At 41.6% G+C, this 57,671-nt stretch carries 54 protein-coding genes and 2 tRNA genes (2 of these 56 cut by a window edge); 33 read left to right on the top strand and 23 right to left on the bottom strand.

All coding sequences use genetic code 11. From position 1 onward, the window contains the following. Positions 1–86, top strand: the end of a protein-coding gene (locus AN213_RS11965) for a hypothetical protein (RefSeq protein WP_055198717.1). It extends 730 nt beyond the left edge of the window; only the last 86 of its 816 coding nucleotides appear in the window; its start codon lies beyond the left edge, outside the window; its stop codon occupies positions 84–86. 108 nt (positions 87–194) lie between these two features. Here the strand turns inward: AN213_RS11965 and metG are convergent, their stop codons facing one another. Continuing rightward, complete coding sequence (gene metG / locus AN213_RS11960) at positions 195–2,219, bottom strand: methionine--tRNA ligase (RefSeq protein ID WP_055198716.1); 2,025 nt, start codon at positions 2,217–2,219, stop codon at positions 195–197. Between the two features lie 178 nt (positions 2,220–2,397). Between metG and apbC the strand changes: the two genes are divergently transcribed. From apbC to AN213_RS11945, 3 genes are all read left to right on the top strand, one after another. Beyond that, the gene (gene apbC, locus AN213_RS11955) at positions 2,398–3,477 is read left to right on the top strand and encodes an iron-sulfur cluster carrier protein ApbC (protein ID WP_055198715.1); all 1,080 of its coding nucleotides are present in this window, start codon (positions 2,398–2,400) and stop codon (positions 3,475–3,477) included. A 321-nt stretch (positions 3,478–3,798) separates the two neighbouring features. Beyond that, positions 3,799–6,450 (top strand): glycoside hydrolase family 16 protein, encoded by a 2,652-nt coding sequence (locus AN213_RS11950; RefSeq protein ID WP_055198714.1) that lies wholly within the window; start codon positions 3,799–3,801, stop codon positions 6,448–6,450. A 78-nt stretch (positions 6,451–6,528) separates the two neighbouring features. Then, positions 6,529–9,480: a TonB-dependent receptor gene (locus tag AN213_RS11945; protein ID WP_055198713.1), complete on the top strand. Its 2,952-nt coding sequence runs from the start codon at positions 6,529–6,531 to the stop codon at positions 9,478–9,480. A 92-nt stretch (positions 9,481–9,572) separates the two neighbouring features. Here the strand turns inward: AN213_RS11945 and AN213_RS11940 are convergent, their stop codons facing one another. Next, positions 9,573–9,899 carry a hypothetical protein gene (locus AN213_RS11940; RefSeq protein WP_055198712.1) on the bottom strand — a complete coding sequence of 109 codons (327 nt, stop codon included), beginning with the start codon at positions 9,897–9,899 and terminating at the stop codon, positions 9,573–9,575. 281 nt (positions 9,900–10,180) lie between these two features. Between AN213_RS11940 and dcd the strand changes: the two genes are divergently transcribed. Continuing rightward, entirely contained in the window at positions 10,181–10,768 is a 588-nt protein-coding gene (gene dcd, locus AN213_RS11935; RefSeq protein WP_055021131.1) for a dCTP deaminase, read from the top strand. Positions 10,769–10,898: 130 nt separating this feature from the next. Beyond that, positions 10,899–13,394 carry an EAL domain-containing protein gene (locus tag AN213_RS11930; protein WP_055198711.1) on the top strand — a complete coding sequence of 832 codons (2,496 nt, stop codon included), beginning with the start codon at positions 10,899–10,901 and terminating at the stop codon, positions 13,392–13,394. On the opposite strand, the gene AN213_RS11925 is transcribed toward AN213_RS11930, so the two are convergent. Next, positions 13,360–14,136, bottom strand: coding sequence for a CLCA_X family protein (locus AN213_RS11925; protein WP_055021129.1), 777 nt, complete (start codon positions 14,134–14,136; stop codon positions 13,360–13,362). The two genes, AN213_RS11930 and AN213_RS11925, sit on opposite strands and share 35 nt — an antisense overlap. Continuing rightward, positions 14,136–14,735 carry a tRNA-uridine aminocarboxypropyltransferase gene (locus AN213_RS11920; RefSeq protein ID WP_055198710.1) on the bottom strand — a complete coding sequence of 200 codons (600 nt, stop codon included), beginning with the start codon at positions 14,733–14,735 and terminating at the stop codon, positions 14,136–14,138. The genes AN213_RS11925 and AN213_RS11920 overlap by 1 nt, the downstream gene beginning before the upstream one ends. Before the next feature lie 129 nt (positions 14,736–14,864). Here AN213_RS11920 and AN213_RS11915 point away from each other — a divergent pair, with 129 nt between their 5' ends. Next, a complete protein-coding gene (locus AN213_RS11915) occupies positions 14,865–15,209 on the top strand; it encodes an Hpt domain-containing protein (protein WP_055198709.1) in 345 nt (114 codons plus the stop codon). Positions 15,210–15,302: 93 nt separating this feature from the next. Continuing rightward, positions 15,303–16,520, top strand: coding sequence for a pyridoxal phosphate-dependent aminotransferase (locus AN213_RS11910; protein WP_054552951.1), 1,218 nt, complete (start codon positions 15,303–15,305; stop codon positions 16,518–16,520). Between the two features lie 25 nt (positions 16,521–16,545). Here AN213_RS11910 and AN213_RS11905 read toward each other — a convergent pair whose 3' ends face one another. From AN213_RS11905 to AN213_RS11890, 4 genes are read right to left on the bottom strand one after another with little or no spacing between them, the layout of a single operon-like run. Continuing rightward, positions 16,546–17,013 carry a glycine zipper 2TM domain-containing protein gene (locus tag AN213_RS11905; RefSeq protein ID WP_055021127.1) on the bottom strand — a complete coding sequence of 156 codons (468 nt, stop codon included), beginning with the start codon at positions 17,011–17,013 and terminating at the stop codon, positions 16,546–16,548. Between the two features lie 12 nt (positions 17,014–17,025). Continuing rightward, positions 17,026–17,637 (bottom strand): penicillin-binding protein activator LpoB, encoded by a 612-nt coding sequence (lpoB, locus tag AN213_RS11900; RefSeq protein WP_055021126.1) that lies wholly within the window; start codon positions 17,635–17,637, stop codon positions 17,026–17,028. A gap of 10 nt (positions 17,638–17,647) precedes the next feature. Then, on the bottom strand, positions 17,648–18,073 hold the full coding sequence (locus AN213_RS11895; RefSeq protein ID WP_054552954.1) for a YcfL family protein: 426 nt from the start codon (positions 18,071–18,073) through the stop codon (positions 17,648–17,650). Between the two features lie 8 nt (positions 18,074–18,081). Then, the gene (locus AN213_RS11890; RefSeq protein ID WP_055198708.1) at positions 18,082–19,446 is read right to left on the bottom strand and encodes a COG3014 family protein; all 1,365 of its coding nucleotides are present in this window, start codon (positions 19,444–19,446) and stop codon (positions 18,082–18,084) included. Positions 19,447–19,583: 137 nt separating this feature from the next. On the opposite strand from AN213_RS11890, the gene AN213_RS11885 reads away from it, so the two are divergent. Next, on the top strand, positions 19,584–20,453 hold the full coding sequence (locus AN213_RS11885; protein ID WP_055021160.1) for a DMT family transporter: 870 nt from the start codon (positions 19,584–19,586) through the stop codon (positions 20,451–20,453). Here AN213_RS11885 and AN213_RS11880 read toward each other — a convergent pair. The 7 genes from AN213_RS11880 to AN213_RS11850 all read right to left on the bottom strand — a co-directional run bounded on the left by AN213_RS11880 (position 20,440) and on the right by AN213_RS11850 (position 27,075). After that, the gene (locus tag AN213_RS11880) at positions 20,440–21,120 is read right to left on the bottom strand and encodes a M15 family metallopeptidase (protein ID WP_055198707.1); all 681 of its coding nucleotides are present in this window, start codon (positions 21,118–21,120) and stop codon (positions 20,440–20,442) included. The genes AN213_RS11885 and AN213_RS11880 overlap by 14 nt on opposite strands. Continuing rightward, a complete protein-coding gene (gene dapE / locus AN213_RS11875) occupies positions 21,117–22,247 on the bottom strand; it encodes a succinyl-diaminopimelate desuccinylase (protein ID WP_055021123.1) in 1,131 nt (376 codons plus the stop codon). Before dapE ends, AN213_RS11880 begins: the two co-directional genes overlap by 4 nt. Next, positions 22,247–22,591, bottom strand: a complete 345-nt coding sequence (locus AN213_RS11870) for an ArsC family reductase (RefSeq protein WP_054561266.1) — start codon at positions 22,589–22,591, stop codon at positions 22,247–22,249. Before AN213_RS11870 ends, dapE begins: the two co-directional genes overlap by 1 nt. 5 nt (positions 22,592–22,596) lie before the next feature. After that, on the bottom strand, positions 22,597–23,094 hold the full coding sequence (locus tag AN213_RS11865) for a PTS glucose transporter subunit IIA (protein ID WP_054561267.1): 498 nt from the start codon (positions 23,092–23,094) through the stop codon (positions 22,597–22,599). 3 nt (positions 23,095–23,097) lie between these two features. Further along, positions 23,098–23,490, bottom strand: coding sequence for an ACT domain-containing protein (locus AN213_RS11860; RefSeq protein WP_054552960.1), 393 nt, complete (start codon positions 23,488–23,490; stop codon positions 23,098–23,100). A gap of 209 nt (positions 23,491–23,699) precedes the next feature. Continuing rightward, positions 23,700–25,856: a phosphate acetyltransferase gene (gene pta / locus AN213_RS11855; protein WP_055198706.1), complete on the bottom strand. Its 2,157-nt coding sequence runs from the start codon at positions 25,854–25,856 to the stop codon at positions 23,700–23,702. Positions 25,857–25,860: 4 nt separating this feature from the next. Continuing rightward, entirely contained in the window at positions 25,861–27,075 is a 1,215-nt protein-coding gene (locus AN213_RS11850; RefSeq protein ID WP_055198705.1) for an acetate kinase, read from the bottom strand. A gap of 290 nt (positions 27,076–27,365) precedes the next feature. On the opposite strand from AN213_RS11850, the gene yfbV reads away from it, so the two are divergent. Further along, complete coding sequence (gene yfbV / locus AN213_RS11845) at positions 27,366–27,812, top strand: terminus macrodomain insulation protein YfbV (protein WP_055021121.1); 447 nt, start codon at positions 27,366–27,368, stop codon at positions 27,810–27,812. Here the strand turns inward: yfbV and AN213_RS11840 are convergent. The 3 genes from AN213_RS11840 to xthA are packed head-to-tail and all read right to left on the bottom strand — an operon-like array spanning position 27,809 to position 30,059. After that, positions 27,809–28,606, bottom strand: a complete 798-nt coding sequence (locus AN213_RS11840) for a putative RNA methyltransferase (RefSeq protein WP_055198704.1) — start codon at positions 28,604–28,606, stop codon at positions 27,809–27,811. The two genes, yfbV and AN213_RS11840, sit on opposite strands and share 4 nt — an antisense overlap. Beyond that, positions 28,603–29,253, bottom strand: coding sequence for an energy-coupling factor ABC transporter permease (locus AN213_RS11835; RefSeq protein WP_095209747.1), 651 nt, complete (start codon positions 29,251–29,253; stop codon positions 28,603–28,605). The genes AN213_RS11840 and AN213_RS11835 overlap by 4 nt, the downstream gene beginning before the upstream one ends. Then, positions 29,250–30,059, bottom strand: coding sequence for an exodeoxyribonuclease III (gene xthA / locus AN213_RS11830; protein ID WP_054552965.1), 810 nt, complete (start codon positions 30,057–30,059; stop codon positions 29,250–29,252). Before xthA ends, AN213_RS11835 begins: the two co-directional genes overlap by 4 nt. A gap of 243 nt (positions 30,060–30,302) precedes the next feature. Between xthA and AN213_RS11825 the strand changes: the two genes are divergently transcribed. From AN213_RS11825 to rluB, 4 genes are all read left to right on the top strand, one after another. Next, the gene (locus tag AN213_RS11825; RefSeq protein ID WP_054561271.1) at positions 30,303–30,734 is read left to right on the top strand and encodes a hypothetical protein; all 432 of its coding nucleotides are present in this window, start codon (positions 30,303–30,305) and stop codon (positions 30,732–30,734) included. 206 nt (positions 30,735–30,940) lie between these two features. Further along, entirely contained in the window at positions 30,941–31,462 is a 522-nt protein-coding gene (locus AN213_RS11820; RefSeq protein ID WP_054561272.1) for an EF-hand domain-containing protein, read from the top strand. A 130-nt stretch (positions 31,463–31,592) separates the two neighbouring features. Further along, the gene (gene scpB, locus AN213_RS11815; RefSeq protein WP_054552968.1) at positions 31,593–32,183 is read left to right on the top strand and encodes an SMC-Scp complex subunit ScpB; all 591 of its coding nucleotides are present in this window, start codon (positions 31,593–31,595) and stop codon (positions 32,181–32,183) included. Next, complete coding sequence (gene rluB / locus AN213_RS11810; protein WP_055198703.1) at positions 32,180–33,052, top strand: 23S rRNA pseudouridine(2605) synthase RluB; 873 nt, start codon at positions 32,180–32,182, stop codon at positions 33,050–33,052. Before scpB ends, rluB begins: the two co-directional genes overlap by 4 nt. A 101-nt stretch (positions 33,053–33,153) precedes the next feature. On the opposite strand, the gene ald is transcribed toward rluB, so the two are convergent. Further along, on the bottom strand, positions 33,154–34,275 hold the full coding sequence (ald, locus tag AN213_RS11805; RefSeq protein ID WP_054561274.1) for an alanine dehydrogenase: 1,122 nt from the start codon (positions 34,273–34,275) through the stop codon (positions 33,154–33,156). Positions 34,276–34,417: 142 nt separating this feature from the next. Between ald and lrp the strand changes: the two genes are divergently transcribed. From lrp to AN213_RS11770, 7 genes are all read left to right on the top strand, one after another. After that, positions 34,418–34,897 carry a leucine-responsive transcriptional regulator Lrp gene (gene lrp / locus AN213_RS11800; protein WP_054552971.1) on the top strand — a complete coding sequence of 160 codons (480 nt, stop codon included), beginning with the start codon at positions 34,418–34,420 and terminating at the stop codon, positions 34,895–34,897. Between the two features lie 141 nt (positions 34,898–35,038). Continuing rightward, on the top strand, positions 35,039–37,531 hold the full coding sequence (locus tag AN213_RS11795) for a DNA translocase FtsK (RefSeq protein WP_055198702.1): 2,493 nt from the start codon (positions 35,039–35,041) through the stop codon (positions 37,529–37,531). Continuing rightward, positions 37,531–38,157, top strand: a complete 627-nt coding sequence (gene lolA, locus AN213_RS11790) for an outer membrane lipoprotein chaperone LolA (protein ID WP_054561276.1) — start codon at positions 37,531–37,533, stop codon at positions 38,155–38,157. Before AN213_RS11795 ends, lolA begins: the two co-directional genes overlap by 1 nt. A gap of 3 nt (positions 38,158–38,160) precedes the next feature. Next, positions 38,161–39,498, top strand: coding sequence for a replication-associated recombination protein A (locus AN213_RS11785; RefSeq protein ID WP_055198701.1), 1,338 nt, complete (start codon positions 38,161–38,163; stop codon positions 39,496–39,498). After that, positions 39,491–39,877 carry a fluoride efflux transporter CrcB gene (crcB, locus tag AN213_RS11780; RefSeq protein WP_082389253.1) on the top strand — a complete coding sequence of 129 codons (387 nt, stop codon included), beginning with the start codon at positions 39,491–39,493 and terminating at the stop codon, positions 39,875–39,877. Before AN213_RS11785 ends, crcB begins: the two co-directional genes overlap by 8 nt. 9 nt (positions 39,878–39,886) lie before the next feature. Continuing rightward, the gene (serS, locus tag AN213_RS11775; RefSeq protein ID WP_054552975.1) at positions 39,887–41,191 is read left to right on the top strand and encodes a serine--tRNA ligase; all 1,305 of its coding nucleotides are present in this window, start codon (positions 39,887–39,889) and stop codon (positions 41,189–41,191) included. Between the two features lie 139 nt (positions 41,192–41,330). Next, positions 41,331–42,644, top strand: a complete 1,314-nt coding sequence (locus AN213_RS11770; protein ID WP_055198700.1) for an AarF/ABC1/UbiB kinase family protein — start codon at positions 41,331–41,333, stop codon at positions 42,642–42,644. A gap of 248 nt (positions 42,645–42,892) precedes the next feature. Here AN213_RS11770 and AN213_RS11765 read toward each other — a convergent pair whose 3' ends face one another. The 4 genes from AN213_RS11765 to AN213_RS11750 form a co-directional block, all read right to left on the bottom strand. Next, the gene (locus AN213_RS11765) at positions 42,893–44,188 is read right to left on the bottom strand and encodes a hypothetical protein (RefSeq protein WP_055198699.1); all 1,296 of its coding nucleotides are present in this window, start codon (positions 44,186–44,188) and stop codon (positions 42,893–42,895) included. A 428-nt stretch (positions 44,189–44,616) separates the two neighbouring features. Further along, positions 44,617–45,222, bottom strand: a complete 606-nt coding sequence (locus AN213_RS11760; protein ID WP_055198698.1) for a hypothetical protein — start codon at positions 45,220–45,222, stop codon at positions 44,617–44,619. A 186-nt stretch (positions 45,223–45,408) separates the two neighbouring features. Next, a tRNA-Pro gene (locus tag AN213_RS11755) sits at positions 45,409–45,485 on the bottom strand. A gap of 105 nt (positions 45,486–45,590) precedes the next feature. Beyond that, positions 45,591–46,208 (bottom strand): arylesterase, encoded by a 618-nt coding sequence (locus AN213_RS11750; RefSeq protein WP_054553006.1) that lies wholly within the window; start codon positions 46,206–46,208, stop codon positions 45,591–45,593. On the opposite strand from AN213_RS11750, the gene AN213_RS11745 reads away from it, so the two are divergent. The 12 genes from AN213_RS11745 to AN213_RS20275 form a co-directional block, all read left to right on the top strand. Then, positions 46,209–46,928, top strand: a complete 720-nt coding sequence (locus tag AN213_RS11745) for an ABC transporter ATP-binding protein (protein WP_054561283.1) — start codon at positions 46,209–46,211, stop codon at positions 46,926–46,928. It begins immediately after the preceding gene. Next, on the top strand, positions 46,918–49,419 hold the full coding sequence (locus AN213_RS11740) for an ABC transporter permease (RefSeq protein WP_055198697.1): 2,502 nt from the start codon (positions 46,918–46,920) through the stop codon (positions 49,417–49,419). Before AN213_RS11745 ends, AN213_RS11740 begins: the two co-directional genes overlap by 11 nt. Before the next feature lie 136 nt (positions 49,420–49,555). After that, positions 49,556–50,080 (top strand): crossover junction endodeoxyribonuclease RuvC, encoded by a 525-nt coding sequence (ruvC, locus tag AN213_RS11735; protein WP_054561285.1) that lies wholly within the window; start codon positions 49,556–49,558, stop codon positions 50,078–50,080. 1 nt (position 50,081) lies between these two features. Continuing rightward, the gene (ruvA, locus tag AN213_RS11730) at positions 50,082–50,702 is read left to right on the top strand and encodes a Holliday junction branch migration protein RuvA (protein WP_055198696.1); all 621 of its coding nucleotides are present in this window, start codon (positions 50,082–50,084) and stop codon (positions 50,700–50,702) included. Between the two features lie 7 nt (positions 50,703–50,709). Further along, entirely contained in the window at positions 50,710–51,714 is a 1,005-nt protein-coding gene (gene ruvB / locus AN213_RS11725; protein WP_054553011.1) for a Holliday junction branch migration DNA helicase RuvB, read from the top strand. 966 nt (positions 51,715–52,680) lie between these two features. Further along, on the top strand, positions 52,681–53,385 hold the full coding sequence (gene tolQ / locus AN213_RS11720) for a protein TolQ (protein WP_054561288.1): 705 nt from the start codon (positions 52,681–52,683) through the stop codon (positions 53,383–53,385). Beyond that, a complete protein-coding gene (gene tolR, locus AN213_RS11715) occupies positions 53,372–53,806 on the top strand; it encodes a protein TolR (protein ID WP_054561289.1) in 435 nt (144 codons plus the stop codon). Before tolQ ends, tolR begins: the two co-directional genes overlap by 14 nt. 1 nt (position 53,807) lies before the next feature. Next, positions 53,808–54,746 (top strand): cell envelope integrity protein TolA, encoded by a 939-nt coding sequence (gene tolA, locus AN213_RS11710; RefSeq protein WP_054561290.1) that lies wholly within the window; start codon positions 53,808–53,810, stop codon positions 54,744–54,746. A gap of 9 nt (positions 54,747–54,755) precedes the next feature. Next, a complete protein-coding gene (tolB, locus tag AN213_RS11705; RefSeq protein ID WP_054561291.1) occupies positions 54,756–56,114 on the top strand; it encodes a Tol-Pal system beta propeller repeat protein TolB in 1,359 nt (452 codons plus the stop codon). Positions 56,115–56,148: 34 nt separating this feature from the next. Next, the gene (gene pal / locus AN213_RS11700) at positions 56,149–56,691 is read left to right on the top strand and encodes a peptidoglycan-associated lipoprotein Pal (protein WP_054553016.1); all 543 of its coding nucleotides are present in this window, start codon (positions 56,149–56,151) and stop codon (positions 56,689–56,691) included. Positions 56,692–56,703: 12 nt separating this feature from the next. Further along, the gene (gene ybgF / locus AN213_RS11695; RefSeq protein WP_054561292.1) at positions 56,704–57,465 is read left to right on the top strand and encodes a tol-pal system protein YbgF; all 762 of its coding nucleotides are present in this window, start codon (positions 56,704–56,706) and stop codon (positions 57,463–57,465) included. A gap of 168 nt (positions 57,466–57,633) precedes the next feature. Next, positions 57,634–57,671, top strand: a tRNA-Lys gene (locus AN213_RS20275); it runs 80 nt beyond the window's last position.

Raw genomic sequence — 57,671 nt, 5'->3', positions numbered from 1 at the left:
TTGCTATTACCGAACAACAACACCAGCAGTTTGGGCAAATAATTACTCAAGTACTGACTGAGTATCCTGCATGCCCAAGCTCATAAGCTAACACCATTAATCTAAAGCATTCATTAAATACAAAAAACCGTTGTGTCTGAAACACAACGGTTTTTTATATCAACTAGTATTTATATTAGCTAGTAATTGTGTAATTACATTACACGCATGCCAGGCTCTGAGCCTTCATCTGGGTTAAGAATATAAATTTCTTTACCGCCAGGGCCTGCAGCTAATACCATGCCTTCAGACATACCGAAACGCATCTTACGAGGCTTAAGGTTCGCGACCATTACCGTTAGCTTGCCTTCAATGTCTTCTGGTGCATACGCCGATTTAATGCCTGCGAATACTTGGCGCGTTTCGCCACCTAAATCTAAAGTTAGTTTTAATAACTTATCAGCGCCTTCAACGTGTTCTGCTTTAGCAATTTTTGCTACGCGTAAATCAACTTTAGCAAAATCATCAAATTCGATTTCTGGGTTGATTGGCTCTTTTGCTAGTGGGCTGTTTGGATCAATCTTGTCTTTTTCAGCAACTAGGCTTTCTTTTGATTCTTCGATCATTTTATTTACTTTATCCATTTCAACACGCTGCATTAGCGGTTTGAACTTATTAATTGCGTGACCAACAAGCGCAGTTTGCGCGCCTTGCCATGTTAAATCGTCGTTTAAGAAAGCTTCAACGTTTGCAGCCATACCTGGAAGAACAGGTTTTAAGTAAGTGATAAGTACACGGAACATATTTAAGCCAAGTGAACAAACATCGTGTGTTTCTTGTTGTTTTGTTTCGTCTTTAATCAATACCCAAGGCGCTTTAGCGTCGATAAATTGGTTTGCTTTATCAGCAAGTGCCATGATTTCACGAATTGCACGGCTGTAATCACGGTTTTCATAGTGATTTGCGATGCTTGCAGAAGCTGCTTGGAACTCACCTAATAGTGCTTCGTCCATTACGGTGTCGCTAAGCTTACCGTCAAACTTCTTGGTGATGAAACTTGCACAACGGCTTGCGATATTAACTACTTTACCTACTAAGTCAGAGTTAACACGTAGTGCAAAGTCTTCAAGGTTTAAATCAAGGTCAGTAATACCGTTGTTTAATTTTGCCGCGTAGTAATAACGAAGATATTCAGGATCTAGGTTATCAAGGTAAGTACGCGCCTTAACAAAGGTGCCTTTTGATTTAGACATCTTCGCGCCATTCACAGTCACAAAACCATGGGCAAATACGTTTGTTGGCTTTCTGAATTTTGCGCCATCTAACATTGCCGGCCAGAATAGACTGTGGAAATAGATGATGTCTTTACCAATGAAGTGGTAAAGCTCTGCATCTGAGTCTTCGCTCCAAAATGCATCAAAATCAATCCCTTTTTTATCACACAGGTTTTTAAAGCTCGCCATGTAGCCAATAGGTGCGTCTAACCACACGTAGAAGTATTTACCTGGTGCACCTGGGATTTCAAAACCAAAGTAAGGTGCGTCACGGCTGATATCCCACTGCTGTAGGCCATCTGCAAACCACTCATCAAGCTTGTTCGCCATTTCTTGTTGAATCGTACCTGAGTGTAACCACTCTTTAAGCATGTCTTCAAAAGCAGGTAGGTCGAAGAAGTAATGCTCAGAATCTTTTAAGATTGGCTCAGCACCCGACATAACAGAGCGTGGGTTGATAAGCTCAGTTGGGCTGTAAGTTGCACCACAAGAATCACAGCTGTCACCGTTTTGATCTTCAGACTTACACGTTGGGCAAGTACCTGTTACAAAGCGATCTGGTAAGAAGATACCTTTCTCTGGGTCGAAAAGTTGAGAAATAGTGTGCTTTTTAATGTGACCCGCTTCATTTAAACGGTTGTAGATTAGCTCGCTGAAATGGCGGTTTTCTTCACTGTGCGTGCTGTGATAGTTATCAAATTCAATGTTGAAATCAGCAAAATCGCGTTGACGTTCAACACTCACGTTTTTAACCATCTCTTCTGGCGTGATCCCTTGCTTTTGCGCATTAAGCATAATTGGTGTGCCGTGAGCATCATCCGCGCAAACGTAATAGGTTTCATGACCTTGTTGTTTTTGGAAACGCGCCCAAATATCAGTTTGGATATATTCTAGTAAATGACCTAAGTGAGTCGGGCCATTGGCATAAGGTAATGCGCTAGTAATCAGGATCTTTCGCTGTGCCATAATCATTCCGAATTGAGATTAGTTCGATGCAAATATGCTCGAATATCATTATTTAATTCATTGTGAGTTGCTCATAGACAACTCAAAGCAATGATATTATCTAATTGTCTGGTTTTAATGCCTTGAATGTTACATAATTCCGCAGCACTTTTCATCAAAGAAACGCTAATTTATTGCTATGTTTGGACTGTCAAAACTATTCTCAAGTAAATCGGCTGAAAAAGCACCTATCATTGCAGCCTTAGCCGCCTACCGTAGTAGCGCATTTGCCATTGGTATTGAGCAAGATTGGCTCGAAGAGCTTAATCAAAACAGCGATAAAAGCTGGCAGGTAAAACTAAGCCTACCTTTTGCTGGCGTGGGCGAAATCACTGAGATTGAAAAATTTGTCGCTGATAAACTATCAGTGCCTGTGTCAATTAGTGCTAAAGTGAAATTACCTAGCACATATAGTTTTAAGCAAATTAAACATATTGTGCTCGTTGCTTCAGGTAAGGGCGGCGTAGGAAAGTCAACTACGGCGGTGAATCTTGCCTCGGCTTTAGAACAAGAGGGTGCCAAAGTGGGTATTCTCGATGCTGATATTTATGGCCCGTCTATTCCATTGCTTCTAGGTCTACAAGGGGCAGAGCCGAAAACAGCAGATAATAAAAATTTACTTCCTTTTGAAGCGCATAACCTCAAGGCGCAATCGATCGGCTTTTTAGTGCCAAGTGATGACGCGACCGTTTGGCGCGGACCAATGGCATCGGGAGCACTTAATCAGTTAATGAACGAAACCGCTTGGGGTGAGCTTGATTATCTAATTGTTGATATGCCTCCAGGTACGGGCGATATTCAATTAACTATTAGCCAAAAAGTGCCAGCCAGTGGTGCAGTGATCATTACCACGCCTCAAGATTTAGCGCTAGCCGATGCGCAAAAGGGCATTGCTATGTTCAATAAAGTGAACGTACCTGTGCTTGGTTTAATTGAAAACATGAGCTACTTCTTATGTGGTCATTGTGGTAAGCCTAATCATGTGTTTGGTAAAGATGGAGCCGTAAAATTAGCACATCGTCATGGTGTACCAGTGCTGGCTAATATTCCGCTGGCCATTGAAATTCGTGAAAGCTCGGAGCAGGGCGATTTAATTGCCACAGACAACGAGGCTCAAATAAGTGAAACCTACAAAACTGCAGCACGCGTGCTTGCTAGTAGCTTGTATTATCAACAGGCGCACACAAGCGCAGTTGAAATTGTCATTACTGAAGATTGATTGTTGCAAAGATTTTGTTAGTGGGTTTTTCTTGTTAACAAAATACAGATTGATTATTTTGTACTAAATTTTGCTATCTAACCCCACTTTTAGTCGCATATAGCCTGCATTTTCGTGAAATATGTCGAAAAACAAAGTTGCAGTAAATGTTAATATTTTATTGACGTTTTAATAACCGTGACATACTCTAATGAAAGCGCTTACATTGTTAGGTCTTTTTATTTGCCTGTCAATGTAAGCGCTTACAATTGACTGATTAAAACTATACTCTATATATATCAGTTGAGTACTAACAAACACATAATGTTAGGGTTCAATGCAATGAACAAATTCAAAACACACTTAACACAACTAGCAATGGCGCTTTCTGTAGTGACTTTAGCTGGCTGCGGTGGCTCTGCCACAGATACAAAAATAGATACTGTCGATCCAACTGAACCAGTTTCAGATTGGGTGATGGTTTGGGAAGATAACTTTGACGGCGATGCCATTGATGACAACAAATGGAATTTCGAAATAGACTGTGCAGGTGGCGGTAATAACGAAAAACAATGTTATACCGACAGTGAAGAAAACGCCTTTGTTGCAGACGGTATTCTTAATATCGTTGCATTGCCTGCAGAAGACGGTGCTGCAAAGCCTTATACATCTGCACGTATCAATACTCGCTACAAAGCCGATTTTAAATATGGCCGTTTTGAAGTAAGAGCAAAACTACCTAGCGGTCAAGGTTCTTGGCCGGCGTTTTGGATGATGCCAACCGACGAAGTTTACGGTGAGTGGCCTCGTTCAGGTGAAATCGACATTGTTGAGTCGGTGAACCTAAAAGTCGAAAATGATGATGGCTTCGAGTCAAATATCTACGGCACGTTACATTATGGTCAAGCGTGGCCAAATAACGACAGTAGTGGTCAAGCGTACACCTTCGCGCAAGATTCAAATCCAGCCGATGATTTTCATACTTATGCTATTGAATGGCAAGAGGGTGAAATTCGTTGGTACGTAGATGATTATTTATATGCGACACAGCGCCAGTCAGAATTACTTTATAACGCTGACGGTGAAGCACTGGCTCTTAAACATAAGGGTTGGTACACAGAGTACTTTGATCAAACAACTGGTGAGTTAACAACTTTCTGGGACGCTGCGCCATTTAACCAAGAGTTTTATTTAATCTTAAACTTTGCTGTTGGCGGTGATTGGCCTGAAAATGTTAATGCCCTTGGTATTGATGCAACTGCATTCGAAAATGGTCAAACTTTTGAAGTTGACTATGTACGTGTTTATGAATGTGCTCAAGATCCAGACACAGGTAAAGGCTGTGAAACAGTTCGCCCAGGTTATGACAATTTAGAAGATGCACTAGTCCAAGGCGCAGCTCCTGCTCCAACGCCACCAAGTGATGGCACTGTTACGCCGCTGACTATTTTTGATAGCAGTTTTAACCCTAACTGGCCTGCATGGGACTGTTGTGGTGGCACAACGCCAGGGTTAGTTGAAGATGAAGACCGTGGTAATGTGGTTGAATTTAGTGTGGGTGCGGAACCTACTGTAAATGGCTTTATTAGCCGTGATGCCTTTATTACCGATGAAAACGGTGAAGCGTCACCTTATGATGCCAGTGCAATGTTAGAAGACGGCTATGTGACTTTTGATATGCAAGTAACGTCTTTACCATCAACGCCAGACGCACCTTGGTTATTTAAAATCGAAAGTGATGAAGGCGCGACAGCCGTTGAGCTAAACCTAAGTGCAAGTACAGAAGGTGTTAGCCCAGTTGCCGGTGAATGGCAAACTTATACCTTCCCACTGCAAACATTAGCAGACGCAGGTTTAAATGTATCACTGATTGATGTAATCATGATTTTCCCTGCATGGGGTCAAGGTGAGGGTGCTGTTTACCGTGTTGATAATGTTGAAATTACCAATGGCGGCACAACAACATTACCTTCATTAACTTTATTCACTGATGAAACTAATCTTGATTGGCCGCTATGGGATTGTTGTGGTGGTTCAACACCTGTTGAAGTAGTCGACGACGAAGAACATGGTGTTACTGCAGAGTTCTCTATTGGTGCAACTCCTACGGTAATGGGCTTTATTAACCGTACTTCATCTGGTGGCAGTGGTACGCAGTTTGACGCATCAGCATTGGTTGATGACGGCATGCTGCAGTTTGAGATGAAGATCACCTCTTTATCATCAACACCAGATGCGCCTTGGCTATTAAAAGTTGAGTCTAATGAAGGTGCAACAGCAGTAGAAGTTAACCTTAACACAAGCTCAGAAGGTGTTGACCCTGTTGCTGGTGAATGGCAAACATACACGTTCCCAATCAGTACTTTATTAAACGCAGGTTTAGATGTAAGTGCTATTGATGTAATCATGATTTTCCCTGCTTGGGGTCAAGGTGAAGGTGCAGTTTACCGTGTCGACAATGCTCGCATTTATGCACCAGAGCAAGAATCGGCAGCATCAGAGCTGACGCTGTTTGCCGAAAACGTGGCTGATCAGTGGAGCATTTGGGATTGTTGTGCTGGTAGCACGCCAACAGTCGAAACTGACGATGAAACTCATGGCTCTGTGGCAGAGTTTCAAATTGGTTCTACCGCTACGGTAATGGGGTTTTTAGCTGATGATGGCGTGAGCTTTGATGCATCACACTTATTATCTGAAGGTGTGGTTCGTTTTGAGATGAAGATAGTTTCAAACGCCAGCGACCAAGATGCTCAGTGGTTATTCAAAATTGAATCAAACGATGCAGGTCAAGCTGTGGAGCTTGCGTTGAGTGCAAGCCAAGAAGGTGTCGAGCCTGTGGTTGGTGAGTGGCAAACCTATACTTATACACTTGCCGATTTACTAAGTGCAGGTCTTGATATTAGTGCAATCGACGTTGTTATGGTGTTCCCGTCATGGGGTATGGGTGAAGGTGCGGTTTACCGTATTGATAATGCAGTTATTGCAAACCCGTAATTAACATTGGCAACAAGTGATGGGTGCTGATTACAGCACCCAGTATCCATGACAACATATTGCAAAAGCAGGTATATCATGAAAAGCACAAAATTTATTAAAACACCTCTTGCAGCGTCAGTTGCGATGATTTTAACCGCAGGGCTAGGCACTATGTCTGCTTACGCACAGGATGAGCAAGAGAAAGCTGATAACGAAATTGAAGTTATCGAAGTTAAAGGTATTCGTGGCAGTCTGATCCGCGCCATGGATATGAAACGCGATGCAACAGGTGTTGTAGATGCGATTTCAGCAGAAGAGATGGGTAAATTCCCAGATACTAACTTAGCTGAATCATTACAGCGTATTACCGGTGTATCAGTGAGCCGTTCAAACGGCGAAGGTAGCGAAATTACGGTACGTGGTTTTGGTCCTGAGTTTAACCTAGTAATGTTGAATGGCCGTCAAATGCCAGGCACGGGTTATACACGTTCATACGCCCTTGAGAATATTGCCGCTGATGGTGTAAGTGCACTTGAAGTAGCGAAATCAGGTCAAGCTGATGTTCCAAGTGGTGGTCTAGGCGCTACTGTAAATATTATTACAACTCGCCCATTAAATAGCCCAGGCGAAAAGTTTAGCTCGTCTATTAAAGCTATTCATGACTCGTCAAATGAAAAAGGTGATGATTTAACGCCAGAGTTTTCAGCGATGTACAGCAATACCTATGCTGATGATACATTTGGTTTTGCGGCATCATTCTCTCATCAAGAACGTGATTTTCAACAGCAAAGTGCCAATATTCAAGGTTGGCAGGCCAATGTTGACTTACCAACCCTTGATGAAGGTGACTACATTGACCCACGTGCAGTAGATAGCGAAGGCAACCGTGTCGGTAATCATTTCTTCCCGAAAGACATGAACTACAGTATTGCTGATGTTGAACGTGAGCGTACTAATGGCCAAGTAACTTTACAGTACTCGCCAATTGAAAGCTTTACTGCAACGGTTGATTATACGGCAAGCCGCGCAATCACCGGTGTGAATACTGTTGGTTGGGGTATTTGGAACAACTTTAGTACAAACATTAATGGCTATGAGCTTGATGAGAATGGTACAGCGATTTATGCAGACATCAGTGGTGACGATGGTTCATTTACTGCAAGTCGCGCCACTACAGAAGTAAAAGCACGTTCAATTGGTTTAAACCTAGAATGGCAAATTAACGATGAGTGGGAAGTTGAGTTCGATTATCATGATTCGAAAAACGAAACAGATAATGGCGCAGATGATGGCTTAGGTTCTGATGGTCAAATCATTCTTGGCTCTGACCAGTTACAGAGCAAAGTATATGACTATCGCACTGGCGAAATTCCGCATGCCTACGTTAATTGGAACAATGGTACTACAGTACTAGACCCAAGTGAGATAGATTCGAACTTCAGTCAGTTTATTTACTCGCCAGGTGAGTCTAATGTTGAGCAAGCGCAGCTTCATGCAACCTGGTTCAACGAACGTTTTGAAATTCCACTTGTTAAAGTGAAATTCGGTGCTGCCAATACTAAGCAAACTATGGGTGGCTTTACGGCATGGAGTGGCTTGCGTGGTGGCCCAGGTTTTAACCCTTCATTCACAGAAATCTTCCCAGATGGCATGTTCACTTATAATGATACTGGCGACATGCTAGACCAGTTCGCTGGTGGTGGTAGTGCCCTTGAGCCTAATTACTACTACACCTATAGCTTTGAAGAAGCGTTAGCTCGTCAGCTTGCTTATTTAAATGAAGATTTATTGGGCGATAATCAGTATTCAATTGACCCATTCTTTGATGGTATCGACAGTGAAAGCTACGTAGAAGAGAAAACGCAAAGCTTCTATGTGAATAGCTTATGGGAGTTTGATGTAGCAGACTACTTTGTTCAAATCAACGCTGGTCTTCGTTATGAAGAGACCGATGTAACTAGTACTGTCCGTCAAAAAATTGAAAAACAAGTGAACTGGGTAGCCGCTTCAGAGTGGATCATGCAATACGAAACAGGTGGTACAGATAACTTTTATCAAGAAAAAGGTAATTACGATATTTGGTTACCGAATATCGACATAAAAGTTGAAATTACAGATGAGCTTATTGGTCGTGTTTCGTGGGGTAAAACCATGGCTCGTGCGCCGCTGGGTAATTTAGCTGGTGGTCGAAGCCTCACAGGTAGCCCGAAACCAGATGCACGTACTGGTGGTCAAGGCAATACTGACCTATTACCATTTGAGTCAACAAACCTCGATTTAACACTTGAATACTACTACGGTGAAGGTAGTTATGCATCGGTTGGCTACTTCAAAAAAGACGTAGATAACTTTATTTCAAACACGACACAACAGATTACCATTGATGGTTTACATGACATCTTAAATGGTCCGCGTTATCAAGAAGCTGTTGCATCTGTAGAAGCGCGTGGTGAGCAAGCGACAACCAATGCAATTTTCAATGAAATGCTGGCACTTGGTTATGGTAATGCCGATGGTATGATTGAGCCAACGAGTGCAGACCCACTTATAGTATGGGATATTACTCAACCACAAAATACCGATAGCAAATCAGTCGATGGTATTGAGCTTGCCGTACAACACATATTTGGTGAAAGTGGCTTTGGTTTAGGGATTAATGCCACATTTGTTGATGGCGATGTTGAATTTGATTCAAATGACCTCAACCCGCAGTTTCCATTAGAAGGTTTAAGTGATTCAGCGAACTTCCAAGCCTTCTATGATAAAGATGGCTTATCAGTAAAAGTGACTTACGCATGGCGTGATTCTTACTTAATTGGGGTAGGTCAATCGCAAGGCTCGGTTGATGCGCCGCCACAATTTGGCGATACCTACGGTCAATGGGACTTAAGTGTTAACTACGACATCAACGAAAACATGACTGTTTTCTTTGAAGGTATAAACCTTAACAACGAAACTGAGCGTGGCTACGGTCGTTACGAAGAGCAGTTCTTATTTGCTCGTCAATACGGACCACGTTACACAATCGGTGCCCGTTATAGCTTTTAATATGTGATCCCCAAAGGAACAAAAGCCGCTCAATGAGCGGCTTTTTTTATTAAAAACGTGATTTTCAAAAAGTGACAATTAATAACACGGGTTTAGAAAGGTTTCTTGCGAGAAAAGAAGTAACTCGAAAAATAGCAAAAAAAGGCAATGCCAGGATTGATTAATAAATTAGGCATAAACACAATATCGGTTTCACCGAAACAATAGAAGTAAAAGACAATAGTGAGTAATGAAGGCAGTGGGAAAAAGAACGTTTCGTTTGCAACTAAGCCAACCACCGACCAGCTAGTTAAAAGTAATGAACCGATAAAAACGAGAAAGCCATGCCATAAATCGTGCTTTTTAGCGTAATGTTTGGCAATTAAAATAGCGGCAACGCATGCTGGCAATGTTATTACGGATAAAATGACGTAATCCATAACAACTTATCCTCATTCTCCTTATAGTCGGGGCATTAAAACAAAACTCAGTACTTCAGATAAATCAGAAAACACTGATCTTATTACCTGAGATGGCTTATCTTATTTTGTTGAGAATTATTCGCGCAACACGCTGATGATTTGTGTAATATATGGCACACTATAGCCACCCAATTTGGCTTTACTGATACACACTCGATTTTTGTTGTGTTTCAACTAGAGCTTAGCGTGTTTTTTCAACTTAAAATCATATGTTTAAGTTGTATTAGGTAGAATAATAAATGAGATTATCAGATACCCATATTCAGCAGTATATTGACGAAGGCCGCATTGTTATTGAGCCTACACCGAGTAAAGAAATGATTTCAGGTGTGACGGTAGACTTGCGGTTGGGCAACAAGTTTCGAGTTTTCCAAGATCATACCGCAGCCTATGTTGACTTAAGTGGTCCAAAAGATCAGTTAAATAAGGCGATGGAATCAATCATGAGTGACGAAATTGTGCTGGCTGAAGAAGAAGCATTTTTCCTCCACCCAGGTGAACTGGCACTTGCTATCACCCATGAAAAAGTCACATTACCAGCAGATATTGTTGGTTGGTTAGATGGTCGTTCATCGTTAGCACGTCTTGGTTTGATGGTTCATGTTACAGCACATCGTATTGATCCGGGTTGGTCTGGTAATATCGTGTTAGAGTTTTATAACTCAGGCAAATTGCCACTGGCTTTACGCCCAATGATGAAAATTGGTGCTATGAGCTTTGAAACCATGACAAGCCCTGCAGAAAACCCATACAACGTTCGTAAAGACGCAAAATATAAAGATCAAAATTCGGCAGTAGCGAGCCGTATTAGTGATGACAATAAATAGCTCCAGTTTATGTGGCCTTAGTGCCACATAATATATTTCCGAACTTTTCACCCAATTTAGTTCACTATAATTGGCAATTTAAGCTTATCGGCCCCATACTTTTAGCTGGTGTTAAAAGCACGGAGCTAAAATGCACATTGTTGGCAAGCAAGTTAATTGGATTATCACAAAGCTGCTCATAATATTGTGTTGTGTATTGATACACTGCACCAGTGTTTTTGCTGCTGATGATGACTTATCTGTTTGGTTGCTTGATTCAGAACAACCACTTGCCAAACTTAGCCAATCTCTTGAAGTATCGTTACAAAACGCAGAAAAACTAAATGCGCTTGAAACAAGCTCGGTCCGCCTCACAGGTAAAACATCCCATTGGCTAGTCATCGACTTATACCAACTATCCGAAAATAAAAACTATGTTGTTTTTCTTGGCGAACCCAATTTAACCTGGGCTAAGTTTTATCTTTTAGATGAAAACTTTCAGGCTACTAGTAATCAACGACTCGCTTCACTAGAAAGTTTATCGAATGTTCGTCCTCATTGGTTGATTGAGCATAGCCAAGGACATCGCTGGGCTTTAGTTAACTTTGTGCATGATAGAGCACTGACGATAGAAGTTGGGGTGGTGGCTGCGAAAATATTTGAAGCCAATTTACACCAAACTATTCTAGGTTATGGTGCTATTTTGGGTGTGCTAGTTTTATGTATGTTTGTATGTGCTGTCTATTTTTTTGTATCGCAGCAACCAAAATACTTAGTGTTGGATGCGTACTTCGTGTTGGTTTGTATCGGATTTTTGATTGATAACGGGTTAATAAACTATCTTGTTGATGGTTTAGACTGGGAAGCAAAATGGCCTGTTAATGAGTTTGCATTATGTTTTATAAGCTATTTTTTATATCACTTTCTAGCGATCCATACCTATAAAGTTACGTTTAAAAAGGCTTGGCAAGCTATGATGGTTTGTTTACTCAGCGCAGCCGTGTTGTCATCACTATTGCCTCAGTTTAATCGTCAGTGGCTTTTTATAGTCAGCTGTTTGGGCTTTTTGTGCTTTGCTTCTGTAATCTTTTATAGTTTGATTAAGCGTAAAAACAACCGTACTCACCTGCGTGTTTTTATGCTTTTAACTATTGTTATTCAAGTGCTGAGTCTATTTATCTGGAATGGCTTTGGCATTGGTTACCATGGTGTTCATAACACAATCTTACTTATGGCATCACTTGCGATATGTTCCGTACTGTTATTAAAAGATCGCCAGCAAATCTCAGCGTTTAGCTACTCCATGTTACATGATGCAGATACTAAGCTACCAAATAAGCAGTTTTTACTCGCGCAAATGGTGAAGAAAGTATCGCAGAAACAACACTTTTCAGTTTTATTATTTAAACCTCATGTACTTTCAAATGCCCGCTCTACATTTGGTTTTGAGCAAGCCAATATTTGTATCAATGAAAGATTAAGTATCTTAAATACTCAGCTACAGAGTATGAGTGCACTAAAGCTTGAAATTCAAGCAAGCAGAAGCGCGTGGCTTGCTCACGTTGATGACAGTACGTTTGGCTGTTTAATTATGGGCGAGCTTGAGCTAAGTCACATAGAGCAGTTTGCATGTTTGATCCATGGGGTCTTTGAAGAAGGGCTCACCCATGAAGATATTAATTTAGTTGATAGTGTTGATATTGGGGTTGCCTATTACCCGATGCATGGCAATACCGCGAAACAAATCTTGCAATGTGCGATACAAGCTATGTCTGAAAAGCGTTTACAAGGTGAACGTTGGCGCATGTTCGATTCAGAAACTGCACGCCTTTCTGAGCAAAGGTTATCGATTGCTGCTGCACTTAAAATTGCGATTGATGAGAACCAACTCAGCTTACACTTTCAGCCGCAGATATGTTTGAAAACAGGCAAAGTAGTGGGCTGTGAAGCATTGCTGCGATGGCAGCATCCTGTATTTGGTGCAGTAAGCCCAGATGTATTTATTCCAATTGCAGAGTCAGCAGGGGTGATCAATCAGCTTACAGAGTGGGTCGTTGAAAGGGGCATTGAATGGCAAGCGAAGTTTTGCAAACTGATACCCGATCACGTTATTTCTATTAATATTTCAGCAAAAGATTTATTAAATAAAGACTTACCCGTGCTTTTAATCACTATTTTAAATGAGCAAAAAGTGCGTGCCGAATCTGTGATGCTGGAGCTTACAGAATCTGCAACTTTGGAGGAAAGTAAAAAGATCAAAGCGACACTTGATGACTATCGTTTAATCGGTTTAAAGCTAGCAATTGATGATTTTGGTACCGGCTACTCATCGCTTGCTTATCTGAGCCAGCTAGGCTTTGATGAGGTGAAAATAGATAAACAATTTGTGTTAAACCTGCCATTTTCAGTGAACGATCAGAGTATTTGCCGGGCAACCTGTGACATCGCCACTACTTTGGGTGCACATGTTGTTGCTGAGGGTATTGAAGATGAGCAAAGCCTAGCAATGCTGCAAAGTTATGGCTGCCAATTTGGACAAGGGTATTATTTTTCAAAACCGCTTTGTGCAGATGATTACTTAACTTGGATAAGCGAGGTGCAGAAAGTTGAAATTAGCCTTGATGCAACAGCGAACCTAACTGATTAAAGTAATTCAGCAGTGCTGAAAAGCAGCGCATTGTATGCTGCTCATCTGGGTAGATTAAGCCACTTGTCGATAACCCACTCACTAAAAAGCTATTTTTTATATCAGGGTGCATGGCAATACACTTTTCAAAACAGCGAGCCGCTAGTTCTTCAGGCATACTCATATAAAGTTGCTTTACTTGCCTATCAAAAGCGATTGATTGCTTCACGAACGCATTTGGATTTTCACCTGAGGTGTCTAAAAATACCTGATGGTAAAACTCATTTAAGTGTTGATTAAGTGGATGACTCAAATCTGGTGACTGTTCGAGCCACAGTGCTGAGCAAAATTGCATACTCTTTCTGCTCTTAAATAAATGCTGACAAATATGGTGATCAAACGCATGAAACCATTCATGTGCCAGAGCGCCACCACCGGCATTTTTTGCTAGCGCAAGGGTTTGACTGTGAGCATTATAATGAGCCTGCACACCTTTTTGGCCACCATGACCAAAGGCAAAATTAAGCTTTCCCCTAAGGCCTATTGCCGTTGGGGGTAAAGTCAGTATTTGCGCTAGATCAGCTAAGGCATCGTAAATTAAATTCGCCGCTAATAGCCGCTCTTGCTTATTAACCCAATTGCCAACCACCATGGTACGAAAACCAAAGGTATCGCGAATATCGTCAAAATCGACCTGATCATCAAAGCGATAATCTGGTCCCTGACGGTGAAAACCGGCACTAAGCCGTTTTGATACACGCATTATAAATAGCGTGCCTTAACATCATCTGGCATATGTTGGGTTTGCTTATCGACCAGTGCTGCTAATAATCTGTATAGCGGTTTTACATCAAGGCCTTCAATCAGTTTAAGGCTATGAGCCACTGCTTCTAAAGTTGATAAGCTATCTGCGCGTGGTGCTTTACGAATGACGTATTTGTTTTGTGGTATTTGCTTAAAACTCACAGCCTGAAACCCCTGAAGGCTTGGAGTTAATCGCAGCATTTTGTAGGCTTTTTTCCACGTACCATCAATCACAATTAAATGAGTTAAAGACTGTTTGAAAGCATCTGTAGTGGCAGTGTGTTCATCTAAACATAATGCATTATCAGCAGGATAGAGTACCGCAGTTGTTGCTTTTGGCAATGTTGCGAGCTGTAAAAAGTCTTGTTCTGACTCACCTGCAATGATTTGGCAGTTATCTAAGCCTAAATTCAGTAAATTAGCGGTGTTCTTAGTAACTTTTTCCTCACTAGGGTGGCGTAATATAATGATTTTTAGTTTATTATTGATTATGCTTATTGAATCACATAAACAGGTTTTAACTGAAAAGCCACAATGTGAGCACAATTCTCTAGCCATACGAACTCAGGTGTAAATCAAAACTATACCTAGTATACATGAGCTTAACTCGCAAAGCAGGTTTGCTTTTTAGCTATGAACGGCTAAAGTTGCGATTTATATAATTACGTTTTTGATTAAGGGATAAAGATGACGACAATCACAATTGATGAGAGTGCACTGGAAGGGATGGAATCACTTTTAGGTGACCAATTTGCCGACACCTTGACCTTTTGTTGTAGTGAATTTCAGCGTTTAGGCTCTGAAGTACTTGCAAATCTTGGTTCAGATAACGAAGTAGCTGCAAGGCATGCACACAGTTTAAAATCAAATGCAGCTCAATTTGGTGCTGCAAGTTTATCATCGCTTGCGCAAGAAATTGAACTGACCTTGAACCAAGGTGATGTAGCTACTGCGCAAGAAAAATCACAAACCCTTGATGAACAAGTTTCAGGTTCTGTAGAAAAATTACAAGCTTGGTTCGCTACTCGCTAAAAACTTGAATTTATTTCAGTTATAACCGCAAAAATCCTCTGGCATGGTACCCCTTTACTGGGGTAGTCTTAAGGCTAATTAGTAGAGGTAACCATGTCACAAATCAAAAAGAGTCACAAACTAGACGGTGTCTGTTATGACATACGTGGGCCTGTGCTTGCACAAGCTCGAAAAATGGAAGACGAAGGGCAAAAAGTATTAAAGCTAAACATTGGCAACCCAGCTGCCTTTGGCTTTGATATGCCTGAAGATATGCACAAAGATATCATTCGTAACTTATATTCAGCCCAAGGCTACTGTGACTCTAAAGGCCTCTACTCAGCCCGTGTGGCTGTCTATCAACACTATCAGCAACGCGGATTATTTAATCTTGATGTCGATAATATTTATATCGGCAATGGGGTCAGCGAATTAATTCAAATGACCACACAAGCATTACTTGATAATGACGATGAAGTGCTTATTCCTGCACCGGATTATCCGCTATGGACTGCATCGGTTAAATTAGCAGGGGGTAACCCTGTGCATTATCTATGTGATGAAGAACAAGATTGGTTCCCTGATATTGCTGATATTAAATCGAAGATCACCTCAAAGACCAAAGCGTTGGTGCTTATAAACCCGAATAACCCAACAGGGGCGGTGTATAGTGATGATCTGTTGATGGAACTTATCAATATTGCTCGCGAGCACAAGTTATTGTTACTGAGCGATGAAATTTACGAGAAAATCTTGTATGACGGTGTCAGCCACAGCTCGATTGGTGCGCTGTGTGATGATGTGCCAATTATCACCTTTAATGGCCTAGCAAAAACGTACCGCGCTGCGGGATTGCGTATGGGCTGGATGGTGTTAAGCGGTCGTACTAGCATGATGGACGACTTAAGCCGTGGCCTAGATATGCTGGCATCAATGCGCTTATGTGCCAATGTGCCTGCTCAGTATGCTATTCAACAAGCTTTAGGCGGTGTGCAGTCAATCGATAACTTGATAAACCCTGGTGGTCGATTGTATGTGCAGCGTGATATTGCATGGCGTGGCTTAAATGCCATTGATGGTATTAGCTGTAAAAAGCCTAAAGGGGCGCTTTACGCTTTTGCGAAAGTGGATACGGCGCACTTTAACATTAAAGATGATGAGCGCATGATTTTAGATTTACTCAAAGCTGAGAAAATCTTATTAGTGCATGGTCGCGCATTTAATTGGCCTGATCCTGATCATTTCAGATTGGTATTTTTACCAAACAAAGATGATTTAACAGAAGCCATGAGCAAGATGCAGCGATTCTTTGCTGATTATCGACAAAGCTAAAAAAAGCGAGCCGAGGCTCGCTTTTTTAATAAGCTTTATCAACACGCACCGTGTTATCGGTGAGGTACACCAAACGTACTTTATCACCTTGGTTGAACAGCATTTGGTTGTCTTTATCTTGCACAACCATAAATTGTTCGCCGCTTTCTACTTTGATCATCAATTCAACGAGCTGATACTGTATAACGCGACTGTTTTGTTGGCGGTTGTGGGCAACAGAGCCACCAATCATTGAGCCCAAAATGGTTGCTACAGTACGGCCACTGCCGCCACCAAACTGGTTACCGATAACGCCGCCAATAAGCGCACCACCAAACGTTTCCCAGCCGTTGGTTTTATCTCTGACCAGCTCTTGTTCAGTAATGGTTCGCACTGACTGTACTGAGCCAAACAACACCTGTTGTACAGGTACTGCTTTGTTACGCTGATAGTCAGCATAACTTGGCGAGCTCAGTAATAAACAGCTTGCTAGGATTGCTACTAGGTATTTCATAACCCCTCCTGACTACCAGCCAAAAGTTGATTTCTCACGTGTTTTACGGATTTCAGTTTCATCAGCCCATTCAACTAGGCCGCTTTTTAAATCCATTAAACGCATAGTGAATTTATAATACACATCAGCCTTGTCAGCATTCGATTTAACAATGCTCGATAAGTTACCGTATAACATGTATTGCGCACCCACTTGCTGTCCAAAGGCAATAGCGGTATTTGGATTTACAAGTGGGTCAACGTTTTGGAAGTTAAGTTGTTCGCGCACAGCTTCAACACGGGTCATATCAACAAAGCGGAACTTACCACTGCGTAATAACTGTGTTGAGATTGAATCGGTGATTGATTCAGTATCAATGTGCTCGCTCGTTTTGTTTTTAATACGCTCAACAAACACGATAGGGCGGGTATTTGCTGTCATGGTACCAACCACAGGTGAAGCAAGTAACGAGTCTGTCATTTGGCTTGCTACTTTTTGTAGATCCGTTGAACCAAAGTTGATATCTGTAGTTTCTACGGCTTGCGCATCACCATAGCTAACAACGGCTTTGTTAGCACAACCAGACAGCAACAAAGCGCTTGTTATTGCAACGGCCGCAGCCGACTTAACAGAAAGTAATTTCATTGTAGTATCCTTAATCTTCAAATTCTTGTGCTTCTGTTGACACTTCACGCACTGCAAGCGAGAAGGTGACAGCATTTGCTGTCGGGGCTAGGCCCGGTAATTGGGTCTTAGCAAATCCAAATAATGTAATAGGTTGCCAAGGTGAGTGGTTGCCGCGAATAACAAAGCCATCAGCGTCATACCAAGTAAATTGATACTGTAAGTATTGAGACTTTTTATACTGGCTTGCCAGTGTCACAACAACATCCGTTAAGCCATTTGTTTGGCGTGTTTTTACATCTGTAATGGCTAATTTCTTGCCAAGTTCAGGGTTATTAACAATCAGTTGTTGGTTATACTGTTGTGATGCCTGCTCAACACCAATGCCAGAAGTGGTAGGGCGTGAGGAGCAAGCCGCAACAAGTAAAATGGTTAATAGTGGCACTAAGTATTTCATCATTGCTCCTAGAGTTGTACAACATGTGTGTCGTAGTAGTTATTTATAGAGGTTAGAAAAATCAAGGTTAACCCTTGCTTACTAACCGTAAAGTCTATTTCGCCATGCCCTGGCACGGTTAAAGCGTGCTGACCTGCTGGCATCGCGTGCTGAGCAATACTCAGTTGACTAGGTAAAGTCGACCAGCTTCGCGTATCAGCCTGCTCTGATGCAATGTTATAAATATTCGCTAAAATATTACCGACATCGCCGCCGCTTCTTGCCAATTCTGCACGCATCTTTTCTTTCGCAACCAAACGCATAATTTGGCGGGTTATTCTGCCAGCACTTTGATCTTTTAACGTCTTTGCTGCCAACGCTTCAAGCCTAACAATGGGCGTCAGTGGCAAATTTTCACCACCAAGACTCACGGTTTTATCACTGCCCGCATAGGGCGCATCGCGATAAACTGGCATGGCAATACTGTAAAAGCGTGCATCACCACGGGAGGTATAAATGGGTAACCGTAAATGAAACTCTTGCCTTGCTGGTATCAAACCTTGCTCTGCAATTACAATTACTTGGCCCGTGTTTGCTTGAGTCTGCTTTAGCTTGCCAAAGCGCTTGCTAAATTCTTCAAAGTCCTGATCAAACCCTTGTTTTTTGGCAAGGCGTAACACTGTTTGCTGTAAGTAGCTATTTTCGCTATTTATTTCGAGTGCTTTCTTATAATCGATATAGGCATCATCAAACTGTTTATCCGCCTCATAAAGTAGGCCAGACAAATAAAACGTAAAGGCATTTTGAAAGCCATTTTTAACATTGCCAATTAACTCGGCCATATCCGGGTAGCCTTCGGCTGCCTGTTCCGCTTGTTCATCAAGTACAGCTTGGTTGTCTTTTAGTGCATCTTCTTGCACTTTATTAGCACGCCTAACTTCAACTAATGCAGATTCAAGTTGCTTATCAAATACATAACTCAGTGCTTTGTAGCTATGCAGCATGGTCATTTCATAAGCTGCTGGCTCATAACCAATCACTGAGTCATTGGTTAATAATGAATTTGTTTGCTCAAGGCCTGCACTTAGTTGTACTTTGGCTGCTTGACGCTTTTTTTCCATATTTTGATAAACAGCTTCAAAGGTCTCATTGGCCTCGGAATTTTGTTTAGCCAAAAACTCAAGACGGGCCGTTTCAAGCTGATTCAATAAATAGTTACTATGGCCTCGGCTGTTACTTGGCAAAAGCTGCTGAGCACTTGCTATGTTATTTTGAGAAACAGCTTGGCGCACAGGTCTTAGCTGCGTCGCATAATCTTGGAATAGATCAGTAATACCTATGGTACTGCAACCAGATAACAGTAAAGCAGCTCCAATAAATAAACGTCGATGCACTGAACACTCCTTTTAAACAATGTACTGAGATTAGCATACGCGGCTTAACCTTCTATGATAAATTATGTAAAAAATCGTAAGTTAATTGTCTAATTTTAGGTCTTATCTTTTTTAAAACCAAAAGGATAACTCATTTGTTGAGCACCATACTGTATACCTTAATTGCACTTTGTGCGTTTGCAGCCAACTCTTTGCTGTGCCGAATGGCATTACAAAGTGGTGATATAGATCCGTTAAGTTTTACTGCCATTCGCTTAGCAAGTGGAGCGTTTATGTTACTAGGCTTACTTTTATGGCAAACAAAGCTAAAGCAAACAAAATCACAATCAGCTAAACCTTTAACCGATAAAGGTAACAATATCAGTGCCCTTAGTTTATTTGTTTACGCGCTGTGCTTTTCAGTTGCCTATGTTGATTTAAACACAGGCACAGGCGCACTTATCTTATTTTCGGCAGTACAATTAACCATGATAGGCCATAGTGTTTTAAATAAAGAGCCACTCAGTAAAGTACAGTGGGGGGCTTTGTTTGTCGCTTTTGCGGGTTTTATTTACTTAATGCTGCCCTCAGCCACAGTGCCTTCTTTCATGCCAGCCATGCTTATGGCGTTAAGTGGCGTGGCATGGGGTGTTTACAGTATTCGCGGAAAATCATGCAGCTCACCGTTGCAAGCAACCAGCTTTAACTTTCTAAGAAGTTTAATACTTGTGCCAATTTTAGTGATTTTAGCTATGGTTGATTGGCAAGGTATTACTGCGAGTGGGGTTTATTTGGCGATAGCTTCAGGAGCGCTTGCATCTGGGCTTGGCTATAGCATTTGGTACATTGCACTACCTAGGCTTAAAAGTAGCCAAGCAGGGGTGGTGCAGCTAACCGTGCCTGTGCTTGCCACATTAGCTGGGGTGATGGTTTTAGATGAGCAATTAACAGCGCGTTTAGTTGTAGCCAGCGCCTTAATTCTTGGCGCTGTACTGGTATTTTTAATGGCTAAAATTAGGGCGTATTAATATTTAACACGTAGCGTTCATACAGGGTGTTAAGTTCAGCTAGTATCGCTTGCTTGCCGCTAAGCTCATTTTGTTCGATACAGTGCTGTAATGTTTCAACTGACAGATACTGCATCATCTTTGCAGATACACCAATATGACTAATATGCCAAGGCTCAGGGGCAACCCCACCTTTGTACTCTTGGTAAGGGCGATAAAAACCATACTTTTCTAGGTTATCGTCAAGCCATGCAGCAAGCTTGGCAAAGGGCCCTGTGGGTGAATACTCATCAGGCGTTAATTGCAGCTCGTAATCATCGTCAATCGGGCGGGTATCGTAAATGTCGAGGTCGGTACCAAAGTGGTGCCTGCTTGCCCCCGGAAGTGCTGAGTAAAGCATAATAGCGTGGCACTTTTTAGTATCACTTAGGCTTTCTAAATCTACCGTTTGTTGCTTTAGGGTGTAAACCGGTCGAAGGCCCTGAAATTTAGCATTCCAAATAGTACTTTGACGATGAAAATCGCGAAAGCTTGAGGCAATTGTCAGATCAATACCTGCTTCTTTTGCTCCTTGCTGCAGAGCTAAAAAATCATCGACAATATCACGATGCAAGCGATGATTTTGTAGCTCAACTAAATGTGAGCTACTTAACCCCGTGGCACATTGTTTAAGCTCGGTTTGGTTCATGTAAGCAGTTGCTCTAAAATGACTTCGTAAATATCAGCTAGTTGAATTAAATCATCCGTGCTAACACATTCATCTACTTTATGAATAGTTTCATTACGCGGACCAAGCTCAATGACTTTGGCACCCGTTTGCGCGATAAAGCGGCCATCAGAAGTACCGCCGGTGGTTTCAAGCGCGGTGTCGCGTCCAGTCACCTGCTTAATAGCGTGCACGGTGGCATCTACTAACGGACCATGATCGGTTAAAAACGGCAGTCCATTAACAATCCAATTTAGCTCGTAATTCAGGTTGTGTTTCTCAACAATTTCTACGACTCGCTGTTGTAGTTCTTGGTGAGTCACTTCAGTGCTAAAGCGAAAGTTAAATTGAATTTCAAGCTCACCAGGGATCACGTTACCGGCACCGGTGCCGGCGTTAATATTCGAAACTTGAAAGCTGGTTGCAGGGAAAAATTCGTTACCTTGATCCCACTCGGTTTGACTCAGCTCAGTTAACGCAGGAGCAGCTAAATGAATCGGGTTTTGCGCTAAATGCGGGTAAGCAACATGGCCTTGCACACCTTTCACGGTTAAAAAGCCAGTTAATGAACCTCGACGTCCATTTTTTACCACATCGCCAAGTACATCACGTGAAGATGGTTCGCCAACTAGGCATAAATCAATCTTCTCACCACGTGCTTCAAGAGTATCGATAACACGGGTTGTGCCGTTGATAAACGGGCCTTCTTCATCAGAAGTAATTAAAAACGAAATTGACCCTTTATGATCTGGGTGCTTAGCCACAAAACGCTCTGTGGCAACTACCATGGCAGCTAAAGAGCCTTTCATATCGGCTGCACCGCGGCCATGTAACATGCCGTCTTTTACCAGTGCAGAAAAAGGCGGGTGCTGCCAATTTTTTGCAGGGCCTGTTGGTACAACATCTGTGTGACCTGCAAAACAAAAATGCGGTGACGCATCTCCCTTACGAGCCCAAGTATTCAAGGTATCAGTGAAAAACAGTGATTCAATATTAAAGCCTAGTTTTTCAAGGCGTTCGTTCATTAACGCTTGGCAACCAGCATCTTCAGGCGTTACTGATTCACGCTGAATAAGCGCTTGAGCAAGTTCAATAACAGGGTGAGTCATTAGGCAAAAATCTCATCGTATTGAGCTGCTTTAAAACCTAAGTGGTATTGGCCGTTATGCACAAGTACCGGGCGCTTGATCATCGCAGGTTGCTCAACCAGCAATGCTAATGCAGATTCTTTATCTAGGTTTTGCTTTTGCTCATCAGATAATTGACGGTAAGTTGTGCCGCGTTTATTAACTAAATCTTGCCAATCAATGTGCGCTGCAAATTCGTTAACTAGCTCAGCACTAATGCCGTCTTTACGGTAATCATGGAAAGTAAATTCTTGATTGTTATCAGTTAAATATTTCTTGGCTTTTTTGATTGTATCGCAATTGCTGATACCGTACATGATAGTCATAAATTCTACTTTTTAGTTACAGTGAGTAATGTGTCTACCCCAGCAGTGACCTGAGATAGTGAATAATATAGGGGTCCAAGGTGTTGGCTATTGAGAACGCACAGTGTGCCAAGCATAGGGCTGCTCAGCTCGCGTAAATCAAAATAGGCTAATCGTTCACCTTTGCTAATTTTACTGCCGTTTAATTTAGCAATATTGGTGTGGTTGATATGTTCTTCAACCGATGAAAACGATAAGTTTAATAAAACTTTTAAACCGTTTTTTGCCTGTAAAATGTATTCTTTACCGGCATTTTTAACTTGTAATAGGGTGCCATCGAATGGCGCGATGATGTTGTGGCTAGTTAATTCAACACTAATCCCAGGGCCAAGGGTAGCAAAACGAAAAAATGGCTCAGGGTGCTCGCTAATGCTTTTTACACGCCCGGTAAATGGGCTTTTAATGGCCATGCAGCGCGCTTTTCTGAGGCTGCGTTCGGGTAAGTATTGAACTTCGTTAGTCATGGCTTATTTAACATCACCTAGCACATGGTAACCGTCTTTTTTCAGGGCTGTAATAGCTTTGGCCATACTTTGCTTTTTCACCAATACATAATCTGTATCGTAGGTTGATAAAGCAAAAATCGAGATCGACGCTTTTGCTAACACGCCAGAAATATTCGCCATAATACCAGTTAACGAAAAACCAAGTGGGCCAATAACTTCAAGTGCTTGCCAGTCGGTTTCTTGATCAAGACTGTCGAGTTGGAAACTACTAGGGCAAACTATAGACAGTTCATCAGCCGTTTTTGCAATAAAGAAAATAGCTTGTTGGAGTAAGGCAGGATCAATCGTTGCATCGACATCTAAACTATGAATGGTAAGTTCTTCACTATGAAGTTGTAACGTTTGTTTTGACATCTGCGATCCTATCTTTGAAGCCTTTGAATTTATAGTATAGGTAAACAAAGTTAAGATAAAGCGCAATAATTTTGATTGCTGAGGTTTTACTCAATATCGCTGTTGAGGTTGTCCACAGAATCTGTGGATAAATATGGGAATAGGTACGTATAAAGAAGCTAATAGGCTAATTTATAAAGGTTTTATAAATTAGCCTAAATTTTGAAGGGTTAATTTTCTAAGCTTTCAACTTGCTTAGCTTGAATCGCCGTTAGGGCAATGGTGTAAACAATATCGTCTACTAATGCACCACGACTCAAGTCATTTACCGGCTTACGCATACCTTGCAGCATTGGGCCAATACTAATTAAATCGGCACTACGTTGTACGGCTTTATAAGTTGTATTACCCGTATTTAAATCTGGGAATACAAACACTGTTGCTTTACCTGCAACCGGGCTGTCTGGTGCTTTCTTAAGTGCTACGTTTTCCATAATTGCAGCATCGTACTGAAGCGGGCCATCAATTACTAAATCAGGGCGCTTTTGCTGGGCAAGCTTAGTGGCTTCACGCACTTTTTCTACGTCAGCGCCTGAACCCGAAGTACCCGTACTGTAGCTGATCATTGCAACACGCGGTTCAATACCAAACGCAGCCGCTGAATCCGCTGATTGAATCGCGATATCGGCCAGTTGCTCTGCCGTTGGGTCTGGGTTGATAGCACAGTCACCGTATACCAGAACTTGATCAGGTAACAACATAAAGAAGACTGATGATACCAACGATGAACCCGGTGCAGTTTTAATTAACTGTAGCGGTGGGCGAATCGTATTCGCTGTAGTGTTAACAGCACCCGACACAAGGCCATCTACTTTGCCTTGCTCAAGCATCATCGTGCCGAGTACAACATTATCAAGTAGTTGTTCTTGAGCAACCACTTCTGTTAAACCTTTGTTTTTACGAATATCGACCATAGGCACAACGTAGTCGTTGATCACATCACCTGGCTCAACAATGGTTACGTTATCGTTAAGCTCAACACCTTGTTGCTCAGCAATTCGTAAAATCTCTTCTTTGTCACCAAGTAGGATTGTTTTTGCAATGCCACGTTGACCACAAATTGCTGCGGCTTTAATCGTGCGCGGCTCATTACCTTCAGGTAAAACAACCGTTTTCTTCGCTTGACGGGCTTTATCTGTTAGTAAGAAGCGAAACGCTGGCGGAGACATTTTACGAGTTCGGCCAACACTTTGTGCCAGGCTGTCTAACCAGTCAGAGTCAATGTTACTAGCGTTGTGATCTTTTACTTTGTCGATACGTTGGTCATCATCGCACGGTACTTCCATATTGAAGTTGTGCAGTAATAAAGACGTGCGCCACGTATCTTCTTGTGTTGCCAGGATTGGTAGGCCGGTATTCATAGCTTGTTCGCACAATTTCATAATGCGATCTTCAGGTTTAAAGCCACCGGTTAATAAAATAGCCCCAAGCTTGGTACCATTCATGGCTGATAAACAAGCGGCAACGAGTACATCAGAGCGATCGCCCGGAGTAACTAGTAATGCACCCGGGGTAAAGTGGCTTAAAATATTCGATACAGTACGAGCACAGAAAGTAACGCGACGTAAACGACGATGAGCCATGTCGCCTTCGTTAATAACTTCGGCCTTTAAGTATTCACATAAATCACGCACACGTGGCGCTACTAGGTCGAAATCCCACGGGATTGAACCTAATAACTTAAATGGGTGTTTTCTGAAAATAGGCAGTGATGCTAAACGGTTTAATTCGTTTTCAAGTTGCTCAGGCTCATGGGCTTCAACGAGGTCTGCACGTGCGCGACCTTCGTCATCTAAAGGTGCATTAACTTTATTGAAAATACAACCTAGCACGCGAGGGTGGTTAACACCGCCATAGTTTCCTGAGGCAATTTCTAAACGGTCTTCAATTTGGTCGTTGCTATCGTTACTAGGTGTTAAAACAAAAACAATATCAGCACCCAGTGTTTGCGCGATTTCACGGTTTACACGGCCAGCATAAGGCTGACGACGTGTTGGAACCATACCTTCGATAATAGCAATTTCGTCTTCTTTGATGGTGCTTTCAAAGCGCTCTACGATTTCTTCTAGTAAATCGTCGCCTTTACCATCACCAATCATTTGCTCTGCATAGCTAAGCTCAAATGGTGTCGGCGGATTAATTGGCGAGCCATGGGTAACAATTTGCGTCGACTTTTCAGGACCTGTATCGCCAGAGCGTGGCTGTGCAATTGGCTTGAAAAAGTTCACTTTAAGCGCTTTTTGCTCAAGCGCACGCACTAAACCAACAGAAACAGATGTTAAACCAACCCCAGTCGAAATAGGGATCAACATAATTCTACGTGCCATTTACTTAACCCTCCTTTGCAATGCGGGCTGCATCGTTAGCAATAACCCATTCTTCGTTAGTCGGGATCACAAACGCTTTAGCATGCGCTTGGCCTTTTGAAATTAAGCCTTCTTTACCAAAACGTGCCGCTAAGTTTGCAGCTTCGTCACACTCAAGGCCTAAAAAGCCTAATTGAGTGATTACTTTGTCACGAATGATATCTGAGTTTTCACCAATACCACCGGTGAAAATAAGTGCATCAAGGCGCTGCACAGGCACTAAGAATGCGGCGATTTGCTTTGCTAAGCGGTAGCAGAAAATATCGAGTGCAAGGTTCGCCTGCGGGTGACCTTCAACAGCGGCTTCTTCAATAGTGCGACAGTCATTTGATAGTTCACTAATACCTAATAAGCCACTTTGCTTATTAAGTAAGTCATCAATTTCTTGTACTGAATAATTTAGTTGCTGAGTTAAAAACGTGAATAAACCAGGGTCGATACTACCACTGCGGGTACCCATCACTAAGCCTTCAAGCGGTGTAAGGCCCATACTGGTATCAACACTCTTACCATCTTTAATCGCACATACCGAACAACCATTACCTAAATGTGCACTGATCACATTGGTTTGCTCGCGCTCTTTGCCTAATAATTTTGCAGCTTCACCTGCAACATAATAATGGCTCGTGCCATGGAACCCATAACGTCTTACGCCGTGCTCTTTATAAAGCGAGTAAGGTAGGGCGTATAAGTAAGCAATATTTGGCATGCTTTGGTGAAATGCCGTATCAAATACAGCAATTTGTGGCAGCGCTGAGAACGCTTGCTGTGCAGTGCGAATGCCTAATAAGTTGGCTGGGTTATGAAGTGGAGCAAGTGCGGCTGTTTTTTCGATAGCTGCAAGTACATCATCGTCAATAAGCACAGATTCAGTGAAATGCTCACCACCGTGCACAACACGATGACCCACAGCAATTAAATTATCTGCAAGGCCTAGCTCATTAACTAGCTTCACAAGCTCAGCAATTGCTGCATCGTGGGCTTGGCCATTTGCAAGCTCAATAAGTTGTTTTTCACCATTATATTTATATTTGATTGAAGGGGTGTCTGAGCCAAGGCGCTCAGCTAAACCAGAAATAACTTCGTCAGAAGTGGCGGCATCTAAAATGGCAAATTTTAAACTTGAACTACCACAGTTCAGTACTAAAACATGTTGTGGTGAGCAAAGGGGCGTCGACATAGCTAGGTCCTAAAAGTACGATATCAGTCAGTGTATATTAAGGCTTGATAATTAGAATTCTTTGCCAGTATAGTAAATAAGTATTTTGTTGCTACACTTAACAAAGCTAGGCTGTAATTATACTAAAGTCTGGTTGACTTAAGCCGATAACATTTTATCTCATTTAGACTTTAAACGTTAGTCTCCTAACCATTAATTTGGTATTAAAACTAGGACAGGTTTTGCAGGGATTGTATCCGGGAGTGTGTTACACTCGGTTGTGAAACAAGTTGAAAACCCTAGGAGTGATGATGCAAAAAGGTGTCATGTCACAAGTGCAAACAGGTCGTCAGTACGCTAAAAAATGGCCGATGCGACAAGAGCTCGCTCCATTGTTTGCCGAATTTAGAGTGATCAAGGCCACTGATCTGGCAATTACAGTGATGCCAATATTGGCAATGCTGACCGTATTTATGCAAGTTAATTACTTAGGTAGTGATTATTTTCCACAAGCTATCACCATCGCGATATTCTTTTTATCACTACCTCTTCAAGGTTTGTTGTGGCTAGGCCGCCGTGCAGAAACCCGTTTAGAGCCAGCAATGCTAAGTTGGTATACCGAGCTGCACAGTAAAATGAAGGCGCATGGTTATCAGTCACAATTAACGACTGAAAAACCACGCTACACTGATTTAGCTCAATTATTAAAAGACATGTTCGAAAAAATGGACAAAGCCTTCACTAAAGAGCACTTCTAATCGCGAATAAACTGGCTCACATAAAACGATAACGTTACTTTTTGTGGGCCCTGTTGCTCTATCTGCTGCCAATGCTCTGGGCGAAACTTCCACGCAAACGGCGTCATCATAATTAAATGTTTAACCTCATCGACAGACAACAGTACCTGTTGCTCTAACAAGTTTATCGACTCTTTGCTGAAACCTGCTGGTGGTTCTATTTCTGTATGCGGTTTCACATCAGCATAAATAAACGCTTTTAACTCTTTAAGGTGCCAAGGCCCAGGGCTTGCAATAATTAAACTAGCTTGCGGTTTGGCAAGGCGAGCAAGTTCTTGTGCAAATAAAGGGGCAAACACACTAACAAGCACATCAGCCTGCGCATCTGCAAAAGGGGCTTGGCTAATCGACGCGACACTAAAATGCGCATTTTCGTAACGCTTAGCGGCGTATTTTACCGCGGGCTTAGAAATATCGACACCATATACATCAGCACTCGACTGCGCTGCAATTGCTTGAGTGTAAAAGCCTTCACCACAGCCTAAATCAATCACTGAACTTGGTTCGAGAGATGCCACTAGCTCTGCTAAAGCTTGCTGTAAAAACAAATAGTGTCCGGCATTTAAAAAAGCGCGGCGAGCTTGCACCATTTCAAGATTATCGCCCGGTTGTTTAGACTTTTTATTTTGCACGGGAAGTAAATTGACATAACCCTCTTTGGCGATATCAAAACTGTGGTTGTTGTCACAACGGTAAGTTTTGTCGTTTAGAGTAAGTTCAAGTTTGCAAAGCGGGCAGTGATAGTGAAGACTCATGAGTCTAAATAGTCCTTATCATAAAAGGTTTTAACCCAATGAGGGCGATATGTGATCATCAAGGTAATGGCCATGCCATTGAGCATTGCTTCAGGAAACCAAATTATGGCACACAGGATCAGATAGTTTTCTGAAATCTCAATAAAACTGTAATCACCTAGCAAGTAATAAAACACACCGCTGGTAAGTATTTTAATACAGGCGATAACAGCAGCGGTTAAAAACGCGCATAAAAAGATATAAATAAAAAAGTGTCTCGGCAGGTAGCTATAGCAAAGCACAAAACACAAATAGCTCAATGTAATTGGTAAAAAAGCAGTAAACAATAAATGCACTGGCAGTATTGATACTGGCAACTGAGCGACTAATACCAAGAGTAAACTTGCAAGAAGGCTTGCAAAAATAGCCAGTCGCCAACCTAAAATTAGGGTCACTGCAGTGAGCCCTAAAATATGCAATTCGAGGCCTGGCAATATCCCCGCTTTAATGCGCCACAGTACCGCAAGTACTAAAGCACATGCGAGCACACCAACTTGTCTTATTGGCGTTGCCAATAATTGTGATGCGCTTTGCTTATCAAAGCTGAGCCAAAGTATTAGAGCCACACAGCTCCACAAAGGGAGCTGCCATTGCAGTGTGTCTATCATGCGTTAAATGTTGACCAAATTGGCGCATGATCAGATGGTTTTTCGATACCACGTAATTCGTAATCGATACCAGACTCAACACAACGCTCGGCAAGTGCTGGAGTTGCTAAGATCACATCAATACGCAGACCGCGGTTGTCATCAAAACCTTTTGAGCGGTAATCAAACCACGAGTATTGCTCGGTTTTTTCTGGGTAAAGTTCACGGAAGGTATCTTTAAAGCCCCAGTTTAATAAAGTGCTTAACCATTCACGCTCTTCAGGTTGGAACGAACACTTACCTGTTTTTAACCAGCGCTTACGGTTTGGTTCACCAATACCAATGTCGAGATCGGTCGGTGAAATATTAATGTCGCCCATCACAATAACATCTTGCTCTGGCGTGTGGTTATCTTCTAAGTGAGTCATTAAATCTTTATAGAATTGACGCTTATAAGGGAATTTGGTTTCGTGAGCAATATTATCCCCTTGCGGGAAGTAGCCATTCATCACCGTTAGGTCACGACCATTTTCTTGTGTCACGGTAACACTGATCATACGACGCTGTGATTCGTCGGTATCGGTTGCAAAGCCTTTAACTACTGATTTCGGCTCTTGTTTACATAACATAGCCACGCCGTAATGCGCTTTTTGACCGTGAAAATAAACGTGATAACCCATTTTTTGCACATCTTCGAGAGGGAAGGCCTCATCATGTACTTTGATTTCTTGTAAGCCAATAATATCTGGTTGATGTTTATCAATTACGGCTTGCAATTGGTGTAAACGAGCGCGCAGGCCGTTAATGTTAAATGAGATTACCTTCATGGTGCACCTATTATTTTTGTTTCAGTGTTTAGCGCAATTCTATCATCAAACTAGGGCTTATTCATGAGCTAATTACGAAAATCAAATTGGGTAAATGTTGATCAATTGCTGCTTAATTTAAAAACATTGTTAACTCACTATTAATTATTAAATTAAATAAATAATTCAGTTGATCTGCTGATTTTTGTTTATATAATGCGCGCAAACCATCCGTTCATATTATGTACTATTTAAAGGTAAACCATGAAAAAACAATTAGTGATGCTTTCTCTTGCATGTATCTCATTTGGCTCATTAGCAAGCAACCCGCACTACTTTTCAGCTGATAACCGTATTGAATCAAAGTTATGTAGCTTAAGTGCGAACGAAGGGTTTACCGCTGCACGTAAAGAAGCAGCAAAGCATGGCATTTCAATGTCACGTTTTTCAAAAAGCATTTTATGTAACGGCACTGACATCCGTGAAATTGCTAAAAAAGCACAATCACAAGAAGCAGCAAAAGCAGCTGTTGAAGTGTTTGCTAAAAATGAGCAAAAAGAAACTCAACTTTGCATCACTGCACTTAAAAAAGGTTTAACACCTGTGCGTGAAAAAATTGGTAACTTAAATACGTTAAAATGTAATGGCGAAGCAGTAACAGACTTCGTTAAGCGTTACCAAAACGCAGCTATCTAATAGCGGCATTTTTGTTATTTGTAAAAAGCGCTCTTCGGAGCGCTTTTTTTATGAAAAAATTACAGTACCCTATGAAAAGCTTGCTAAATCATAGGCTTAACCCCAACTTAACCAGGCTGTAAGTGCTTGATTTTAGCCAATAAGGCATTTTGGCATTCAATTTGTAACAGTCGAAGTGAATCTAATCGACTACAAGGAAATGTCTTATGAACAAGTTAACTTTAGCATCAACAATTTTAGCAGCTTTAAGCCTTTCAGCATGTTCTGCAAGTAACTCGTTAGCAAAAATCGACAGCGATTTTGGCAGCCTAGATAATGACAATGACGGTTATATCTCTAAGGTAGAAGCTGACGATGATGCAATTTGGGATCATTTTTCAAATATCGATACCAATATGGATGAGCAAATCAGCCGTACTGAATTTAATGCATACATGCAATTAAATACGGGCAAGGTAGCAACTGATAGTGAGGTATCTGAATCAGCATTTAAAGCTGAAATCGCTAAATTTGACCCAATCGAAAATGACTTTAAATCGTTAGATAACGACAAAAATGGTTATGTTTCTATTGAAGAAGCCGATGACGACGATATCGCAAATCACTTTGGCTATATGGATAGCAACAAAGATAAGCGTGTAAGCCGCACTGAGTTTGTTAATTACATTAGCAAATATGGTAGCGACGTTGCCGAAGATGATGCCCTTGAAATGGTTAAAAATAGCTAATTTCAACATTCATTCATAAATATCCCCCAAAGCCAGTGTTTTACGCTGGCTTTTTTACAATAATTTTTCCAACCTTGGCCGACTTCTGTCATAATAGAGCGTTAGTGATTTAAAATGACCTTTAGTAGCGATGGCCACAAAACGTATCAGTGATGAACAGTTAGTCGAAATCATAGAAGCCGCGATTTTTGTTGCTGGAAAACCTGTGTCTAAACGTCATTTAAAAGAGACAGTATTAGCTGATTTAAGCGTTTCTATGCCGCGCATTAATAATGCAATTGAACAAATTCAAACGCATTATCAAACCCGAGGCATTAAGCTTGTTGCAGTAGGCAGCGGTTACAGGTTTCAAGCCTGCGCTAGTTTAGCGCCTTGGCTGGCAAACTTATGGCAAGAGCGCGCACCTAAATACTCACGAGCACTACTAGAAACTTTATCCTTGATTGCCTATAGACAACCCATTACCCGTGGTGAAATTGAACAAGTGCGGGGGGTCGCTGTTGGCTCAGGAATAATTAAAACCTTATTAGAAAGAGAGTGGGTTAGAGTTGTTGGCCACAAAGAGGTGCCAGGGCGCCCAGCGTTATATGCCACAACATCCGCTTTCTTAGATTATTTTTCATTAGCTGGTTTAGATGAATTACCGCCGTTACCTGAACTTCAGGAGAGTAAAATCAACCAGTTATTGAGCGATCCTTCTGTGAGAGAACTATCTGAATGAGTAATGTAGAAACTGAAAAGTTACAAAAAGTATTAGCCCGTGCTGGCGTGGGTTCACGTCGTGAAATGGAAAAATACATCGATGCTAATCGTGTGAGCGTGAATGGTAAAGTGGCACGTTTAGGCGACCGTGTTGAAGCAACCGATGTAATTCGAGTTGACGGTCACGTAGTGAAAATCGAAGACAAAGCCGACCGTATTTGTCGTGTACTTATGTATAACAAGCCAGAAGGCGAGTTATGTACACGTAAAGACCCTGAAGGTCGTCGTACGGTATTTGATCGTCTACCACGTGTTGATGGCGAACGTTGGATTGCAGTTGGCCGACTAGATATTAATACCGCTGGTTTAATGCTGTTTACTAACGATGGTGAACTTGCTAACCGTTTAATGCACCCAAGCTACGAAGTAGAGCGTGAGTACTCAGCTCGCGTGTTTGGTGAAGTGACTAACGAAACGCTACGCACTTTAACAAAAGGCGTTGAGCTTGAGGATGGTCCTGCAAAATTCTTAAACATCAAACCTATGGGTGGTGAAGGTATCAACCGTTGGTTCAATGTCACTTTAACAGAAGGTCGTAACCGCGAAGTACGTCGTTTATGGCAATCACAAGATGTTGAAGTATCGCGTCTTATCCGTATTCGTTACGGTAAGTTAGAGCTTGATAAGCGCTTGCCACAAGGTGGTTGGGCTGAGCTTGATTTAGACACGGTTAACTATTTACGTAAAACAGTACAACTAGGCCGCGAAACGCAAACTAAGCTGTCGGTTATTCCTGAAAAGCGTAAAGACAAGCGCGCTAAAATTAACCAAATCCGTAAGGCGGTTAAAAAGCACAATCAACGCGCTAAACAAACTAAGCGTCGTTAAAAACTATTTTCAAACTTGTTTGCAAGTAGAACACTTCACACTTGCAAACAGGCATAAAAAAAAGCAGCGATATCGCTGCTTTTTTTGTTTCACAACGCTAATTAAGCATTTTCAACAGCTGTACGTGGGTCAACATATTCCATGTTGAAAGCTTCAGCTACTTCTTTATAAGTAACTTTACCTTTGATCACGTTTAAGCCTTTTAAGAAGTTTGCATCGTCAAGAAGCGCTTTCTTGTAGCCTTTGTTAGCAAGGTTGATGATGAATGGTAATGTGGCGTTGTTAAGTGCAAACGTAGAAGTACGTGGAACAGCACCTGGCATGTTAGCAACACAGTAGTGAACAACGTCATCAACGATGTAAGTAGGATCAGCGTGAGTAGTTGCTTTAGAAGTTGCGATACAACCACCTTGGTCGATTGCAACGTCAACGATTGCAGAACCAGGCTTCATTGCTTTGATGTGCTCAGCTGTCACTAGTTTAGGCGCCGCTGCACCTGGGATTAGTACGCCACCGATCACAAGGTCAGCTTCTAGTACGTGTTTTTCTAGTGCGTCAGCAGTAGAGTAGATAGCTTTAACTTTATTACCGAACTGTGCGTCTAATGCACGTAGTACGTCGATGTTACGGTCAAGAACAACAACGTCAGCACCTAGGCCAACAGCCATTTGCGCTGCGCTACGACCAACCATGCCGCCGCCGATAACAACAACTTTAGCAGGCTCAACACCTGGTACACCACCAAGTAACATACCACGGCCGTGGTTTGATTTTTCAAGCGCTTGTGCACCAGCTTGGATAGACATACGACCAGCAACTTCACTCATAGGAGCAAGAAGAGGTAAACCGCCACGTGAATCAGTTACTGTTTCGTAAGCGATACACACTGCGCCACTTTTAACTAGGTCTTCAGTTTGTGGAAGATCCGGTGCTAAGTGAAGGTAAGTAAATAGAATTTGGTCTTCGCGTAACATTGCACGCTCAACAGCTTGTGGCTCTTTTACTTTAACGATCATTTCAGCTTTAGCAAAAACGTCTGCTGCTGTTGGTAAAATTTCAGCACCAGCTGCAACATAATCTTCGTTAGTGAAGCCAATGCCCATACCAGCATCAGTTTCAACAAACACTTGGTGGCCATGGTTTACTAGTTCACGAACACTCGCAGGAACCATACCTACACGGTATTCATGGTTTTTGATTTCTTTAGGTACACCAATAATCATAGTTTTTCGCCTTAATAGAACGGGATAAAATTTTTGACTATTATATTCATGACCAGCCAGTGTGTCTCACCTTTTTTAAGTGTTATTCTAGTGATATAATCTAAAAATACATTTTAAACAGTGCAAAACTCTGGTTTGGCTTATGCATCAATTACTCGACAGAATAGACCGTAAAATTTTAATGGAATTACAGCTCGATGGTCGGATCTCTAACGTAGAGCTGGCAAGGCGTGTAGGGCTAAGTGCCACCCCTTGTTTGGAGCGGGTAAAAAAGCTCGAAAGAGAGGGGTATATACTCGGATATAAAGCAGTAGTGGATCCTGCTAAACTTGGCCAAGGTTTGTCGGTTTATGTAGAAGTAACCATCACTAAAACCTCACCAGATGTTTTCGAAGAGTTTAATGCTGCAGTTAAAAAGCACGACGAAATAATCGAGTGCCATCTCGTATCGGGTAATTTCGACTTTTTATTAAAAACACGTGTAAATGATATGTCGGAATATCGCAATGTACTGGGTGATATTCTACTAAAACTACCAAATGTCAGTGAAAGCCGAACTTATGTGGTAATGGAAGAAGTAAAAGGTGAAGAAGGGGTCATTATTCGCCCATATATTGCCTAAACTGTTAAAATACATATTGAGTAACAAAAACTTGTTCATTATCAGTCCATCAAGGCTAAGATAAAGTGCATCAAACGGCATTTCCTGCTAAGGTATTTCACTGCTAATCGATCAGTAAAGAATAATAAGGAATAGGGAGCTATGCGCCTAAATGGTGTTCAAAGACTGTTAGAAACGGGGCTAATCATCAGCACCTTTGCTGCAGTATTTATTTTATGTGCATTAATCAGTTTTGATCCTGCGGACCCTTCATGGTCGCAAACCGGTGAATTTGTTAATGTTAAGAATATTACCGGCACAGCGGGAGCTTGGGTTGCAGATATCCTATTACTCACTTTTGGCTGGCTTGCTTATTTAGTGCCTGTTGCTATTCAATTGTTCGGTTATTTATTGTTTAAACAGCCACACCGTATTTTCCAGCTTGATTACACCACGCTTGCCTTACGTGTTATTGGTTTTGCGCTGTTTATTACTTCAGCAACTGCCATCAGCAGCATAAATTTTGATGATATTTATAACTTCTCATCTGGTGGGGTAGTGGGAGATGTTATTGCGACAGCAATGATGCCTACCTTTAATTTTACCGGCACCTCCATTTTACTACTGTGTTTTTTCTTTGCTGGTTTAACCCTATTAACCGGTATTTCGTGGGTGCAATTTGTCGATTTTGTCGGCAAGTGGGTGATGAAAGCATTCTACTTTTTACGTGAGCAATTTTCTGCTTGGCTACATCGTGAAAAAGAAGCTGTTAAAGATATCGCCACTACAGAGCCTGACGCTAACTTTGTAGAGCCAGAAAACGAGCCAGCAATTAGCTTTAATGATGCGGATGAAGAAGAACCAAAGCCTGTTAAGCCTAAGCAAAAGCCTGCTGAAAAAGCCGATGATGACTTTAAAGGCTTTGATGAACTAGACGATATTCTTGACCAAGAAATTGGTTTTAGTGCCCTTGATGATGAATCATTCGATACCGTATCGGCACTGAATGCGCTTGATCAGAGCCCAGTTGTTGAGCCAGAAAAACCTGTCACAACGGTTGTTTCGCCTGCGCGCCCTATGCCTAAGCCAAAGCCTGCATACGAGCCGCCGCCAACGGCAAAAGAAAAGTTTGAAGCTTTGCTTGAAGAGCAGCCGCCTACAAACCCGTTACCATCACTTGATTTATTAGACCGCCCAGATAAAGCGAAAAACCCATTATCTCAAGAAGAGCTTGATGGTATTTCGCGTCTAGTTGAAACCAAATTACTTGATTTTAACATTCAAGCTGCGGTTGTGGGTGTTTACCCAGGTCCGGTTGTAACGCGTTTTGAGCTTGATTTAGCGCCGGGTATTAAAGTAGCTAAAATCACTGGCCTAGCGAAAGATTTAGCACGTTCACTGTCTGCTGTAAGCGTACGTGTGGTAGAAGTTATTCCGGGTAAAACCTATGTAGGTTTAGAACTACCAAACAAACACCGTGAAATAGTGCGTTTAAGCGAAGTTATTAATGCGCCTAAGTTCGAATCAAATCCATCACCACTGACTATGGTGTTAGGTAAAGACATTGCTGGCGAGCCGGTATGCGCTGACCTTGGCAAAATGCCACATTTACTTGTTGCGGGTACCACAGGTTCAGGTAAGTCAGTGGGCGTTAATGTAATGATATTAAGCTTACTGTACAAATCGGGCCCTGATGATGTTCGTATGATCATGATCGACCCGAAAATGCTTGAACTTTCTGTGTACGAAGGCATCCCACATTTATTATGTGAAGTTGTTACCGACATGAAAGAAGCAGCCAATGCATTGCGTTGGTGTGTAGGCGAAATGGAACGTCGTTATAAGCTGATGTCGGCACTTGGTGTGCGTAATTTAAAAGGTTACAACCAAAAAGTGTTGGATGCCAAAGAAGCGGGTCAACCGATTCTAGATCCACTCTTTAAAGACACCGACGGTATGGCCGATGGCCCTGAAGAGCTAGATAAACTACCAAGTATTGTGGTGGTTATTGACGAATTTGCCGACATGATGATGATCGTGGGTAAAAAAGTGGAAGAGCTGATTGCACGTATCGCGCAAAAAGCCCGTGCTGCAGGTATTCACTTAGTGCTAGCAACACAGCGCCCATCGGTTGACGTAATTACCGGTTTGATTAAAGCGAATATTCCAACCCGTATGGCGTTCCAAGTTTCAAGTAAAATTGACTCGCGTACCATTTTAGATCAGCAAGGTGCTGAAAACTTACTTGGTATGGGTGACATGCTTTACTTACCGCCGGGTACCAGTGTACCAGTGCGTGTGCATGGCGCGTTTGTTGACGACCACGAAGTACATGCGGTTGTAGACGATTGGAAAAAACGTGGCAAACCAAATTATATTGATGAAATTTTAAGTGGCGATGCCACAGAAGAAATTTTACTACCAGGAGAAACCAGTGAAGACGGTGATGAAGAGTCAGATCCGCTTTACGATGAAGCAGTATCATTTGTAATTGAAACCGGCAAAGTGTCGGTATCGAGTGTACAGCGTAAGCTTCGTGTAGGTTATAACCGCGCAGCACGCTTAGTTGAACAAATGGAAACATCAGGCATTGTTAGCGCACCAGGACACAACGGTGCCCGCGAAGTCTTAGTGCCAAATGGTGGAGCAAATTAATGAAAAAAATTAAATACCTAGCCCTAATTATGGGTTGTTTATTAAGCGGTCAAAGTTTTGCAGACGACAGCGAAGCGTTGCAACAACAACTGGCTGCGATTAAAAGTTTTAAAGCAGAGTTTTCACAGCAGGTTACCGATTCGCAAGGCGAAGCTATTATGCAAGGTGAGGGGAATATAGCCCTTCAGCAACCTATGATGATTCGCTGGCAACAGCAAAGCCCAGACGATACCTTGTTTGTATCAAATGGCGACAAAACGTATTACTTCGACAGCTTTGCTGAGCAAGTAACGATTATGAATACCCACAGCCTGATTGATTCAACTCCGTTTGTATTGTTGACTTCAAAAGATCCAGAGCAATGGGCTAAATACCAAGTTGTGGCAACCGATGCAGGTTTCAGCGTCACGCCAAATAAAGGCGTTGAGAGCCAAGTTGAAAAGTTAGACATTCGCTTTAATGCTCAAGAGCAAGGTCTAGCATCACTGACAGTATTAGATACCTCTGGTCAACAGTCTTTATTTACCTTTAAAGATGCTAAAGTAAACGAAGCACTTGCAACTCAAACCTTTGAGTTTACTATTCCTGAAGGCGTTGAAGTTGACGACCAAAGTCAAGGTGATTAAGGCTTGAGTAATCTCGGATTTAATTTTGGTCCTGATGTGCGCCCACTTGCGGCGCGCATGCGACCCGAAACACTCAATGACTACATAGGTCAGCAGCACCTTTTAAGCCCCGATAAACCTCTTTACCAAGCGATTCTTGCAGGTCGATGCCACAGCCTCATTTTGTGGGGGCCGCCAGGCGTTGGTAAAACCACCTTAGCGCAGATTATTGCAAATCATGCCGACGCCAGTCTTATTCAAATGTCGGCAGTCACAGCGGGTGTAAAAGACATTCGTGAGGCCGTAAGCGAAGCAAAAGCAAACCTTGCCGGGCGAGGGCAACGAACCTTATTGTTTGTTGACGAAGTGCATCGCTTTAATAAATCTCAGCAAGATGCATTTTTACCACATATTGAAGACGGTACTTTTATTTTTGTTGGCGCGACCACCGAAAACCCATCATTTGCACTTAATAACGCGATACTGTCTCGTGCCCGTGTATATGTATTAAAAGCACTTGAACAAGCCGATTTATTTAACGTAATTGAACGCGCCTTACGTGAAGACGTAGAGCTCAGCCAAAAAAATATAGACATTGCCGATAATGCTAAACAAGCGCTTTGCCAAGCAAGTGATGGCGATGCACGTAAAGTACTTAACCTGTTAGAGCAAGCGGTTGATTTAACCACGGAGCAGCAGGGTAAATACCTTGTTGATCAACATGTTTTAAGCCAAGTTCTACCAACTCACTTAGCCAAGTACGACAAAGGCGGCGATGAGTTTTACGACTTGATTTCAGCGTTTCATAAGTCTGTACGGGGTAGTTCACCTGATGGCGCTTTATATTGGTACTGCCGTATTTTAGCAGGGGGCGGCGACCCGCTTTATGTGGCTAGGCGTTTATTAGCGATTGCTACAGAAGATATTGGCAATGCCGATCCGCGAGCAATGGAAGTGGCACTCAACGCGTGGGATATTTTTCAACGTGTTGGCCCCAGTGAAGGTGAGCGCGCTATTGCACAAGCCACCATTTATTTAGCCAGTGCTCCGAAAAGTAACGCTGTGTATATGGCGTTTAATCAAGCTATGCAAGATGCTAAAAATGAGCCGAGCCATCCGGTGCCAGAGCATCTACGCAATGCACCAACTAGCTTAATGAAAGATTTGGGTTATGGCGCTGAATATCGTTATGCACACAATGAAGAAGGTGCGTTTGCAGCAGGCGAAAAGTATTTTCCTGAGGCAATTCATGATCGCCAGTATTACTTTCCAACCGATCGCGGGCTTGAACAAAAAATAAAACAAAAGCTGGACTATTTAACTCAGCGTAACGAGCAAAGTGATATTAAACGTTATGAATAGTTTGAAACTTTACATGATGATTGCAATGGGTGGCGCTTCAGGGGCATGTTTACGCTATTTTCTTAGCGAAACCATGCTAAAACTGCTCGGTAGGGGATTCCCTTTTGGCACGTTGACAGTTAATATTCTTGGTTCATTGTTAATGGGCATTTTATACGGCTTGATTGAAAAAGAAATAATCGCTGTTAGCCCCGCTAAAACCTTAATTGGTATTGGCTTTTTAGGTGCATTGACCACCTTTTCAACATTCTCAATGGATTCGTTGTTGCTCTTGCAACAAGGTCACTTTTTTAAAATGGCCCTCAATATCACCTTAAACGTGGTGGTGTGTATATTTATGGCTTGGCTGGGCCTTCAGCTGGTAATGCAAAAAGGTTAAAAATCGAACATGTTAGATTCTAAATATTTACGTCAAGATATCGAACAAGCGGCTGCACGTTTAGCATCACGCGGTTACGAACTTGATACTGCAGCGGTAACTGCACTTGAAGAAAAACGCAAAACATTACAAGTAAAAACGCAAGAACTTCAAAGCGAGCGTAATGCAAGTTCCAAAGCTATAGGCCAAGCAAAAGCGAAAGGCGAGCACGAAAAAGCACAACAGCTGCTTGATTCAGTGAGTAATCTTGGTGATCAACTAGACAGCGTTAAAGCAGAGCAAGACGCAGTACTTGAAGAGCTTAAGCAAATTGCACTTGCTATTCCAAACTTACCTGATGAGTCAGTACCAGTAGGTGAAGACGAAGATCAAAACGTTGAAATCTCAACCTGGGGTACGCCTAAGTCGTATGACTTTGAAGTAAAAGATCACGTTGATGTTGGTCAAGACGTAAACGGCCTAGACTTTGAAATGGGCGTTAAAATCAGTGGCGCGCGTTTTACTGTTATGCGCGGTCAAGTTGCACGTATGCACCGTGCTCTTACGCAGTTCATGCTTGATACGCACACAGAGCAAAACGGCTATACAGAAATGTATGTGCCTTACCTTGTTAATAGCGCAAGCTTATACGGCACTAGCCAATTACCTAAGTTTGCCGGTGACTTATTCCACACCTTAGGTTTAGTGGATGACGATGGTCAGCAACAACCAGGTTTTAGCTTAATCCCTACAGCTGAAGTACCACTTACGAACAGTGCTCGTGACGAAATTTACGACGAAAGCGACTTACCAATTCGTTTAACCGCACATACACCTTGTTTCCGTAGTGAAGCAGGTAGCTATGGCCGTGATACACGTGGTCTTATTCGTCAGCACCAATTCGACAAAGTTGAATTAGTACAACTAGTAAAACCAGAAGATTCAATGCAAGCGCTAGAAGAGCTAACAGGTCACGCTGAGCAAATCTTACAAGCATTAGAACTTCCATACCGTAAAGTAATTTTATGTACGGGTGATATGGGCTTTGGCGCAGCTAAAACTTACGATTTAGAAGTATGGTTACCTGCACAAAACACCTATCGTGAAATTTCATCATGTTCAAACATGGTTGATTTCCAAGCACGTCGTATGCAAGCGCGTTTCCGTCGTCAAGGTGAGAAAAAGCCAGAGCTACTTCATACATTAAATGGTTCAGGTTTAGCAGTTGGTCGTACACTGGTAGCAATTTTAGAGAACTACCAACAAGCTGATGGCTCAATTGTTGTACCAGAAGTATTACGCCCTTACATGGGTGGCTTAGAAGTTATTAAATAATTATATTGATATTGAGTTTAAAGGCCGCATCGGGAAACCTTGCGGCCTTTTTGTTGCCTAAAATCTATTAAAATATAAAGTGGATCTAAACCTGAACAATTAACGTATTCAATGCATTAAGTTAATAGTGTGAAGCAATATGAGTAATAAACAAAAGTCTGTGCCAACATCACGATTTTCACGCGCTGCTCGGCTTGGCTCTTTAGCTGGTAAAGTCGCAGGTAATATGTTGTTTGAAGGCACAAAAGCTTGGGCGACGGGCAAGCAAACATCACGACAAGAGTTACTGTTACAGCCAAAAAATATTCAGCGCTTTGCAGAGCAGCTTGCAAATCTGCGTGGGGCTGCAATGAAATTGGGGCAGCTGTTATCCATGGATAGTGGTGAATTACTCACTCCTGAGCTATCTGCAATTTTAGCAAGGCTGCGTGCAGAAGCGACAGCTATGCCGCAAAAGCAGCTAGTTAAAGTAATGCGTGAGCATTGGGGCGATGCGTGGCTAGAACAATTATCGCACTTTGAACTCAGACCATTTGCTGCGGCATCAATAGGACAAGTGCATATTGCTTATCGAGAATCGGGCGAAAAGTTAGCAGTTAAAGTGCAATACCCAGGTATTGCAAAAGGCATCGCCAGTGATGTTGATAACTTAGCTTACCTTCTGAAGCTCAGTGGCTTATTACCCAAAGAGGTAGAAATACAGCCTCTAATCGATGAAGCTAAACAACAGCTTATAAACGAAGCTGACTATGAATTAGAAGCTAATTATTTAAAACGCTACAGCGAGTGTTTAAAGGGTGATGACAATTACCTTATTCCAAATGTGGTAGATGCGCTTAGCTCTTCTCAAGTTTTAGTCATGAGTTTTGTTGAAGGGCAAGAACTCGATGCACTGGCAACCACTGAGCAAGCGCTACGAAATAAAGCGGTTGAACAGCTACTAAGCCTATTCTTACGTGAATTATTTAGCTTTAAACTAGTTCAAACAGATCCAAACTTTGCCAACTATCAATATCAAATCGACAATCAACGCCTAGTGCTTTTAGATTTTGGCGCTACCCGCGAACTACCTCAGCATATTAGTGATGGTTATTTAAAATTATTATCTTCCGCGATTAGTAACGACAGAGCAGGCGTTGCAACAGCAGCACAGCAAATTGGCTATTTTCAACAAGGGCTTGCTCAAGAGTATATAGATAATGTCGTCGATATATTTTTACTCGCCTGCGAGCCCCTGCGCTACCAAGGTGAGTATGATTTTGCAAATAGCGACTTACCAAAACGCATTAAAGAGCTCGGCCTCAAAATGAGCACTGACTCAGAGCATTGGCACGCACCACCCGTAGATGCCTTGTTCGTTCACAGAAAACTAGCAGGGCTCTTTTTAATCGCTGCAAAGCTAGGTGCAAAAGTGAATGTGGGTAGTATTTTTAAATGGTTTGGATTACCGTAGTTCAAATATAACGTGAATAAGCAAAGGGTGATACGTAATTTCATAAAGAGCTATTCACAAAACTCTGCTCATCAAGTTCCGTAAGGTAAGTTTTTTAATCAATTTTTAGGTTCAATGTATATATATCTTGCTTAACTGTGTCTTTGGTGAACAGTCTATTGACCATTAAAACTAAATTATTCCAAAGAAACTACTCATCATTAGTCTCGGAACAAAATTAACTCTAAGTTTGTAATGATATTCTCACATCATTTTGACTCTGAGTTCGTTATTTGTATTAATTCTCTGACAAATTCTACAATTTCATTACCCCATATTTCGTTATGACCAGGAATCAAATTATCCACAACAAAAACACTCATATAAGGATTATTTGCTAATGTTTTATTGTAAGACTCGAGTTCGACATTATTTGTTATTGGAATAATTCCATCATCGTTTCTTTGGTTTTTTAACCAAGATTCTTGACTGGTAAGATTTTTATTATCCTTGGTTAGTGTGGATGTACGCTTTTGCAACTTATGAGTGCTATATGCTGCATGATGGCCTATTGCGAGCATATCTGCCCGCCATTGATTTACAGCATATTCGTCATTACGATCATAAGGTGTTATACAGCGCGTAGCGAATTGTTCTTCATGATTTTCCAAAAGTGTATATGGAAGTCTACCAATCTGAAATGTAATACCAACGGCTTTATCTTGTTTAGAAGCTAGTACCATCAACTTTGGAAGCTGTGTTTCTGGATAAGGTAGGCAATTATATTGAGATAACTCAAATAAACTTTGATATTGCAATGATTCAAAAGCTGGGTTCATTAGTAAAACTAAATCTCCAAACCCATCGACCTCATTTGTTGTACCAAAAGGGCGGCTCTGGGTGAATCGATTAGCCAAAACACCCTTCAATGCGGAATACAATGCAGCGCCACCAAAACTGTGACCAATTGTAACCATTTTGTTTTGAGCGTTTCGAATAGGATAGCCTTTAACTGCATCTTCGATTTCTAGGAGAGTTGACGTCATCCCATTTTGTCCAACTTCATGAGCAGTGCTTTTCCTATTCCAAAATGTTAAAAAGTCTAAAGGACCTTTTATAACTCTACCTCGCCATCCTAAATAAACTCCTATTATCTCATGATCAGTAAAATAGTCTGCTGCTTTGTATAATAACTCCTCTCGAAACCTAAAAATATCTCTGTCTTCTGGATCGCCTTCGGAGTTATGATGCCATCCATGAATGAAGGTTAGTAAAAGCACTGGTTTACCACTTTTTCCAGCTTGTTCCACTCTGTTACGGATTTGGTTCATCACAAAGTTTTTTTTATCTCGACCTTGGATGAAGCCTTGATCATCAAATTCAATAAAACCCAAGTGGTATTTTGAGTTTTCGGTTTTTTGTCTAGTGAAACCTGAATCAGAGCAATCATTTCTGTTTTGATAATCGCAGACTTTTTTAAAATCACTACGATGACCCTTATTCGTAACACATCCGGTTATGATTGCAGATGAAAGCAAGATAAAGATAATATTTTTCAGCACCATCGTATTTTCCTTAATTCAATTTATAACTTTCCTAACTCATAAGAACGGAATATTTATAATTTAATTATCCAATTATTTATAATGTAGTATCTGACTTGTAATTATGCCACTAGGATAGAATCATATTTTTTAAATTATAAATATATAAAAGCGAGAGGTCTCGACTTTTAATCCTTCTAAGGAGCCTGTTTAGATTTGTAAGGGAGGGTTTTTACGTTTTTATAATTTTAGTTATATATACTAACTATTGATTCCTTCTAATAGTAAGTTTTAATAAAATTAATGATTAATAGCCACAGGTGTTTTTAGTCTATGCTAATTGAGCTATAGGAGTCATGTCTATTGTCGATGAATTCTGGATTGTTGTAGCAAGATTGTGAAAGACACGAATTGAATTACACAATGTTAATGACGATTTAAAGGTAAGCTTACCTTGATAAGATGTAATGTTGATTTTCAATACTTGATTGAATTCCTATTGGTTGGAAAAGCTTTTTACCTTTAGGGTAAGTAGCGTAAATTTCTCCAATATCAAGTATAAAATCAATATCTTGTTCTCTGTTTGATAAAACCTTTCCTAAGTATAAATTTGCTATATACAGGCCTGCGACAGCTTGTAGCACGTTACCCAAATTAGCTTTATTAAAATGCTCTCTGCGTTCATGTTTTAAGCAATTATAGTCACTCCACCATGAAGGAGACTTGCCTTCGTTAAAATCTTTCCATGGGATAAATTGCAGTTCGAATTCGAAAGATTGTACTTCTTCAGTTATCAGCCCTTTTTGATTTTCAACTACACATTCACGGTAAATTGCTATGTTTGCTTCTTTAGATTTTTTAGAGGGGCAAATACCACATATTTCTTTGAGCACGACTTCTACCTCAGCACAAATAGCCAGATAGAGCTTCGCTAGCTCAATGGAATATGCTTTAAAGTTATCACTGGAGAAGTGAATGTAACGTGACATTGCATATACATCTGATTCTAGCGAGAGATAATAACGCCAATGTAGATTTTGTTTCATTGATTCCATTCAAATTAGCCTTTTAGGCTAATTGCTCCACTTATCGATGATAGGTTACATGTCTCTTTAATGTTAATACTTTAACTCGAAAATACCTTTGATCTTTAATTTCATCAAGGTAGAAGAGAGCATACTTTAAAAGTAAACTTACAAGAAAGTAAATTCAAGTAACTTATTGAATAGAGTGTAGAAAAATGGTCGGCATAGCAGGATTTGAACCTGCGACCCCTGACACCCCATGACAGTGCGCTACCAAGCTGCGCTATATGCCGACGTTGCATGCCATAGTACGGCTTTTTTTATAAAAATCAATATCTCCACAGTTCGATTGCCTGTTAATTGTTCAGGCAATCGGTATTAAATCAATGGGCTAGAGGTTAATCTAGCCAATCGTTGATCGTTTTGTACATAAAGTCGCGTATTAATGGTTGAGCATCGGCATTAGGGTGCAGGTTATCGTTTTGCATAAGTTCTGGACGGCCTGCAATACTAAGCATGAAAAAGGGCATGAGCTCAGAATCTGTTTCATCGGCAATGGTTTTAAAGCTATCGGTGAAAAGTTTGGTATAACGCGGGCCATAGTTTGGTGGAATTTGTACTTCCATTACGGCGGTTTTCGCCCCAATTTTTTGGCTTTTTGCAATTAAATCACGTAAGTTAGCTTGCAGGCGTTTAATAGGGAAACCTCGTAAACCATCGTTTCCGCCAAGCTCAATGAGTACATGAGTGGGTTCAAATTCGCTTAGTAACGCGTCGAGCCGTCTTAGGGCGCCACCTGTGGTTTCACCGCTAATACTGGCGTTTACTAGGTATACAGATTGGTCTTTTTCATCGTACTTATCTTGTAACAATTTAACCCAGCCTTGCTCTTGTTTAAGTCCGTAAGCGGCGCTTAAACTGTCACCTAGAATTAAAATTGTGTTGTCAGCTGCTGCCGTAAGTGGTTTGATTACTAACAGTAAAACGAATATAAAACGTAGGATTGGATGCATCATATGTCAGCGCTTTCTCAATTAAACATCATTCAAGTTAAAGGACTTTCTAAAACGGTCACCACGGTTGAGGGCGACCTGACCATCCTCAGTGACATCAGCTTTAATGTCAAGTCGGGCGACTCAGTTGCCGTGGTGGGCACCTCTGGTTCGGGTAAGTCTACTTTATTAAGTTTATTGGCGGGCCTTGACCAATCAACGGGCGGCAGTATTCATTTAGACGGAGCCGCATTACACGAATTAGATGAAGAAGCACGCGCAGCACTTCGCGCTGAAAAAGTAGGATTTGTGTTTCAATCTTTCATGCTTGTACAAAGCTTAACAGCTCTTGAAAATGTAATGCTTCCGGCAGAACTTGCAGGAAGCAAAGACGCTAAGCAGCAAGCACTTGAGTTACTTGAAAAGGTAGGCTTAAGCCATCGTGTTGGTCATTACCCATCGCAATTATCTGGCGGTGAGCAGCAACGTGTAGCAATTGCTCGTGCATTTATTGGCACACCGAAAATTTTATTTGCCGATGAACCGTCAGCGAACCTTGATAGCAAAAACGGTAAGTTAATTGAGTCTTTATTATTTGAACTAAATAAAGAGCATGGCACAACACTCATTTTAGTAACCCATGATGAGCAGCTTGCACAAAAGTGTCAGCAAATTTTACATATTGAAGCAGGGCAGTTAGTAACTGTAAAAGAAAGCGAAGGAGTGCAAGCGAATGTGGGCTAAATTAGCACTAAAACTGTTTTCACGTGAGTTTAAGCGTGGCGAATTAACAGTGATCAGTGCAGCAATAGCCTTAGCTGTTCTCACTGTTTTAACACTGTCTATGGTTACCGACCGAATTGGCCAAAGTATTGAAGAAAAAAGCAGTGCCTTTATTGCCGCTGATCGCGTTTTAGCAAGTAACCATGCTTTACCTGCTGAGTTTTTAGAAAAAGCCAACCAAGATAACTTACGCACCGCTAAAATAACTTACTTCGACACCATGCTATTTGCCGGTGACGAAATGCAACTTGGCTCGGTGAAAGCGGTATCAAATACCTATCCGTTAAAAGGCGAGCTAAAAGTAAAAACCAGCCTGACTGACCAACCACAAGTAACTTCTGATATCCCAAGTCGTGGTGAAGTGTGGTTAAGTGAATCTGTGTTTTATGCGCTAAACATTAAAGTGGGCGATAAAGTAGAGCTTGGTGCTGCTACGTTTACGGCTAGTCATGTTGTAGCCGAAGAGCCAGATGCACCGTTTAATGTGTTCTCGAGCAGCCAGCGAATCTTAATTAATGAAGCAGACATTGCTGTTACAGAGGTAATTCAGCCGGGCAGTCGGGTGTTTTACCGCCAACTTTATGCTGGCGACAAAGACAACTTAGATAGCTTTTATGCTTGGTTAAAACCACAGATGAAAGAAAACCAGCGTTGGTATGGCGTTAAAGACCGCCAGTCACCTATTTCTAATAGTTTAAATCGTGCCGAAAGCTATTTATTGCTAGCTGGTTTACTTGGCATTATTTTAGCTGCTGTTGCTATTGCGGTATCGGCAAAACGGTATTGTGAGCGTCAGTACGACCCAGTTGCTATGATGAAAACGCTTGGCGGTAGCCGCTCTATGATCCGTAAGATCTATTTATTACATTTGAGCCTTGTATGTTCAATGTCGGTGATTGTCGGTTTACTGATTGGTTATGGTTTACAAGCGGTTGCCACGGATTATTTGGCACAAACCATGGGCTCAGCATTGCCGAGTGCATCGGCAAAGCCTTGGATCATTGCGATTAGCACGGGTGTGATTTGTGCGGTTATGTTTTCAATTAAACCGCTACTCGATTTATTTGATATTCCGCCGCTACGTGTACTGCGTCGTAACTTAGGCGACCGTTTATTAGTAAGTAAAGTGCACCTTACTATGTCGGCGCTTACTGTGTTTTTACTGATGTGGTTATTTAGTAACAACATCAAAATTAGTGCAATTTTGTTCCTTTCGACGGCATTTTTAATTGCGGTGTTATTTGGTTTATCAAAGGTTATTTTTGGTGGTGGCCGCAAACTTGGCTTGAGTCCGGGCAATAGTTGGTCATTGGCGATTGCGTCAATTCAAAAGCGTGCCAATGTGAATGCGGTACAATTAATTAGCTTTGCTTTGGCTATCAAGTTATTACTGTTTTTAATTGTACTTAAGAACGACATGATTTCGGATTGGCAGTCTCAGCTTCCTGAAAATGCCCCTAATTCATTTTTAGTGAACATTACTGAGCAAGAGTTAGAGCCTATAACTAGCTTCTTAGCGCAAAACGATATGCCAACGTCTGATTTCTATCCGGTTGTTCGTGGCCGTGTAAACGCCGTAAATGGTGAGTTGGTTGCCCGCGAAGTATCGCAAGAAGACAACGAAAAGAAAGACGAAGAAGCCCGCTCTGGTATTGGTCGTGAGTTAAACCTAACTTGGCGTAAAGACTTACCTAATCAAAACGAGCTTATCGACGGTACATGGTTTAGTGAAGACTCAGTAGCCGAGGCATCGGTAGAAGAGTCGATGCTTGAACGCCTTGATGTACAAATTGGCGATACGCTTACTTTCTTAATTGGTGCGCAGTCGTTTGATGCAAAAATCACCAGTGTACGTAAGGTTAATTGGACCACACTTAAACCTAACTTCTTTATTATTTTAAGCCCTGATGTACTAGCGAGCTTTCCTGCTACTTATATTTCATCAGTGAATGTAAAAGCAGAGAAAAAACGTGAGTTTAATGAGTTGATGCGTCAATACCCAACGGTTAACGTGATAGATGTTGAGAGCTTTATTAAACAAATTCGCTCAACCATAGAGCAAGTATCGTTAGCGATTGGCTTTGTACTAGCGATTGTGGTTGCCTGTGGTGCTTTAGTTCTGATTTCACAAGTGCAAGCAAGTTTAGGCGAGCGAATGCAAGAGATTGTTATTTTGCGAACTTTAGGTGCGAAAGGGCGCTTAATTAAAAATGCCACCTTATATGAGTTTTTACTATTAGGTGTTACCGCAGGTTTAGTCGCAGCCATTGTCAGTGACATTGCTCTGTTAATAGTACAAAAACAGATGTTCGATTTAGCAGGTAAGTTCCACCCTCATATTTGGGTGATTGGCCCTGCAGTCGGGGGCTTATTTGTGGCATGTTTAGGTTATTTGATGATAGCCCGCACAATGCGAAAAAATACCCAAGGCCTGTTACGTTCACTCGCGTAAAAGTCTCTTGAAAGTTGACTATAAAATGCTCGCAATTGCGGGCATTTTTTATGAATTGCAATTGGTTACTGGTAATTTATACAGTGCTCTGGCATTATTAACCGCAGATAATAATGATAATAGACGGGTCAGTTAGTTGGCGATAATTTTAGGGATTGATCCTGGTTCACGATTAACAGGGTACGGCGTGATTGCTCACCAAGGTGCTAAGTTCACTTATTTAGGCAGTGGCTGCATTAAACTGGCCGATCACGATTTTCCGGTACGCTTAAAAATGATTTACCAAGGGATCAGTCAATTAGTAGAGCAATTCTCACCAGACAGTTTTGCTATAGAAAAAGTGTTTATGGCACACAACCCAGACTCAGCGCTTAAACTCGGTCAAGCACGTGGAGCAGCGATTGTTGGCGCTTCAATGGCAGAGCTGCCAGTTTATGAATATTCAGCTAGGCAAATTAAGCAGGCTGTTGTAGGTAATGGCGGCGCCGATAAGTCTCAAGTACAGCATATGGTTAAAAACATTTTAAAGCTGCCAGGTACCCCTCAAGCCGATGCCGCAGATGCCTTAGCAATTGCTATTTGTCATGCACACTCAGAACAAAATTTAATAAAACTTGCGGGCAGTGCGAGCAAAACCGTAAGAGGAAGATTAAGGAAGTAATATGATTGGTCGATTAAATGGCTTACTTGTTGAAAAGCAGCCACCAGAAATTCTTATTGAAGTAAGTGGTGTAGGCTACGAAGTACAAATGCCCATGACTTGCTTTTATGATTTACCGGCAGTGGGTGAGCAAGCGGTTATTTATACCCATTTTGTGGTACGTGAAGATGCCCAGCTATTATTTGGCTTTAACAACAAAACCGAACGCGCTTTATTTAGAGAGCTTTTAAAAGCCAATGGTGTAGGGCCAAAACTTGGTCTTGCTATTTTATCGGGTATGTCAGCGCAGCAATTTGTAAGTTGTGTTAACAATGAAGATGCAACAACACTGGTTAAACTGCCAGGTGTTGGTAAAAAAACGGCTGAGCGTTTAGTGCTCGAAATGAAAGACAGACTCAAAGATTGGGGTAATGACTTATTTACACCATTTAGCGATAATGCCGTCATTGAGCCATCAAGTGATGATACCCTAGTGGCAAATAATGCTGCCGATGATGCAGTATCAGCACTTGTGGCATTAGGCTATAAGCTACCGCAAGCACAAAAAGCGGTTAAAACAGTGAACAAACCAGATATGACGACCGAGGTTCTAATTAAAGAAGCTCTAAAATCAATGTTGTGAGTAAACCATGATTGAAGCAGATCGCTTAATAGATGCGAGTGAACAAAGTAACGAAGACAGTGTTGATCGTGCAATACGACCAAAGCTGTTAACCGATTACACAGGCCAGCCGCATGTTAAGCAACAAATGGAGATTTTTATCGAGGCAGCTCGCCACCGTGGTGAAGCGCTGGATCACTTATTAATATTTGGTCCACCGGGTCTTGGTAAAACCACACTTGCAAATATTGTTGCCAACGAGCTTAACGTTAATATTAAAACAACGTCGGGGCCAGTACTCGAAAAAGCAGGCGATTTAGCTGCGCTTTTAACGAACCTTGAAGAAGGTGACGTACTGTTTATTGACGAAATACACCGTTTGAGCCCGCAAGTCGAAGAGATTTTGTATCCTGCAATGGAAGATTATCAGCTGGATATAATGATAGGTGAGGGCCCCGCAGCACGCTCAATCAAGCTTGATTTGCCGCCATTTACTTTAATTGGTGCAACAACTCGTGCTGGCTCACTCACCTCACCACTTAGAGACCGTTTTGGTATTGTTCAGCGATTAGAGTTTTATTCTGTTGAAGACTTATCAAAAATTGTTGCCCGCTCAGCAAGCTTTTTAGACTTAACCATGTGTGATGAAGGTGCAACCGAAATCGCCAAGCGTTCACGCGGTACACCGCGCATAGCAAACCGTTTATTACGCCGCGTTCGTGATTACACCCAAGTGAAATCAGACGGCAAAGTGAATGCCACAGTTGCAGAGCAAGCCCTCGATATGATTGATGTCGATAAAAGCGGTTTTGACTACATGGATAGAAAATACTTGCTAGCTATTATCGAAAAATTTATGGGCGGCCCAGTTGGCCTTGATAACCTAGCGGCTGCAATTGGCGAAGAAAAAGAAACCATCGAAGATGTGATAGAGCCGTTTTTAATTCAACAAGGCTTTATTCAGCGTACCCCACGCGGACGACTCGTTTCAGACATTGCTTATTTACACTTTGGGCTAACGCCTGAGAAATAACTAAAACCCCGCGGTTAGTTACAAGCTTTAAGCTATAAGTATCAAGCAGCTCGAGAGAGCTGCTTTTTTTATCGAGATAACTTGCTTATATTAAGTAGGTGTATAGGTTTTTACCGCTTACCGCTTACCGCTTACCACCGCTTACCGCTTACCGCTTACCGCTTACCGCTTACCGCTGGGTTGTTGTCTCATTTTAACATCTGTAATTCACATGCTGTTAAGTTATCGGTAGGTATTCTCATTGGCGTTTGTGTAGGCAAAAAAAAGCCCGCATAAGGATGCGGGCAAACAACAAGTTGAAGGAAGTAATCCAGGGAACTACGGTCTACTTGAATAAGGTTTTATCCCGATTTAAGTAAACCTAGAGCAATACGAAACTTCATATTGCTAAAAACGGAGCTTGATGAAAGAAACTTTCATTAGGTTGCTAGCTCGGTATAGGTAAATAATACGCAATGATGGATTTTTCTTCAAACTAGAAAAATTTTATTTTCAGATAAAAAAAACTAATGTGAGCTAAAAATTGAATTGTTTTCTTTTTGTTCACTTTGTAACTATTTTGTTTTTAACCTTCTGAATAAAAGGGTTTTTATAAATTTTGTGATCTTTATTCAGGATTAGTTTAAGTATTCTGTAGTAGATTTGCAAAAGTGCTTTTGGGTGTTTATGCGTAATTTATGAATAAACGTCGTGTTTTTGGCTGTTTTGGTTGCTTTTAAGAGCTATTCTAGTGACTTATTATTAAGGTGAAAATATGCGTAAATGTGTTGATAAAACCTAATATGGCTAAAAAATAACTAAGCAAATTGCTTTTTACCGTTATTTGCCGCTAATTCACAGCAAGAGCGTTGTCAGTTTATAACTGACTAGATACACTAGATGTAACTTTTGGCCATGATTGTGGTCAATAAATGCAAGTGTAAAAAATATAACAAATTACATAGAAATCTATTTTAGGAGTTTAACGTGGGATCAGGGCTTAACTTTTTAGATCTTATTCTAGAAGCCAGTGTACTTGTCCAGCTAGTAATGTTGGCATTAGTCGGTATGTCGGTAATGTCATGGGCAATTATTTTTCAACGTAAAAAAGCGATTTCTGATGCACTTAATGGCGCTAAGCGTTTTGAGCAAAAGTTTTGGTCAGGTATTGATTTAAGTAAATTATATAACGAAGTATCTGCTCGTCCTGGTGGTGCATCAGGTGTTGAAGCATTATTCGTTGCAGGATTTAAAGAGTTTGCACGTCATAAGAAAAATACATTTCAAAGTGCAGGCATCGTAATGGAAGGCACACATCGTTCAATGCGAGTTGCGCTATCGCGCGAAGTTGAAAAGCTTGAGTCTAGTTTATCGTTTTTAGCAACAGTGGGTTCAATTAGTCCTTACATCGGTCTGTTTGGTACGGTATGGGGTATCATGAACGCATTCATCGCGTTAGGTGAAGTTAAACAAGCAACGCTACAAATGGTAGCGCCAGGTATTGCCGAAGCGCTGATTGCAACTGCAATGGGCTTATTTGCTGCAATCCCTGCTGTAATTGCTTACAACCGTTTTGCCAATAAAGTAGAAAAGCTTGAAGGTAATTACATTAACTTCATGGAAGAATTCGCCAATATTTTACACCGCCAAGCAGCTGCGCAAATAGAGGCTAAAGCGAATGTATCAGCGTAAGAAACGTCGCCCTGTAGGTGAAATAAACGTAGTACCTTACATTGATGTAATGTTGGTACTACTAATTATATTTATGGCAACTGCGCCACTGATTACCCATGGCGTAAAAGTGGACTTGCCGAAAATGGAAGAATCGGATTTAGTTGATACTAAAGATACACCGCCTATCATTGCGTCAATTGATGCTGAAGGTAAGTACTATGTAAGTATTGGTACTGACCCAGAAGCACCAATGGAAGCGCTGGATGTTGCGGCGGTAATTAAACTTCAACTGCAAAAAAATCCAGATACACCTGTAATGATTAAAGGTTCTGGCCGTGTTTCTTATCAAGAAGTACTGCTGCTTATGGACTTTTTGAAAAATGCTGGTGTGCCTTCAGTGGGTCTTATGACCGAATCATTCGAGGGGACGAAAGGCTAGTATGGGTGCATCAGTAGTAAAATCGGTTCTTTTGCACCTTGCAATAGCAGGTTTATTAGTAGCAACAGCTAATTTTCATATGCCAGCGCCTAAGGTGATGGAAGTAACGCTGAACCCTGCTTTACCAGAGCCTGAAAAAGCCGTTGCCGCAGTAACGGTTGATCAGCAAAAGGTTGAGCAGAAAATTGCCGAGCTTAAAAAGCAAGAAGAAGCAAAAAAACGAGCCGAAGCAAAACGTATTCGTGACCTTGAGCGCCGTGCAAATGATGCACGTAAGCAACGTGAAGCTGAAGACAGACGCCTTAAAAAGCTAGAGCAGCAACGCCGCGCGAAAGAGAAAGAAAAAGCAGAAGCAGAAGCACAAGCGAAGAAAGCACGTGAAATTCAAGAGAAAGAACGAGCTAAAGCGCAACAGGCTGAAAAGCAAAAGCAAGAAGCTGAAGCCGCAGCGAAAGCTGCAGCTGAAAAACGTAAAGCTGAAGAAGAAGCGTTAAAGAAAGCGGAAGAAGAGCGTAAGCGTAAAGCTGCCGAAGCTGAAGCTGAACGTAAACGCAAAGAAGCTGAAGCAGAGCGTAAACGCCAGCAAGCACTGCAAGAGCAAATGCTACAAGAACAATTAGCTGCTGAGCAGGCTGCACGTAATAAAGTGCGCCAGCAACAAGTAGTGGGCGAAGTTGAAAAATATAAAGCGTTAATTATGGCGCGCATTCAACAAAACTTCTTAAAAGATGAGAAGATGAAAGGTAAAGAATGTCGTCTTAATATTCGTCTTGGTTTTAATGGCTTAGTGACTCAAGTAAAATCACTGGGCGGAGATACCTTGGTATGTGAAGCTGCAATGCGCGCGGTGCGTATGGCAGACACACTTCCAGTATCACCAGACCGTGAAGTATTTGAGCAACTTAAAAATATTAATTTAACAATAGCGCCTCAATTTTAAAGGAATGATATGTTTAACCAGATAAAAACAGCATGTTTTATTGTATTACTGGGCTTTCATGGCATTGCCAGTGCTGCACTAGAAATTGTGATCACCGATGGTATTGACGGTGCACGTCCAATTGCGATTGTACCTTTCCAGTACAATGGTGTAGGAACTATCCCTGAAAAATTAAGCTCAGTGATTGCAGCTGACTTAATGCGTAGTGGTAAGTTTAAGCCAATTGACGTGAACACAATGCCGCAGCTTCCAGCTACTGACACCGACGTTGATTACGGCGCTTGGGTTAATAAAGGCGTTGAAGCGGTTCTTGTAGGCCAAGTAGAGCAGCAAACAAATGGCCGTTACTTAGTTAAGTATGAGCTTATTGATGTTATTCGTGGTCAAATTACCGGTGGCGAAACGCAAATGATGAGCAATGGCCAATTAGTTAAAAGCCAAGATCACATTTTAGACGCGCGTGAAAGCGTAATTGCTGAAACAGGTTTTCGCCGTTACGCGCACCGCATTAGTGATGTAGTTTACGAAGCGCTTACGGGTGAAAAAGGTGCATTCTTAACGAAGATTGCTTATGTGATTGTTCGCGAAGAAGAGCCTAAGCCATACCAGCTTGTAGTTGCTGATTACGATGGTTTTAATGAGCAAGTGTTACTTCGCTCTAAAGAGCCATTAATGTCACCAGCGTGGTCACCTGACGGTACTAAGCTTGCGTACGTAACATTTGAGAATCGTCAAAGCCAAATTTATATTCAAGATTTATACACAGGTAAACGTGAGCTGATCACAAGTCACCCTGGTATTAATGGTGCACCGCAGTTCTCGCCTGATGGTAAAAAGTTATTATTAGTGCTTTCTAAAGACCGAAATGGTGCAACAGAAGTATATGTTTTAGACCTTGCAACTCGTAAAGAAAGACGCCTTACAAACCACCGTAGTATAGATACTGAACCATCTTGGTTCCCTAATGGGCAAGATATTGTGTTTACGTCTGAAAGGGGTGGTAATGCCCAGATTTATAAGTTAAATTTGCAAACTGGTAGGTCAAAACGCATGACGTTTGACGGAGATATGAATCTAGCAGGTTCGGTTTCTCCAGACGGAAAAGAATTAGTGATGGTGAACCGTACCAACGGTCAATACCATCTTGCTAAGAAAGAGCTAGCTACAGGCGCGTTCCAAGTATTAACTAGAACTCGCTTAGATGAATCACCGAGTATCGCTCCAAACGGCTCGATGATTATCTACAGCACGCTTCATAATAATAAACAGGTGTTGGCGTTAGTTTCTATGGACGGTCGCTTTAAAGCACGCTTACCTGTGCTAAACGGACAAGTAAAGGCACCAGCTTGGTCGCCTTATTTACAGTAATTTTACTGGTTTACTCAATATAGGAATCAATTAAATGCAACTTAATAAAACTTTAAAAGGCCTGCTAATTGCTGTGCCAGTGATGACATTAGCGGCGTGTAGCTCTTCTTCAGGTGTTGACGAAGGTGCTGCAAACCAATCTAACCAAGGTATGGTTGAGCAATCAAACAACACTGATACTGTTGAAGTTGCAACGCTTACTCCAGAGCAACAAGCTGAAGAAGCACTTCGTGAAAAATACGAAGCGTTACGTCAAGAGCAAATCATTTACTTTGGTTTTGATAACGCAAAAATCCAAAGCAAATATGCTGAACTATTACAAGCACACGCTGAGTTCTTAGTACAAAACCCTTCAGTTAAAGTTCTAATCGAAGGTCACGCAGATGAGCGCGGTACGCCTGAGTACAACATCGCACTAGGTGAGCACCGTGGTCAAGCAGTAGAAAAATACCTACAAAGTTTAGGTGTTTCTGCTAGCCAAATGTCAGTAGTGAGCTATGGTGAAGAGAAGCCAATGGTTAAGTCTCGCACTGAAGAAGCGTTCGCGAAGAACCGTCGCGCAGTATTAGTTTACTAATAAAGAGTCATTATGAAGCCGAAAATTATTTTGGCAGCAATGATCTTAAGCGGGAGCACCCAGTTATGGGCTGCTCCCGCTCCTGTTTCAGAAGCTGCAAGCTCGCAATCGAGCATTGAGAAGCGTTTAGTCGCTTTAGAAAACATGATGAAGTCACGTAATTTATTGCAAGCTGAGCTTCAGCAGCAGCTTAATATTTTACAAGACGAAGTGAGCCAAGTACGTGGTATTACTGAAGAGCAAAGCTATAAGCTTGAAAAAGTATTACAACGTCAGCGTGAGCTTTATCAAGAGATTGAGAACCGTGTAAGCCAAGCTTATAGTCAGCCTGCTGCAACACAAACTCAACCTACTAACACTTATACGGATGTGGGTGCATCACAGGCAATCAGTTCAGACTTATCTGAAAACGAAGCCTATGAACGTGCTGTAGCGTTAATCATGAAAGATAAACGTTATGAGCAAGCAATTCCTGAGTTCCAAACATTCTTAACTACTTACCCTAATTCAGTGTATGCATCTAATGCGCATTATTGGTTAGGTCAGCTGTTAACAATCCAAAACGATCAAGCTGGTGCAACTGAGCACTTTAAAGTTGTTGTGAATGAATACCCTAATTCTAATAAGCGCCCAGATGCGATGTTAAAGTTAGGAAACTTATTAGCGGATCAAGGTTTAGGCGAGCAAGCCCTTAAAACCTTTAATGATTTAATTAATCAGTACCCAAGTACTACCGCTGCTAAATTAGCCACAGAACGTCTGTCGCAAATGTAGATTTGACCTGATTAGACTGCTTTTTGACATAAGCGGTCTAAAATTAGGCAACTAGACATAAAAACTTAAAAAAAGAGATATTTTCTGTTGCACTCAGCATTTAAATAAGTATTATAAGCGCCCGCAGCAGGCGATTGGTAACAACAGCCAAAATGCGGAAAAAAGAGCGGGTCATTAGCTCAGTTGGTAGAGCAGTGGACTTTTAA

Source organism: Pseudoalteromonas sp. P1-8 (assembly GCF_001399985.1).
Lineage (GTDB): Bacteria > Pseudomonadota > Gammaproteobacteria > Enterobacterales > Alteromonadaceae > Pseudoalteromonas.
Note: the sequence above shows the minus strand (reverse complement) of the source record. Positions and strands in the feature narration are given on the sequence as shown.

Coding starts and splice junctions, on each gene's coding strand:
- AN213_RS11770 (WP_055198700.1), top strand. CDS start 41,331: ATGAGTAATAAACAAAAGTCTGTGCCAACATCACGATTTTCACGCGCT.
- AN213_RS11940 (WP_055198712.1), bottom strand. CDS start 9,899: ATGGATTACGTCATTTTATCCGTAATAACATTGCCAGCATGCGTTGCC.
- metG (WP_055198716.1), bottom strand. CDS start 2,219: ATGGCACAGCGAAAGATCCTGATTACTAGCGCATTACCTTATGCCAAT.
- AN213_RS11905 (WP_055021127.1), bottom strand. CDS start 17,013: ATGAAATACCTAGTAGCAATCCTAGCAAGCTGTTTATTACTGAGCTCG.
- ruvA (WP_055198696.1), top strand. CDS start 50,082: ATGATTGGTCGATTAAATGGCTTACTTGTTGAAAAGCAGCCACCAGAA.
- AN213_RS11865 (WP_054561267.1), bottom strand. CDS start 23,094: ATGACTAACGAAGTTCAATACTTACCCGAACGCAGCCTCAGAAAAGCG.
- AN213_RS11835 (WP_095209747.1), bottom strand. CDS start 29,253: ATGATAGACACACTGCAATGGCAGCTCCCTTTGTGGAGCTGTGTGGCT.
- scpB (WP_054552968.1), top strand. CDS start 31,593: ATGGCCACAAAACGTATCAGTGATGAACAGTTAGTCGAAATCATAGAA.
- dcd (WP_055021131.1), top strand. CDS start 10,181: ATGAGATTATCAGATACCCATATTCAGCAGTATATTGACGAAGGCCGC.
- dapE (WP_055021123.1), bottom strand. CDS start 22,247: ATGACTCACCCTGTTATTGAACTTGCTCAAGCGCTTATTCAGCGTGAA.
- AN213_RS11915 (WP_055198709.1), top strand. CDS start 14,865: ATGACGACAATCACAATTGATGAGAGTGCACTGGAAGGGATGGAATCA.
- rluB (WP_055198703.1), top strand. CDS start 32,180: ATGAGTAATGTAGAAACTGAAAAGTTACAAAAAGTATTAGCCCGTGCT.
- ruvB (WP_054553011.1), top strand. CDS start 50,710: ATGATTGAAGCAGATCGCTTAATAGATGCGAGTGAACAAAGTAACGAA.
- AN213_RS11750 (WP_054553006.1), bottom strand. CDS start 46,208: ATGATGCATCCAATCCTACGTTTTATATTCGTTTTACTGTTAGTAATC.
- crcB (WP_082389253.1), top strand. CDS start 39,491: ATGAATAGTTTGAAACTTTACATGATGATTGCAATGGGTGGCGCTTCA.
- AN213_RS11820 (WP_054561272.1), top strand. CDS start 30,941: ATGAACAAGTTAACTTTAGCATCAACAATTTTAGCAGCTTTAAGCCTT.
- ybgF (WP_054561292.1), top strand. CDS start 56,704: ATGAAGCCGAAAATTATTTTGGCAGCAATGATCTTAAGCGGGAGCACC.
- AN213_RS11880 (WP_055198707.1), bottom strand. CDS start 21,120: ATGAACCAAACCGAGCTTAAACAATGTGCCACGGGGTTAAGTAGCTCA.
- AN213_RS11795 (WP_055198702.1), top strand. CDS start 35,039: ATGCGCCTAAATGGTGTTCAAAGACTGTTAGAAACGGGGCTAATCATC.
- AN213_RS11950 (WP_055198714.1), top strand. CDS start 3,799: ATGAACAAATTCAAAACACACTTAACACAACTAGCAATGGCGCTTTCT.
- ald (WP_054561274.1), bottom strand. CDS start 34,275: ATGATTATTGGTGTACCTAAAGAAATCAAAAACCATGAATACCGTGTA.
- pal (WP_054553016.1), top strand. CDS start 56,149: ATGCAACTTAATAAAACTTTAAAAGGCCTGCTAATTGCTGTGCCAGTG.
- AN213_RS11925 (WP_055021129.1), bottom strand. CDS start 14,136: ATGCGTGTATCAAAACGGCTTAGTGCCGGTTTTCACCGTCAGGGACCA.
- AN213_RS11895 (WP_054552954.1), bottom strand. CDS start 18,073: ATGAAATACTTAGTGCCACTATTAACCATTTTACTTGTTGCGGCTTGC.
- lpoB (WP_055021126.1), bottom strand. CDS start 17,637: ATGAAATTACTTTCTGTTAAGTCGGCTGCGGCCGTTGCAATAACAAGC.
- AN213_RS11825 (WP_054561271.1), top strand. CDS start 30,303: ATGAAAAAACAATTAGTGATGCTTTCTCTTGCATGTATCTCATTTGGC.
- serS (WP_054552975.1), top strand. CDS start 39,887: ATGTTAGATTCTAAATATTTACGTCAAGATATCGAACAAGCGGCTGCA.
- tolA (WP_054561290.1), top strand. CDS start 53,808: ATGGGTGCATCAGTAGTAAAATCGGTTCTTTTGCACCTTGCAATAGCA.
- apbC (WP_055198715.1), top strand. CDS start 2,398: ATGTTTGGACTGTCAAAACTATTCTCAAGTAAATCGGCTGAAAAAGCA.
- AN213_RS11765 (WP_055198699.1), bottom strand. CDS start 44,188: ATGGTGCTGAAAAATATTATCTTTATCTTGCTTTCATCTGCAATCATA.
- AN213_RS11740 (WP_055198697.1), top strand. CDS start 46,918: ATGTGGGCTAAATTAGCACTAAAACTGTTTTCACGTGAGTTTAAGCGT.
- tolR (WP_054561289.1), top strand. CDS start 53,372: ATGTATCAGCGTAAGAAACGTCGCCCTGTAGGTGAAATAAACGTAGTA.
- lrp (WP_054552971.1), top strand. CDS start 34,418: ATGCATCAATTACTCGACAGAATAGACCGTAAAATTTTAATGGAATTA.
- AN213_RS11840 (WP_055198704.1), bottom strand. CDS start 28,606: ATGAGTCTTCACTATCACTGCCCGCTTTGCAAACTTGAACTTACTCTA.
- AN213_RS11920 (WP_055198710.1), bottom strand. CDS start 14,735: ATGGCTAGAGAATTGTGCTCACATTGTGGCTTTTCAGTTAAAACCTGT.
- pta (WP_055198706.1), bottom strand. CDS start 25,856: ATGGCACGTAGAATTATGTTGATCCCTATTTCGACTGGGGTTGGTTTA.
- AN213_RS11760 (WP_055198698.1), bottom strand. CDS start 45,222: ATGGAATCAATGAAACAAAATCTACATTGGCGTTATTATCTCTCGCTA.
- yfbV (WP_055021121.1), top strand. CDS start 27,366: ATGCAAAAAGGTGTCATGTCACAAGTGCAAACAGGTCGTCAGTACGCT.
- AN213_RS11745 (WP_054561283.1), top strand. CDS start 46,209: ATGTCAGCGCTTTCTCAATTAAACATCATTCAAGTTAAAGGACTTTCT.
- tolB (WP_054561291.1), top strand. CDS start 54,756: ATGTTTAACCAGATAAAAACAGCATGTTTTATTGTATTACTGGGCTTT.
- AN213_RS11910 (WP_054552951.1), top strand. CDS start 15,303: ATGTCACAAATCAAAAAGAGTCACAAACTAGACGGTGTCTGTTATGAC.
- AN213_RS11870 (WP_054561266.1), bottom strand. CDS start 22,591: ATGACTATCATGTACGGTATCAGCAATTGCGATACAATCAAAAAAGCC.
- AN213_RS11930 (WP_055198711.1), top strand. CDS start 10,899: ATGCACATTGTTGGCAAGCAAGTTAATTGGATTATCACAAAGCTGCTC.
- AN213_RS11860 (WP_054552960.1), bottom strand. CDS start 23,490: ATGTCAAAACAAACGTTACAACTTCATAGTGAAGAACTTACCATTCAT.
- AN213_RS11945 (WP_055198713.1), top strand. CDS start 6,529: ATGAAAAGCACAAAATTTATTAAAACACCTCTTGCAGCGTCAGTTGCG.
- lolA (WP_054561276.1), top strand. CDS start 37,531: ATGAAAAAAATTAAATACCTAGCCCTAATTATGGGTTGTTTATTAAGC.
- xthA (WP_054552965.1), bottom strand. CDS start 30,059: ATGAAGGTAATCTCATTTAACATTAACGGCCTGCGCGCTCGTTTACAC.
- AN213_RS11850 (WP_055198705.1), bottom strand. CDS start 27,075: ATGTCGACGCCCCTTTGCTCACCACAACATGTTTTAGTACTGAACTGT.